The organism is Streptomyces sp. NPDC054765, assembly GCF_053612065.1.
On sequence record NZ_JBSHBP010000029.1, the window covers coordinates 1 to 56,084 of the forward strand.

A 56,084-nucleotide genomic window follows, 5' to 3' on the forward strand; every position below is an offset into this window, starting at 1 on the left:
GGGGGGGGGGGGGCGGGGGGGCGGGCCCCGGCGGCCGCCCCCCCCCCCCCCCGCTTCCGGCGAGCCCCAGGAGATCCGGCGGTCGGACTCGGCGCCGTACCCGCCCTGCCGGGAGGCGTCGGCCTGCCAGGCGGCCGCGGGTTCGGGGCCGTTGCCGTGCAGCCGGGCCGGGTCGTCCCAGCCGGCGGCGGGCCGGGCCTCGACCTCGCCGCTGCGGCGGACGGCCGGCAGCGCCGCGCCGCCGGCCGCCTCCTCCTCGTCGAAGAAGACCGGGCCGGTCTCCTCGACGGACGGCGGCGGGGCCGCGCCGGGCGGCGGCGCGGGCATCGCCTCTCCCTCGGCGGGGGCGGGCCGGCTGGTGCCCGGCACCCATGCGGCACCGTTCCAGTACCGGATGTAGCCGGGGATGGACGGGTCCGGGTAGAAGCCTGGCGTGGGGCTACCGCCGGCAGATCCTGAGGTAGGGGCGCTCATGTCCGAAGTCCCGTATCTGTACTCGGCCTGGTGGGTGTGGGGTGCAGTCTGCCGCAACGCGGCGTCCACATCTATCAGACCCGGGTTGCCCCGGTACTCATGCCCGCCCACGACCACCTGGAAGAGGCGGGGGAAAAAAGTTGTACGAAGTCGTGTAATGGTTCGGCGGCCGGCGCCTCTCCCTCTGTGCGGGCCCGGTACCGGGTGTCCGCGGGGAGCGAGGAAAGGCGGACGTCATGCACACCGTGGTGGAACGAGAGCTGGAGCTGGGCCTGGTGCTGTCGCCGGAGCGGAGCATTCCGGTGCCGGCCCGGCTGATGTACCGGACGGACGACCCGTTCGCCGTCCATGTCGCCTTCCATATCGGTTCCCACTCCCCGGTCGACTGGACCTTCGCCCGCGAACTCCTCATCGAGGGCGTGTTCCGGCCGTGCGGCGACGGCGATGTGCGGGTGTGGCCGGCCAAGCTCGACGGCCGCAGCCTGGTCTGCATCGCACTCGACTCGCCGGACGGCCGGGCGCTGCTGGAGGCTCCGGCCGCGGTGGTCTCCGCATGGCTGGAGCGCACCCTGCGGGTGGTCCCGCCGGGGTCCGAGCAGCGGTATCTGGGCCTCGACAAAGGGCTGAACGACCTGCTCGCCATGGCGTCGACGGACGAGCGGCCGGGCGGCCCCCGGCCCTCGGACGAATCCCCGGAGCCCGGGGCCCAGGGGTGACGGACACGTCTTCGGGGGACGGGCCGTGACGGGGAGGCCGGCGCAGCGCGGCGTTGCGTTGCGCAGCGTTGCGCCGGCCGGACCGGTGGAATGTTCTGCCGCGCCGCGCTGTTGGGGGCGGTATGACGGACAGCTACCGCGCACGGACAGGTCAGGACACCGGCCGCACGGCGTACGGCACCGGTGCCGCGGTGTCCGGCACCGGCCCGGCGCCGTACGACGAGGGCTACTACGGGCACGGGACCGCCGCCGACCGCTGGGCGCGGGCCGGGCTCTTCTTCGAGGCGAAGGACTTCACCGCCGCGGCGCGGATCCTGCGCGGGCTGGTGGACGAGGATCCACCGCCGGTCGCCCCGCGGCTGCTGCTGGCCCGCGCCTATTACCACTCCGCTCAACTGGGGCGTGCCGAGGCGGAGTTGCGGGCCGTCCTGGACCGTGATCCGGTCGAGGCGTACGCCCGTCTGATGCTCGGCCGCACCCTGGAGCGCCAGGGGCGGGCCGGTGAGGCCGCCGGGCAGCTGCGGATCGCCGCGGCGCTCGGCGCGGACGGCGCCTGACCCCCGATGGCCCGGCGCCTGACCCCCGATGGCCCAGCGCGGTACGCCGGCCCGGCGCGCCGCCTCAGCCGCGGTACGCCTCCAGCAGCCGCAGCCACACCTCGCTGATCGTCGGGTAGGAGGGCACCGCGTGCCACAGCCGCTCGATGGGGACCTCGCCGGTCACCGCGACCGTCGCGGAGTGCAGCAGCTCGCCGACGTTGAAGCCGACGAAGGTGGCGCCGAGCAACACCTCCCGGTCCAGATCGACGACCATCCGGGCCCGGCCGCGGTAGCCGTCCGCGTACAGGGAGGCCCCGGCCACGCCTCCCAGCTCCTGGTCGACCACCCGGGTGCGGTACCCGGCCTGCTCCGCCGCGGCGGCGGTCAGGCCCACCGAGGCGGCTTCGGGGTCGCTGAAGATGACCTGCGGGACGGCGAGGAGGTCGGCGGTCGCGGAGTGCGCGCCCCAGCGGTCGGACTCCAGGATCGGGACGCCCCGGGCGCGCGCGGAGATCGCGGCGCCGGCGATCCTGGCCTGGTATTTGCCCTGGTGGGTCAGCAGCGCGCGGTGGTTGACATCGCCGACGCCGTAGAGCCAGCCGCCGGTCACCCCCGGTACCCGGAGGCTGTCGTCGACGTCCAGCCATGAGCCGGGGGTCAGGCCGACGGTCTCCAGGCCGATGTCCTCGGTGCGCGGGGCCCGGCCCGTGGCGATCAGGAGTTCATCGGCGACGATCTCGTCGCCGGGGGTACCTCCCGGGCCGCCGGACCCGGGGGGAGAGTCCAGCAGGACGGTGACCGGGCCGCCCGGGGCTTCCCGGCGCACCTCGCGCACCTCGACGCCGGTCCGCAGGAGGACGCCGGCCTCGGCGAGCGACTCCGCGACCAGGTGGCCGGCGAACGGCTCCATACGGGGCAGCAGGCCGTCGCCGCGCACCAGCAGCGTCACGGAGGAGCCCAGGGCCCGCCAGGCGGTGGCCATCTCGACGCCCACCACGCCGCCGCCGACCACCACCAGGCGGCCGGGTACGGCCTTGGCGCTGGTGGCGTCGCGGCTGGTCCAGGGCCTGGCCTCGGCGAGCCCGGGGACGGGGGGCAGCACCGCGCGGCTGCCGGTGCACACCGCGACCGCATGGCGTGCGGTGAGCACCCGTGCGCCGTCGACGACCACCCGCCGGGGCCCGGCCAGCCGGCCGTGGCCGCGCACCAGGTCGATACCGGCCGAGTCCAGCCAGCGGACCTGTCCGTCGTCCTTCCAGTAGGAGACGAACTCGTCGCGGTGGGCGAGCACCGCGGGCACGTCCAGGGGTACGTCCGCGGCGTCCTTGAGGCCGGGGACCCGGCGTGCCTCGGAGCGGGCGGTGACCGGGCGCAGCAGGGCCTTGCTGGGCATGCACGCCCAGTAGGAGCATTCGCCGCCGACCAGCTCGCTCTCCACGATCACCGCGCTCAGCCCGGCGGCATGCGCCCGGTCGGCGACGTTCTCCCCGGTCGGCCCCGCCCCCAGCACAATGACGTCATACGCCTCATCAGCGGCTTTGGTCGCTTCGGTCGCTGCCATCGGCTCTCGCTTCCTGCGTGGGCATGAGGTGGCCCGGCGGGGCCCGGCGGGTCCTTCTGGCCATCCTCTGCCCAACGGGCCGTCAGCGCATCCGGCGTTCGACCGCTTCCTTGGCCTCGACGAGGTCGGAACCGGTCACCTCGCGGTGCACCTTGATGGCCTGGATCTTCTTGCCCTGCGCGAGCAGGGTGTCCATCTCGGCCATCCTGGGGTCCTCCGGTTCGGCGATCCCGGCGTGCGCGAGCAGCAGGTCCGTCTTGCGCTCCAGCTGCTGGAGCCGGCGGCTCAGCTGCCTGGCCCGGCGGTCGGCCGCCTGGGCGTTCAGGTAGACGCCGAACAGGAGGAGAACGGTGGCAAGGGGGAGCACGTATTCCATGGCGGTACTCTATGAGGCCGCAGCGCGAGCCATGAACACGACAGTCGCCGCGGGGCCGTGCACGGTGCCGCGGACGGCCGGTGCGCCGTCGGTGAGGATCTCGCACTCGGCGTAGGCGTCGGGCCCCTCCAGAGTGAGGGTGAGCATCGGCATCGCGCCCACGCCCCGCGCGTCGGTCACCACGAACCACGGCAACTCCGGCCGTGCCACCTGCTGTTCGCCCCCGGAGTCTCCCGGTGCCTGGACGGCGTAGGTGAGGTCGTCGACACCCTGGCCGGTCACCCGGAAGGTGACCATGCCCTCGCCGGGTCTGTGCGGATCGTTGATCGTCATAGGAGCAGTCAACCGCCCTTCCCCCGCCGTGTACATCCGGGTCGTGGCCCGTGCGGCGGCGTTCCGAGGCGCCGGGTCAGGGCAGCTGCCGGAGCTGGGTCATCACGACAGGCACAGCCGCACGGGACAGCCCTGAGGAACAGCGCCGGGCCCGGGTGCTTCAGAACAGCTTTCCGGGGTTGAGGATTCCCAGCGGGTCGAAGACGTCCTTGATGCCGCGCTGCAACTCCACGCCCACCGGGCCCAGTTCGCGCGCCAGCCACTCCTTCTTCAGGACTCCGACGCCGTGCTCGCCGGTGATGGTGCCGCCCAGGTGCAGGCCGAGCGCCATGATGTCGTCGAACGACTCGCGGGCCCGGCGGGACTCGTCGGGGTCGGCGGCGTCGAAGCAGACGGTGGGGTGGGTGTTGCCGTCGCCGGCGTGGGCGCAGACGCCGATGGTCAGGCCGTACTTCTCGGCGATGGCGGCGGTGCCGTCGAGCATCTCGGCGAGCCGGGAGCGCGGGACGCAGACATCGTCGATCATGGTGGCGGACTTGACCTGTTCCAGCGCGATCAGGGCCAGCCGGCGGGCCTGGAGGAGCAGATCGGACTCGGCGGCGGTCTCGGCGGGCACGACCTCGGTGGCGCCCGCGGCGGTGCACAGCGCGCCGACGGCGGCGAGGTCGGCGGCTGGTTCGGGGGTGTCGAAGGCGGCCAGCAGCAGCGCCTCGGTGCTGTCCGGGAGGCCCATCTGCGCCATGTCGTTGACGGCGCGGATGCTCGTCCGGTCCATCAGCTCCAGCAGCGAGGGGGCGTGGCCGCGGGCCATGATCTCGCAGACGGCCCGGCAGGCGGCCGCGGTGGAGGGGAATTCGGCGGCCAGCACGAGCTGTTGCGGCGGCTGCGGCTTGAGGGCGAGGACGGCGCGTACGACGATGCCCAGGCTCCCTTCGGAGCCGACGAAGAGCCGGGTGAGGTCATAGCCCGCCACGCCCTTGGCGGTGCGCCGGCCGGTCGTCAGCAGCCGGCCGTCGGCGAGGACCACGTCCAGGCCGAGGACGTACTCGGCGGTGACGCCGTATTTGACGCAGCACAGGCCGCCGGAGGCGGTGCCGATGTTCCCGCCGATGGAGCACTGCTCCCAACTGGAGGGGTCGGGCGGGTAGTAGAGGCCGTGGGCGTTCACCGCGCGGGACAGGACGGCGTTGATGACACCGGGTTCGACGACCGCGATCCGGTCGACGGGGTTGATCTCGATGATCCGGTCCATCTTGACCAGGGAGAGCACGAGGCAGCCGTCGGAGGCGTTGGCGGCGCCCGACAGTCCCGTGCGCGCCCCCTGCGGCACGACCGGGACCCGCAGCTCGGTGGCCGTGCGCATGACGTGCTGGACCTCTTCGACGGTGCGCGGCAGGACGACCACGGCGGGCGTCCCGGCCTCGCAGAAGCTCGCCATGTCATGGGCGTAGGAACCGGTGACGTCGGGGTCGGTGAGGATCGCTTCACCCGGAAGTCCGGTACGCAGCCGTGCGATGAGGTCCATACCGTCCAGCGTCGCATCCGCGGGCCGTACACGGAAGATCGCCACGGGGAGGGTGCCTCGCCGGACGGCACCCGGAACCGGCCACCGACCGGAACCGGGTGTCGTCCACCGACCGCGGGCGCTCGGCACGCCGCAGGGCTCAGAGGTTGCCGCGCCGCTCCTGCTCGCGCTCGATCGCCTCGAAGAGGGCCTTGAAGTTGCCCTTGCCGAAGCCCATGGAGCCGTGCCGCTCGATCATCTCGAAGAACACGGTCGGCCGGTCCTGGACCGGCTTGGTGAAGATCTGCAGCAGATAGCCGTCCTCGTCGCGGTCGACCAGGATCTTCAGCTCACGGAGCGTCTCCACCGGCACCCGGGTCTCGCCGGCCCACTCGCCGAGGGTGTCGTAGTAGGAGTCGGGGGTGTCCAGGAACTCCACGCCGGCGGCGCGCATCGCCCGGACGCTCGCGACGATGTCATTGGTGGCCAGCGCGATGTGCTGGACGCCGGGGCCGCCGTAGAACTCCAGGTACTCGTCGATCTGCGACTTCTTCTTCGCGATCGCGGGCTCGTTGATCGGGAACTTCACCTTCAGCGTGCCGTCGGCGACGACCTTCGACATCAGCGCGCTGTATTCGGTGGCGATGTCGTCGCCCACGAATTCCTTCATGTTGGTGAAGCCCATGACGTTGTTGTAGAAGGCCACCCACTCGTTCATCTTGCCGAGTTCGACGTTGCCGACGCAGTGGTCGATGGCCTGGAAGCGCCGCGGGCCGGTCTCCACCAGGGACTCGGCGGCGACGAAGCCGGGCAGGTAGGGGCCGTCGTAGCCGGAGCGCTCGACGAGGGTGTGCCGGGTCTTGCCGTACGTGGCGATGGCCGCCAGGACGACGGTGCCGTGCTCGTCCTGGAGCTCGTAGGGCTTCTCCAGGCCGGTGGCGCCGTGGGCGACGGCGTGCTCGTAGGCGGCACGGGCGTCCGGGACCTCGATCGCGAGGTCGATGACACCGTCCCCGTGGGCCGCGACATGACCGGCGAGGAAGCGGCCCCATTCCGTCGTGGGCCGGATCACGGAGGTGAACACGAACCGGGCGCCGCCGGATTCGAGCACATAACTCGCGGTCTCGCGGCTGCCGTTCTCCGGGCCGGAGTAGGCGACGCGCTGCATGCCGAAGGCGGTGGAGTAGTAGTGCGCGGCCTGCTTGGCGTTGCCGACGGCGAAGACGACCGCGTCCATCCCCTTGACCGGGAAGGGGTCCGCCTGCCGGGCCGTGTCGGGGGCGATGGGCTGGGTGTGCATCGTGGTGTCTGCCATGGTCGCAGAGTCCCTCCGATCCACAAGGTGCGCAATAGTTTGCGAATCTCCTGGGCATTATGCATAGCGAAGAGGCGGATCAGCCGGGCTATCTGTACATGATGACCATTGAAAGGGAGAGCACAGACGATGGCGATCGATCATTTGGACGGGGCGCTGCTGGAGCTGCTCGCCGAGGAGCCGCGGATCGGCGTCCTGGAGGCGTCCCGGCGGCTGGGGGTGGCGCGCGGGACGGTCCAGGCCAGGCTGGACCGGCTTCAGTCGAATGGAGTGATCCGGGGCTTCGGGCCGGATGTGGACCCGGCGGCGCTCGGCTATCCCGTGACCGCTTTCGCCACACTTGAGATCAAACAGGGGCAAGGCAATGACGTACGTGCCCACTTGACGACCGTTCCCGAGGTGCTGGAGCTGCATACAACGACGGGACACGGGGACATGCTCTGCAGGCTCGTCGCCCGGTCCAACGCCGATCTACAGCGGGTGATCGACCGGGTTGTGGGCTTTGATGGGATCGTGCGGGCATCGACGGCAATCGTCATGGAAAATCCAGTTCCGTTGCGGATCGTCCCGCTGGTGAAACAGGCATCGGGAGACTGAACCGAGGAGACCGAGTGAGCTTCTGGGAGTACGTCGGCACCCGGCACGCCCAACTGCTGACGGATACGTATCAGCACGCCAGCGCGGTCTTCCAGTGCATGGTGCTCGCCACCCTGCTGGGGGTCTTCATCGCCGTGGTGACCTACCGCAGCGAATGGGCGGGCAACCTCGCCACCACCTCGACCGCCACCATCCTGACCATCCCCTCCCTGGCCATGATCGGTCTGCTGATCCCGATCGTCGGCCTGGGCGTCCCCCCGACGGTGATCGCGCTGACCCTGTACGGGCTGCTGCCGGTGGTCCGTAACGCCATCGTCGGACTGCGCGGGGTGGACCCGGACCTGGTCGATGCGGCAAACGGCATCGGGATGTCCCGCACCGCCCGGCTCTTCCGCGTGGAACTGCCGCTGGCCTGGCCGCCCATCCTCACCGGCATCCGGGTCGCCACCCAGATGCTGATGGGCATCGCCGCCATCGCCGCCTTCGCCTCCGGCCCCGGCCTGGGCAACGAGATCTTCCGTGGCATCGCCTCGCTGGGCAGCGCCAACTCCCTCAACCAGGTGCTCTCCGGCACCCTCGGGATCGCCATCCTCGCTCTTCTCTTCGACGCCGCGTACGTCCTGATCGGACGCCTGACCATCTCCAGGGGGATCCGTGCCTGAGACGCCAGAGAACGCCACCACCTCCGGGGCCAGGATCCATCTGGAGAACCTGACGAAGATCTACCCGGGGAGCCCCGGCCCCGCGGTGGACAACGTCAACCTGGAGGTCAAGGCCGGCGAGATCGTGATCTTCGTGGGCCCCTCGGGCTGCGGCAAGTCCACCTGTCTGAAGATGATCAACCGGCTGATCGAGCCGACCTCCGGGCGGATCCGGATCGGCGACGAGGACGTCACCGACATGGACCCGGTCAAGCTGCGCCGCAAGGTCGGCTACGCCATCCAGGCGTCCGGCCTCTTCCCGCACATGACGGTCGCCCAGAACATCGCGCTGGTCCCGAAGATGCTCGGCTGGTCCTCGTCCAAGGTCAAGAACCGGGTCGAGGAGATGCTCGACCTGGTCGGCCTGGACCCGGGCGAGTTCCACGGCCGCTACCCCCGTCAGCTCTCCGGCGGCCAGCAGCAGCGCGTCGGGGTGGCCCGCGCGCTCGCCGCCGACCCGCCCGTCCTGCTGATGGACGAGCCGTTCGGCGCCGTCGACCCGATCACCCGCGACCACCTCCAGGACGAGCTGATCCGCCTCCAGCACGAGCTGCACAAGACCATCTGCTTCGTCACCCACGACTTCGACGAGGCCATCAAGCTCGGCGACCGCATCGCGGTGCTCCGCGAGCGCTCGCACATCGCCCAGTTCGACACCCCCGAAGCCATCCTCACCAACCCGACGGACGACTTCGTCTCGGGTTTCGTGGGTGCCGGGGCGGCGCTCAAGAGGCTGAACCTCACCCGCGTACGGGACGTGGGCGTGGTCGACTTCCCCACGGCCGGCCTCGACGACCCGCTGCAGTCCATCTTCGACCGGCTGCGCTCCGGTTCCCACAACGAGTTGCTGCTGCTGGACCGCAACCGCCGCCCGTACAAGTGGCTGCGCCGCGGCGATCTGTCCCTGGCCAAGGAGTCGCTGGCCCGCGCCGGCACCCTGGTGGCCGACACGGTGACCCGGGACGCGACGCTGCGCGACGCCCTGGAGGCCGTGCTCACCGACAACGCGGGCCGGGTCGCGGTCACCGGGCGGCGCGGCGAGTACATCGGCGTGGTCGACATGGAGACGCTGATGAACAACGTCCATGAACTGCTGGAGGCGGACCGCCTCGAAGCCGTCGAGCATCAGCACCAGCTCCAGGAACTGCGCGCCCGCCGCACGCATCTGGCGCAGGAGGGCGTGGACGGCGCCGACGGCGGCCAGGGGGTCAAGGCATGAGCCCCCGCGACGGGAGCAGCCCGCACGGCGGGGGCGGACCGCACGGCGGGGGCGGCCCCCGCCGGGGCGAGCGGCGCCCGAGCGACCACGAGGCCCTCGCCTTCCGCGACGAGGTCGAGATGGAGCAGCGGGAGGTGGCGTCCGGCGAGGCGCCCGCCCCGTCCGCGGCGGTCGGCCGGCGCCGGATCAGCTGGCAGAAGTGGACCTTCATGCCGGCCTTCCTGGTGGCCGCGCTGCTCGCCACCTGGCTGTGGTTCCGCGGCGCCCGGCTGGACTCCATCGCCCACCAGGCGGTGGACAACGGCAAGGTGTGGCTGGCGCTGCGCCAGCACATCCAGCTCACCGCGGTCTCCACCTTCTTCGTGCTGATCATCGCGATCCCGCTGGGCATCGCGCTGACCCGGTCCAAGCTGCGCAAGGCCACCCCGGTCGCGATGGCCTTCGCCAACCTCGGGCAGGCCATCCCGGCCCTGGGTCTGCTGATCCTGCTGGTCATCTGGCTGGGCATCGGGGCCCGCTCGGCGATCGTCGGCATGGTCATCTACGCCGTGCTGCCGGTCCTCGCCAACACCATCGCCGGACTGCGCGGCATCGACCCGACGCTGACCGAGGCGGCCCGCGGCATCGGGATGTCCCCCATGGGTGTGCTCACCAAGGTCGAACTCCCCCTGGCCGTACCGCTGATCCTGGCGGGCGTCCGCACCGCGCTGGTGCTGAACGTCGGCACCGCGACACTGGCCACCTTCGGCGGGGGCGGCGGGCTCGGCGACCTGATCTCGGCGGGCATCGTCACCCAGCGGATGCCCGTACTGATCCTCGGTTCCGTGCTCACCGTGGCGCTCGCCCTGCTGGTCGAATGGCTGGCGTCGCTGGCCGAACTGCTGCTGCGGCCGCGGGGACTGGAGGCGACGGCATGAGGAACCACCCGCGTCCGGCCCCGCGCCGCCGTCCCGGAGCACGCCGGGCCGCCCTCCTCGCCGTCGCCCTGCTCGCCACGGCCGTGCTCGGTGGCTGCGGCCTGGTCAGCGGCAGCGCCATGACCGACAACGTGCGGCCGGGGCCGAAAGCCGGCTACCCGGGGCGCCCGCTCACCGGGGCGAATCTGACCGTGACCTCGAAGGAGTTCACCGAGCAGATCATCCTCGGCCAGATGATGGGCATCGTCTTCGAGGCGGCCGGCGCCAAGGTCATCGACAAGACCAGCATCCAGGGTTCGATCGGCGCGCGGGAGGCCGTCAAGTCCGGCACGGCGGACGCCGCGTACGAGTACACCGGCACCGGCTGGATCACCTACCTCGGCCACACCAAGCCGATCGTCAACCCGCAGCAGCAGTGGAAGGCGGTCCGCGACGCGGACCGGAAGAACGGCATCGTCTGGCTCCCGGCGTCGACGCTGAACAACACCTACGCGCTGGCGCTGAACCCCGCGAACCAGAAGAAACTGGGCGTGCACAACCTCTCGGAGGTCGCGGCGCTGTCCCACAAGAACCCCGGCGCCGTGACGATGTGTGTGGAGAACGAGTTCGCGACCCGCAACGACGGCCTGCCGGGCATGGCGCGGGCCTACGGCATGAACGTGCCGTCCGCCAACATCCGCAAAATGACCGGCGGTGTCGTCTACACCGAGACGGAGAAGGGCACCTGCGCATTCGGCGAGGTCTTCACCACCGACGGCCGGATCAAGGCCATGCATCTGCACGTCCTGGCCGACGACAAGCACTTCTTCCCCAACTACAACGTCGCGCCCGAGATCAACGCCCAGGCCCTGAAGAAGTACCCGGCCATCGCCGAGGTCCTGGCTCCGGTCACCAAGGCCCTCAACAACACCGTCGCCCAGGAGCTGAACCGCAAGGTCGACGTGAACGGCCAGGACCCGCACGAGGTCGCCAAGGACTGGCTGCTGCGGGAGGGGTTCATCAAGGAGGGGTAAGGCACAGGGAAGGGTGAGGTACCGGGAAGGGCGAGGCACGAAGAGGCCTGGCCGCGGGAGGCGAGGCAGGACGCTGCGGCAGCTCAGCGGCTCAGCAGCTCAGCTGCTCAGCAGCTGGGTACCTTGCCCCCGGTCTGCAGGGCCTTCAGTGCGTCCACCGCGCCGTCCAGCGTCGTGACCGGCACCAGCCGCATCCCCTTCGGCAGCTCCGCCCGCGCGTCCGTGCACTCCTTGCGCGGCACCAGGAAGACCGAGGCACCGTCCCGGTGTGCGGCCTGCGTCTTCAGCGGGACCCCGCCCACCGCGCCGACGTTCCCGCCGGCGGTGATGGTCCCCGTCCCGGCGATGGTGTGGCCACCGGTCAGGTCGTGGCCCGCCCCGTCGCCGTCCAGCTTGTCGACGATGCCGAGGGCGAACATCAGCCCGGCGCTCGGTCCGCCGACGTCCGCGAGGCTCAGCTTGACCTTGATGTCCTTGGCGGACTTGCCGAGGTGGCCGAGCGCGGCACTGGTGGCGGTGTCCTGGGATTCCTGCATCTGCTTGGCGTTGTGCTCGGCGATCTCCTCGGTGTTGTTGCCCACCGGGTAGACCGCCTCCCGCGGCATCACGGCCTCGTCCGTGCGGAACCAGCCCTTGAGGATGTCCGACAGATGGACCGAGGCGTCCGGGCCGGTGGCGACGATCGAGGTCATCCGCAGCTGCCCGCTCGTCTTACGGGAGCCCGCGCCGGTGATGGTGATCACCGGCTTGCCCTTGTCCACCCCGAGGACATTCGCCGTCATGCCCGGATAGGCGACGGAATACGGCAGCGGGGCGAGCGCCGCCGTGATGAGGAGGGCGAGAACGAGGGCGGTGCAGACCGCCAGGGCGCGGGTGCGTGAGGACACTCCGCCACCCTAGTTGACCCCCGCCTCACCAGGGCCGCAAGGAGCTGTGGCCTCACGACACGGCCACCGCCCCTTCACACTCCGTGACCCCGCACCGGACCCCGGCCTCAGCGCAGCGCCTCGGCCACCTCACGGGCCGCGTCCACCACCCGCGGTCCGATCCGCTCGGAGACGGTGTCGGCGAGCATCACCACGCCCACGCTCCCCTCGATGCCGCTCACCCCGATCAGCGGTGCCGCCGCACCGCTCGCGCCGGCCTCCAGCTCCCCGTGCGTCAGGGCGAGTCCGGCGTCCTGGATACGGCCCTGCCGGGCCTTGAGGATCGCCCGCCCGGCGGCTCCCCGGTCCAGCGGATGACGGAACCCCGCCCGGTAGGCCACGTGGTAATCGGTCCAGGTCGGCTCCACCACGGCGACGGCCAGCGCCTCCGTACCGTCGACGAGGGTGAGGTGCGCGGTGGCCCCCACGTCCTCGGCGAGCGACCGCAGCGCGGGCAGTGCGGCCTCCCTGACCAGCGGATGCACCTGACGGCCCAGGCGCAGCACGCCCAGCCCGACCCGGGCCCGGCCGCCGGTGTCGCGGCGCACCAGAGCGTGCTGTTCCAGCGTGGCCAGCAGACGGTAGACCACCGTGCGGTTGACACCGAGCTTGTGGGACAGCTCGGTGACGGTCAGCCCGTGGTCGGTGTCGGCGAGCAGTTTGAGGACGCGCAGCCCTCGGTCGAGGGTCTGGGAGGTCTCTGCGGTCACGACGCCTCCTGGGTGAGTGGCGGCCCTCGGACGCGACGCGCTGCGAGTACCGGAGCAGCGCGCGCTAGAGGCCGCCGGCCGCATGGCACCGGCTGCGCTCCGCGGCGGCGCTGCCACGGGGCGTGTGCGTGACCGGGACAGTAGCGATCCAGTCCGGTGAGCGGAAGGGTCCGTCCAGAATCCGGGCTTTCCTGCCCGGAATATCCCCGTAGGTCCGCCCACAGCGGACTGTTGTGTTTCAGGTAGGGCTACAGCGCCATCCGGGCGTTACGGGCGTGCGCGCGCCGGCACCCGGCGTCGGGGAAGAGGTCCGGGAGCCGGGGAGCGGGGAAGCCCGGGAGTCAGGAAGCCGGGGAAGCCGGGCCGGGGAAGCCGGGGAAGCAAAGGCACGGGGGGGGCGGCACGGAGCCGGCGCACCGCCCCACCGGGCGCGGGCGGACTCACCGCATCCGCGTGGCCCACTCCCGTACCTTCTTGATCCGCTCACCCAGCTGCCCGGCGGTGGCCTCCGCGCTCGGCGGCCCGCCGCACACCCGCCGCAGCTCGGTGTGGATCACCCCGTGCGGCTTTCCGCTCTGGTGGACATACGCCCCCACCAGCGTGTTCAGCTGCTTTCTGAGTTCCAGCAGCTCCTTGTGCGTGACCACCGGGCGCCGCTCGGCCGGCAGCTCCAGCAGGTCCGCTTCCTCATCCGGCCGCTTCTTGCTGTGCGCGATCTGCCGGGCCTGCCGCTTCTGCAGCAGCATCTGCACCTGGTCGGGCTCCAGCAGCCCGGGGATGCCGAGGTAGTCCTGCTCCTCCTCGCTGCCCGCGTGCGCCTGCATGCCGAACTCGGCACCGTCGTAGAGCACCCGGTCGAAGACCGCCTCGGACTCCAGCGCCTCGAAGGAGAACTGCTCCTGCTCGCCGGTGTCCTCGTCCTGCTCCTTGTTCGCCTCGTCCATCTCCTTCTCGGACTCGGCGTACGGGTCTTCCTCCCCGTCCTTCTTCGGCTTGTCCAGGACGTGGTCGCGCTCGACCTCCATCTCATTGGCGAAGCCGAGCAGCATCGGGACGGTGGGCAGGAAGACGGAGGCGGTCTCACCGCGCTTACGGGAGCGCACGAAACGGCCCACGGCCTGCGCGAAGAACAGCGGCGTCGAGATCGTGGTGGCGTACACCCCGACCGCCAGCCGCGGCACGTCCACCCCCTCGGACACCATCCGGACCGCGACCATCCAGCGGTCCTGGGAGTACGAGAAGTCGTCGATGCGCTGCGAGGCCCCGGTGTCGTCGGACAGCACCAGGGTGGCGCCCTCCCCGGTGATCTCCCGGATCAGCTTGGCGTACGCCCGCGCCTGCTCCTGGTCGGAGGCGATCACCAGCGCCCCGGCGTCCGGGATGGACTTGCGGACCTCGCTCAGCCGCCGGTCGGCGGCGCGCAGCACATTCGGCATCCACTCACCGCGCGGGTCCAGCGCGGTCCGCCAGGCCTGCGAGACCGCGTCCTTGGTCATCGGCTCGCCGAGCCGGGCCGCGATCTCGTCGCCCGCCTTCGTCCGCCAGCGCATGTTGCCGCTGTAGGAGAGGAAGATGACCGGCCGGACGACGCCGTCGCCGAGCGCGTTCCCGTAGCCGTAGGTGTAGTCGGCGGAGGAGCGCCGGATGCCGTCGTTCCCCTCCTCGTACGTCACGAACGGGATCGGGTTGGTGTCGGACCGGAACGGCGTACCGGTCAGCGCCAGCCGCCGGGTGGCGGGCTCGAACGCCTCCAGGCACGCCTCGCCCCAGGACTTGGAGTCACCGGCGTGGTGGATCTCGTCGAGGATCACCAGCGTCTTGCGCTGCTCGATCCGGTTGCGGTGCAGCATGGGCCGTACGCCCACACCGGCATAGGTGACCGCGATGCCGTGGTACTCGCGGCCCAGCGGCCCCGCGCTGTACTCGGGGTCGAGCTTGATCCCTATCCGGGCCGCCGCCTCCGCCCACTGCTTCTTCAGATGCTCGGTCGGCGCGACGACCGTCACCTGCTGCACGACGTGGTGGTGCAGCAGCCACGAGGCGAGCGTGAGCGCGAAGGTCGTCTTGCCGGCGCCGGGCGTCGCGACGGCGAGGAAGTCTCTCGGCTGGGTCTCGATGTAGCGGTCCATGGCCGCCTGCTGCCAGGCACGCAGCTTGTTCGCGGTACCCCAAGGGGCCCGTCCCGGGAATGCCGGGGACAGGTGATGGTTATTGGTGGCGCTGGTGGTGGTAGTCACGGTCTCCGTCGGCTGAACTCGGCGATCGGCAACCGCGTCAGCCTACCCGTGCCCGGGTTCACGCTCCGGGGTTACGGCACCGGCTCACCCTCGGGTGGGACCGAGGTCACATTCGTCATCCGGCCCTGGATACCGGTGATTTCCCTGGTGGGGCCGGGGCTGCGGCGGGCGGCGCCGCGGTCTCACCCCGGCTGCGGCCGCAACCGGGTTGTGACACCGGCACCGGCCAAGCCACCACCGCCCTCGCCGCGAACACGGCCACGAAGGCCGCCGGATGGCTCGCCGGGCCGGCACCGGCGGTGCCCCCGGGCCCGCCCGCCGCGATCGAGCCGCCGCCGAAGGCCCCGAACAGCACACCACTGATGCCGACGAAGGTGACATTTCCCAGCGTCGGACATCTGTAGGGACGCGGAGTTGCTGCCCGCCTCCTGCGGGTGCCGAGGTCGGTGCCGGGGTCGGTGCCGGGGCCTTGCCCGATGCCGAGGCCCTGATCGGTGCCAGGGCCCTGATCGGTACCGAGGCCCTGATCGGTGCCGAGGTCGGTGCCACGGGGGCGGTCAGCGGTCATCGGGCCGGCGTAAGGGCCGTAAGAGGGCTGCGCCCCTGTCGGAAGACGGGGATCGGATCGGCCGTCGAACCTACGCCGCGTGGGGCGGGGCCCATGCCGCGGTGGCCGGAACATCGCCGCGCATCCCCCGCGCCGCGCATCCCCCGCGCCGCGCATCCCCCTCGCCACGCCCCTCGCCACGCCCCTCGCCACGCCCCGTCACATCCCCTCGCCACCGCGCGTCGGGCAAGCTGTCCGTATGCCGCACTTCCGTACGTACGACGATGCCGAGCTCCACTACCGCACCCTCGGCCCGGCCGACTCGCCCCGGCCGCCCCTGGTGTGCCTGGCCGGCGGACCCGGACGGGATGCCGCGTACCTGGGCGACCTCGGCGGGATGGCCGCACACCGGCAGTTGATCATCCCGGACAGTCGCGGCACCGGCGCCTCCCCGGCCGCCACCGACCCGTCCCGCTACGCCTTCCCACAGCTCGCCGAGGACGTCGAGGCACTCCGCGCGCACCTGGGCCTGGAACGGTTCGCCCTGCTCGCGCACGACGCGGGGGCCGCGGTCGCCCAGGCGTACGCGGCGGGGTACCCGCAGCGGCTGACCCGGCTGGTCCTGGTCTGCCCCGGCTCCCGGCTGCAGGGCGAACTCCCCGACGACGCACGGGAGATCTTCGCCGCACGCGCGCACGAGGAGTGGTGGCCGCAGGCTTCGGCGGCGGTGCAGCAACTGGCCGAGACCTCCGACATGGACGAGGTACGGGAGCTGCTGTTCGCCGCGGCGCCACTCGCCTACGGACGCTGGGACGAGCCGCAGCGGGCCCATGCCGCCACGGAGGGCGAGCAGTTGGGGCCGGTGCCGCGGGCCGGGTTCTGGCAGGGCGTGGACGAGCAGCTGCGGCTGGCGCTGCTGGCCGGGCTGCGCGAGGTGGCCTGCCCGGTGCTGGTGGTGACCGGCGACCGGGACGCGGTCACCGGAATGCAGGCGGGCGAACTGGTGGCCGCGTCCTTCCCGGACGCCCGGGTACGGCCGCTGCACGAGGCCGGCCACTACCCGTGGGTGGACGAACCAGAGCTCTTCGGCCCAGTGGTGGAGGAGTTCCTGCACTCGGCGTGAGACACACCCTGCCGACGCCCCGCCCCGGCGGCTCCGCCCCGCTCATGAACGGCATGTTGCCCTGCGTTACCCCGCGTTGCCCCGTATTGCAGCTTCATGACACCCCGCCCCGCACCCTTGCCGGTCCCCCCACCACGCGGCCTACAGTCGGGACCAGCACACCAACCCGGCCGTGTGCCCGAGTGGTTCAGGGGCTCGCCTGCAAAGCGAGTTACGTGGGTTCGAATCCCGCCACGGCCTCGATGCACCGTATGCTCCCGCGCTCGCGCGCGATCACCGCGTGGTGCGTCCTCGATGCGGCTCCCCACCCGTGGGGGCCGCCTCGGGGTGCGTGGGGCACGCCCCTCGGCCCGGCGGGGTCGGTCGTCCCCCGCCTTGCGCCGGGCGTCCAACAGCTCTCCGAGGAAGTCGTTTCCCAGCGGGCTGCCCACGACTGCCCCTCCTACTGCTGCGCCGCCTGTGCCACCGCCGCCTGTGGGCGGATCGGGAGGCGGCCGATGGGGCGGCCGGTGGCGGCGCGGACCGCGGAGGCCACGGCGGCCGGCGAGGTGACGACCGGGATGGCGCTGGCGGGCTTGGCCCCGAACGGGGCGATCACGTCCCGTTCCTCGACGAGCTTGACGATCCGGATGTCCGGGGCGTCCAGCGCGGTCGGCAGTGCATAGCCGGTCAGATCGGGGTGGCGGACCTGGCCGCGGGTGGTGCGCAGGTTCTCCATCAGCGCGGCCCCCAGGCCCTGGGTGACACCGGCCTCGATACGGGCCCGCAGCTGGCGGGGGTTGAGCACCCGGCCCACGTCCTGGGCGACGGTCATCTCCACGACCCGGATGGTGCCGAGTTCGATGTCGACATCGGCGACGCAGCGGATCGCGCAGAACGCGAGGCCGACGAACGCATCGCCCTGGCCGCCCTCGTCCAGCGCCTCGGTCGGATGCGGCCGGCACTGGGCGGTGGCCCACAGTTCCTTGCCGTCCAGCGCCTCGGCGACGGTGGTGCTGAGCACCCCGTCGTAGGAAGTGATTTTGCCGTCGTTGATCTGCAGCAGCTCGGTGGACATCCCGAACTTGTGGGCCAGCGGCTGCAGCAGCTGCGTACGCACCATCTTGGCGGCACGCTCGACGGCGCCGCCGGAGACCCAGGTGTGCCGCCCGTGGCAGGCCGGGCCGGCCGGCGGCTGGTCGGTGTCGACGGCCGCGACCTGCACCTCCTCGACGCCGAGCGTCTCCTGCACGATCTGCCGCGCCAGGGTGGAGAACCCGGACCCGGTCTCGACGGCGGCGCAGATGACGGTGGCGACCGAGCCGCTGACCTTGACGGTGGCGGTGGAGACCTCGTCGGTGCCCTCCGCGCCGAGCATGTGCACCATGCCCAGCGCATAGCCGACGCCGCGGCGCACCGCGCCCGGCTCACCCGCGCCCTCGGGTCCGCCCGGCAGCAGCCACTCCGCTTCGGGCGCGTCCTTGGGCAGTTCGGGAAGCGGCGCCTCCTTGACGGCGCGCAGGAGTTCGTCGACCGGGGCCGGACAGGTCACCGTCTGCCCCGTGGGCAGCAGATCGCCGGTGGCCATGACGTTGCGCAGCCGGATCTCGTCGGGCTCCAGGCCCAGCCGGGCGGCCAGCTTGTCCATCTGGCCCTCGTAGGCGGCGCAGACCTGCATCGCGCCCTCGCCGCGCACATGGCCGGACGGCGGGTTGTTGGTGCGCACCGCCCAGCCGTCGACGACGGCGTGCGGGACGACGTACGGGCCGCAGGAGAAGGACACGGCCGCGGCGAGGGCGTCGGCGGAGGTGTCCGCGTAGGCACCGGCGTCCATCAGGATCTGGGCCTCCACCTTCACCAGCTTGCCGTCGGCGTCCGCATGGTGGCGGTAGCGCAGCAGCGTGGGGTGGCGGTGGGGGTGTGCGAGGAAGGACTCCTCACGGGTCGCGGCGAGCTTGACGGGGCAGCCCGTACGCAGCGCCAGCAGGCCCAGCGGCAGCTGGATGCCGGGGTCCTCGCGGTCGGCGGTGGCGCCGGGCACACCGGTCACCACGACCTTGACCTGCTCCGGTTCGAGGCCGAAGGAGGCGGCGGCGAGATCACGGTCGGTGTGCGGGTCCGTGGAGGCGGTGTAGATCTCCACGCCGCCGTCGGGGCGCGGCACCGCGAGCCCGGCCTCGGCCCCGATGGGCGCCGGGTCCTGGCGGCCGATCCGGTAGAGCCCCTCGACCATCACCTCGCCCACGACATCGGGGTCACCGAAGCGGAGCGGGATGTGCCGGATGAGGTTGCCGTCCGGGTGCAACGGCTCTGCCTCGAAGGCCAGTTGGGGATCGGTGACCGCGTCCTGGATCTCGTACTCGACGGCGATGGCGGCTGCGGCCAGCCGCGCCGTGTCGGGGTGCTCGGCGGCCACGGCGGCGATCGGCTCGCCGTGGTGGCGGACCTCGTCCTTGGCGAACACCGGGCGGTCGGCGGTGCCCCGGCCGTGCCCCGCGTCGCCGGGGACGTCCGCGTGCGTGACGACGACGCGTACGCCCGGCATCTCCTCGGCGGGCTTGGTGTCGACCGACAGGATCCGGGCGCGCGGGTGCGGCGAGCGCAGCACCGCGGCCCACAGCAGCCCTTCGGCCCACAGGTCGGCGGCGTACGGGAAAGTGCCCTCCGCCTTGGCGGGCGCGTCGGTGGACGGCAGGGACACGCCCAGGCCGTGCCCCGGCTCCTCGGCGGGGACCGGGACGCCCGCCGCAGCGGTCGCGGTGACGGCACCCGCGCCATCGGACGTGCCACTCATGCCGAAACCTCGCTTCGCCCGGCCTCGCACTCGCTCAGCGCGCACCCCTCCATGATTCGCTCGCTGCACTCGCTCATGCCGAGCCTCCCGTGTGCGGATCCTGGTCGTGCGGGGCGTGGCCCGTGGGGTCGGTGGGGCTCGTGGGGTCGGCGGGGCCCGCCTGGTGAGGAATACGGGCGGTGTCCGCCGGCGCCGCCGCGTCCGGGTCGTCCGCGGGGGCGTAGGCGGCCTCCGCGGCCTCCGCACGGGACTTGACGACCTCGTCGACGGCGTCCAGTACACCCCGGTAGCCGGAGCAGCGGCAGAGGTTGCCGCACAGCGCCTTGCGGGTCTCCAGCTCGCTGGGGGCGTGGTTGCCCTCCAGGAGGTCGTGGACGGTCATCGCCATCCCCGGTACGCAGAAGCCGCACTGCACCGCACCGGACGCGGCAAGCGCGCGCTGCACGTCGGAGGGCACGCCGTTCTCCGCGAGCCCCTCGACCGTACGGACCTCACTGCCCGCCGTGGTGGCCGCGGGCACCAGACAGGACGCCACCAGCCGCCCGTCCACCTGGACGGAGCAGGCCCCGCACTCGCCCTGCGAGCAGCCGTCCTTGGCGCCTGCCAGACCGAGCCGTTCGCGCAGCACATAGAGCAGCGACTCGCCGATCCAGGCGTCGGTGACCGGGCGGTCGATGCCGTTCACCCGCAGAACGTAGGAGGAGGCGGGGTGTTCGTCGTGGGTGTCGGAGTCGGGGTCGGAGTCGGGGTCGGTGTCGGGGTCGGTGTCGGGGTCGGTGCCGGGGTCGGTGCCGGGGTCGGCCGCGAGGTCCGGGGCGGACGCGGCAGCGGCGGTGGCAACGGGCCCGGCGGAGCCGTCGGCGTCGGCGGGCTCCCCGGTGCCGGTGGGCCGGGCGCCCCCGGTGGCCTCCGTCCGGCCGGCAGTGCCGACAGTGCCGGCATCGTCAGCATCGGTGGCATCCCCCGGCCCGGCACCCACGCCGACGGGCCCGGTGCCCGCCGGGTCGGGCAGGCCGGGCAGGCCGGGCAGGCCGCCGAGGTCCATGGGCTCACCGGGCCCGGTCTGCCCGGTCTGCCCGGTGGGCTCGTTGTGCCCGGTGGGTTCTTTGCGCTCGGTGGGCTGGTGGTGCGTGGTGGGCTCGTCGCGCTCCGGCAGGGCGTGCGCGAAGCCGTCGGCAACCGCCCTGTCGGCAACCGCCCCGGAAGACGAGGCGGATGAGGTGGACGAAACGGGTGACGCGGGTGACGCGGGCGCGGCAGGCCCGCTCGCGTCGCTGACCGGGAACTCACCCGATTCCCCCGGCTGTTCACCCTCGGCCGCCGGGATCGCCCAACCGCCCGCACCGGACACCTCGGCCGCAGCGCCCGCACCGGACACCTCGGCCATACCGTCGGGGCGCTCCGCCGCCTCCTGATGCTGCGCCACTTCCTGATACTGCGGCGCCCCGCCGTGCTGCGGAACCCCGCCGTGCTGCGGCGCCGCCTCCGTGGCCGGCGGCCACTGGGCCAGCGCGTCGGCCGGCAGCGACCAGTGTCCGGTCCCCTCTGCGGCGGCGCCGTTCAGGCCGCCGGCGCCCGTCCCGTACGGGTCGCCACCCGACGGGCCACCGCCGCCGGGCAGTTCACCCCCGGGCAGTTCGCCGCCGGGCAGCTCACCGTCCGGCTCGGCGCCGTGGCCCGGCAGGCTGCCCCCGCGCGCATACGGATCGCCCGCGACGGCGAAGGGGTCGTGCGCCGCCCCGCCGTGCGCGGCGTCCTGCGGCGGTGTTGCGGGGTGTGCTTCCGCCCCGTTCGTGGCGTTCAGCCCGGCGGTGAAGTTCCAGTGCCCGGTCCGGGCGGGCTCACCGGTGTCCGCCGCGTTCCCGGTGCCGTCGTACGCGCCGGCGCCCGGGTACCCGCCCTGGTAGCCGGCGGCGCCACCGGGTGCCGTGTGGCCCGGATATCCGGGATGGCCCGAATGACCGGAGTGGTCGGAGTGGTCGAAGTGGCCCGGCCCGTCGGGGTGGTGGCCCGGCCGGCCACCCGCATGCCCCGTATGCCCCAGCCCCGTATGCCCCGTCAGCCCCTCGTCGCCGAGCAGGTATTCGCCGGATTCCTCCAGGCCGTCGTCCGCCGCCGCGGGGACCGACCAGGTTCCGGTGCCGCCCGCCTCCGGGCTGCCCGCGACGGGCCAGTCCACGGAGTCGCCGTGCCACGGCCGGGCCCCCTCGGGCGCCCCGCCGTGGTAGCCCGTGGAGGGGCCGTGGTGGGCCGCATGCTCCGTCTGGGCCGGGTATCCGGCGGACGGGTCGGCGTATCCGGCCGACGGGTCCGCGAACGGCATCGTCCACTGGCCGGTGGCCGCCGGGTCGGTGCCCGCACCCGCGACCGGCGGGGCGGGGGCGTGCGGGGTGAAGGAGGCCGGCGGGGTGTAGCCGTGGCCGGGTGCGGCGAGCGGCTCGGCGCCCGGGGTGCCGTACCGGGGCGAACCGCCTCCGTAGACCCCGGTGGTGAAGCCCTCCGGGAGCTGCACGAAGGCCGTCGCCTCCGACTCGTACTCACCGCCCTGCGGCAGCGGCTGCCAGCCCTGTTCGGGGTGCGGCTGGTACGGATGACGGTTGTCTGCGTCGCTCATGCCGAGCCCTCACTTCGCTCGGCCTCGCATTCGCGAGGCGCGCACCGTTCGACGATGATCTCCCGGACTCCGGCCGGGGGGATCCCCCTGCTGCGCTCGCTCATGAGAGCGCCCTCCCCAGTGCGCGGCGGGCCAGGGCTGCCACCGTACGGCGCAGGTGCAGTGCGGCCGGCGGCAGGGTGGCCGGTTCCGAACCGTCCTCGGGCGGTGCCGGGTCCGGGATGCAAGCGGCGGCGACATAGTCGCCGAAGGCCGTCAGCGCCTCGGGCACCAGGCCGCGTTCGCCGTCCCAGTCGATGAGCGAGGCCACCCACTGTTCGGCTTCCAGGGGGCGCAGCGGCATGGCGGCGACCGCGCCCACCGCGCAGCGCACACCGCGCCTGGCCGGGTCCAGGACGAGCGCCACGGAGGCGGTGGCCCGGCCGGGGCCGGTGCGGCCGGTGGCCTTGAGGAACGTCTGCGGGGCGTGCAGCAGCGGCACCCGTACGAAGCCGACGAGTTCACCGGGGCCGAGCATCTCCCGGCCGGCCAGCAGATGGCTGACCGGGATCTCGCGGCGGCCGCCGTCGGGACCGGCGATGATCACGGTGGCTTCGAGAGCGGCGAGCACCGGGAGGGTGTCGCCGGTGGGCGCGGAGGTCACGATGTTGCCGCCGAGGGTGCCGGCGTTGCGGACCTGCGGCGGGCCGGCCGCGCGGGCGGCGGCGGCGAGGCCCGGGATCAGCGCGGCGAAGTCGGGGCGTCCCATACGGGCGAGGGTGAGGCCGGCGCCGAGCAGCGCATGGCCGTCCAGGTACTGCCAGCCACGGATTTCGCTGATCCGGCCGAGGCCCACCAGGGCTGCGGGTCTGAGGAGTCCGGCGTTGACTGCCGCCATGAGATCGGTGCCGCCCGCGACGGGCACGGCGGCGGGCATGGCGGTGAGCGCCGCCACCGCCTCGTCGAGCGAGGCCGGCAACGTCACCGTGTGCGACGCGTGCGGTGCGTGCGTGGTCAAGTCAGCTGCCCCTTCCCCGGTGTCCCGGCAGTTCCGCTCCGCCGTACGGTACGTGCTCCCAGCCCGGACGTGGCAACTCTGGCACATCTTCCCGGGCCCCCGGCGCGAGGGTCCGCGAACAGCTCGATCCGTCCCCGGACAAGGCGCTGGTCCGGTTTCGTCCGCCGCCGGCCGTGCGGGAACTGGGGTGTGGCGCGTCGGCGGAGACGCCCGGCGGTACGTCCGGCGGGGCAGCCGCCGTCGGTACGGCGCTGCCCGGTACGGCAGTACGGCGCTGCGAAGCAACCGCCGTACCGCACCACCGTCCCAGGGTCCGGCCGGACGGGCGCCCCCCTTGCACCGGGGCTCACACGTTTGGGGGCGCCCCGTCGATCGGACGTCCGAGCACACCGGGCCGTTTCTGCCAGGGCAGGGGGCCGCCGGGCGGGCGGTAGCCGACGCCGAGGGCGTCGAGGCGGGCGTAGTGGACGGCCATCCGCCGGGTGAAGTCCTGGTAGTCGCGGTCGGCGGGTGCGGGCAGCCGGGACCAGGCGACCTCGGCGAAGGCTGCCAGTCGCGGAAAGACCTGGTAATCGAGGCGCTCCTGACTGTCCATGACCTCGGTCCAGACGTTGGCCTGGGTGCCCAGGACGTGCGCGGCCTGGTCGGGGGTCAGCTCGGGCGGCACCGGCTCGAAGCGGTAGACGTCCTCCAGGGTGCGGACGTAGCCGATCGGTACCGGCTCGTCCGGGGAGGCGTGCTGACGGTGGTCCAGATACACCTGCTGTTCGGGGCACATCACCACGTCATGGCCGGATGTGGCGGCGGCGATACCGCCCGCGTAGCCGCGCCAGGAGGAGACAGCGAAAGGGGCCGCGCGAGGGGGGTCCCCCCGGACGGCGTCCGCGGGAGTGTCCGGCGGGGCGGTGGCGGGCGACGGGCGGGAGCTCCCGGCCGGTCCGCCCTCCAGGATCTCGTCCCAGCCGATCAGCCGCCGGCCGCGGTCGGCGAGCCAGCGGTCGAAGTGCCCGATGAACCAGCTCTGCAGCTCGTCCTCGCCGGCGAGTGACAGCTCGGCGATCCGCGCCTGGGCGGTGGCGGACGCCTTCCACTGGTCCTTGGGGCACTCGTCGCCCCCGAGGTGCACGAACGGCGAGGGGAAGAGCGCGAGGATCTCTTCGAGCACCTGCTCGTAGAACCGCAGGGTGGTGTCGGTGGGTGACAGTACGTTGGGGTTGACGCCCCAGGTGTCCCAGACCTTGAGGGAGGTGGTGTCGATGACGTCGGTGTTGCCGAGTTCGGGGTACGCGGCGATGGCGGCCTGCGAGTGCCCGGGAATGTCGATCTCGGGCACGACGGTGATATGCCGCTGGGCGGCGTAGGCGACGATCTCGCGGATGTCGTCCTGGGTGTAGTAACCGCCGTGCGGGCGCTCGTCCCAGAGGGGGGAGGCCCGGTGGCCGAGTTTGGTGCGCTCCCGCCGGCTGCCGACCTCGGTCAGCTTCGGGTGGCGCGCGATCTCGATCCGCCAGCCCTGGTCGTCGGTGAGGTGGAGGTGCAGGACGTTGAGCTTGTGGGCGGCGAGCAGGTCGATGGAGCGCAGCACCCCGTCCTTGGGCAGGAAGTGCCGTGCGACGTCGAGCAGCATGCCGCGCCATGCGAAGCGGGGGCCGTCCTCGATGGTCTGCTGCGGCAGGACGGCCGCGCGCCCGGGGGCGAGCGGTGCCCGGCGGAAGGCGTGCGGGCCGAGGAGCTGACGCAGCGTCTGCGCCCCCCAGAAGACACCGGCCGGGCTGCCGCCGGTGATCCGTACGCCCCAACGGGGCTCGGCCTCCAGCCGGTAGCCCTCCGCGGGGAGGGCCGGGTCGAGGGCGAGCGCCAGGGTGTCCGTCGCCTCGCCGGAACCGGGCGGGAGCGGCAGGCCGAAGGCCGCGCCGAGGGTGGCGCGCAGCCAGCGTGCGGTGTCCTCGGTGCCGGGCCCGGCCGCCAGCGCGGTCGCCTCGCCCAGGCGGACGGCGCTGCGGTAGGGCCCGTCGATGCTCAGCGGCGCCGGGACCAGGCCGCCGCCCGGTGCCGTGGAAGTGGAGGTGGGATCTGTGTCCGGCATGCCGTCCGTCCTTCACCGCGCCGCCCGGCCCAGGACCGGTCGGCCTGTACGAGTACGAAGAAGACCAGCACGGGGGCGGCCGTCACCGCCGATGCTGCCACGGTCCCGCCCCGGTCGTTCCGGTTCGGCGGGAACGGGAGGAGGACCGGCCGCAACCCGCGCGGCGCAATTCCGGGCGGACCACGGGCGGTTGTGCACCCCGCACGAAGGCGGTGCGCACCGGTACGGCCGGGGACAGTGGCGGTGCGCACCGGTACGGGAACGGTGGACGGCATCCGTACGGCGCCCCGGAGCGGGGGACGTTGGACGGCATCCGTACGGCGCACCCCCCCGCGGGGCGTCGGCCGCTCACCCGATCCGGGTACGGCTACGGCTACGGCTACGGCTACGGCTACGGCTACGGCTACGGCAGTCTCCCGCCCGGCCCGGTGCGCCCGGCACCCGGGCGGGTACGCCGACGGACCCGGTCCGCGCCCGGCGGGGTACGCCGACGGACCCGGTCCGCGAGGGACCCGGGCCCGTACCCAAGACGGCCGAGGCGGGACACCGACTCCGCAGGACGGACAGCCACGTCAGGGCGAAATCCGCGCCGCGCCGGGGAACTACGCCGTGCCGGGACGGCTGCGCCGCACCGGACGCCTGCCGCACACCGGACGCCTGCGTCCCGCCGCCCGGCGGCTCAGCGGCCCCGATGCGCTCGCGCTCCGGGACCGGCCGTGGCCGGCCGGGCGTCGCGGCCTGCGGCTGCTACTTCTTGCCACCGTCCTTGCCGCCCTTGTCCTTGTCGCCACCGGCGCCCATGGACTCGAAGATCTCCTTGCACATGGGGCAGACCGGGTACTTCTTCGGGTCGCGCCCCGGAACCCAGACCTTCCCGCACAGCGCCACGACGGGGGTGCCGTCGAGCGCGCTCGCCATGATCTTGTCCTTCTGGACATAGTGGGCGAAGCGCTCGTGGTCGCCGTCGCCGTGCGACACCTGTGGTGTCGGCTCTACGAGGGTCCCCGTACCTGCCCCGCGCTCGGGCTCAAGAGTGCTCATAACAGCCAAGGGTACTCACGCCCGCGGCAACCCGGGAGCCTCGGCCTGCCACCACGGGGAGCGCACGACCCGCCGTCGCCACCCCGGCGACCGCCCGGCGGAGCACAGACGGCACCGGCCCGCCCGGCGGCCCCCGGGCCGGACGCTTCCCCAGGACGGGGACGCCCTAGGAAGCCACCGCCATCCCGCCCCGCGCCCCGGCCGTCAGGCCCAGCTTCGTGGCGAACGCCAGCGCGGCGTCCGGCCGGACCTCGTACCAGCAGTCCGGACCGCAGACCGTGTCCAGCAGCGTGCCGATGTCCGCCGCGCCGACCGTGCGGGCCTCGGCCGCGGCGAGGAAGGACCGGACCGCGGCCAGGGCGTCCACCTCGGTCTCCGTGCGGGCCACCAGGTCCTCGGCGATGTCCCGGACCGCGTCATCACCGGGCGCGACCCAGCTCATGGCCGTCTCCAGGCCGTCGTCCGGCATCTTCTCGGGGTACGGCGCACGGGCCCAGGTGCCGTCCTGCCACCAGTAGACGAACCCGAAGAGATTGCCCTCGGCGTCCTCTCGCAACTGCTCCCGGGGCAGCCACTCGGGGCCGCCGGCCAGGAAGTCGATCTGTCTGCCGCCGCAGTGCGTATGGCTGCCGTCCGAGTCCTGGCCGCACAGCAGGGCCCGGCCGTCCTCGAACATTTTCAGCCGCCACCAGTAGCTTCCGCCGCCGTTCCAGCACTGCAACCCATGGTCGCCCCAGGAGAATTCGTCCCCGTCGTCCATGGCGGCCGCCACTACCGCCAGCGTCGCGGCGCGCGCCCACAGGCGCTCCGGGTGATCCAGGTCCTCAGGCACGCTCGGCCTGTGCATGGCTCTCTCCCCCGCTTGTCCAGCGCGGCCCCGCCGACGCGACCACGCACCGTCCCCTGTCGTCTCGAACCATAGCGACGGGGTCTGACAATTCCCCATGACGCCGTCACAATAATCAAGTCGTCAACAAAATCCGGCCCGGCGCGCCCGCCACCCACCGGTGTCCGGGACCCGGCCGGGCCGTCCGGCCCGCGGCCCGCACCCGCCGCCCACCGCAACCCGGCCCCCAGCACCGGCCCCCAGCACCGATCACCGGCCCCGGCCGCGAACCACAGCCCGCCGAGGGTCAGTTCAGCGAGGGATCGTCCGGATAGGTGGCCACCATCGCCAGCTCGTTGCGCTGCCGGCGCAGCACCGCGCGCCACAGCTGTTCCGGGTCGGGCGAGGAGACATCGCCGGGCTCGGACTCGACGACGTACCAGGCGCCCTCGACCAGTTCGTCCTCCAGCTGGCCGGGGCCCCAGCCCGCGTATCCGGCGAAGATCCGCAGACTGCCGAGCACCGCCGCGAGGAGTTCCGGCGGGGCCTCCAGATCGACCAGGCCGATGGCACCGTGCACCCTGCGCCAGCCCAGCGGCTCGTCACCCGACTGGACACCCGCCCGGTCCGCGGCGGGTACGCCGGCCGTCTCCGCGCCGTCGCCACTGGTCCGCGCACCGCTGTCCACCGACGCGGTACCGCCCTCACCGGACAGCCCGCCGGGCACCACGGCCACCCCGAGTGCCGAGTCCAGCGACACCGGGCCGCCCTGGAAGACCACGCCCGGTTCACCGGCCAGTGCGGCCCAGGGCGCGAGGATGTCCGCGACGCCGACCGGCGTGGGCCGGTTGAGGACCACGCCGAGGGAGCCCTCCTCGTCGTGGTCGAGGAGCAGCACCACCGCGCGGTCGAAATTCGGATCGGCGAGCGCGGGCGTCGCGACAAGAAGCCGGCCTGTGAGCGAGGACACCTCGGTCATGGCCACATGATCCCGCACTTCTGCCCGGAACGGGGAGTCAACGCCCGTACCCGGGCGAGAGCAGGGCAGGGCGTACGGCGGCAGCCCCGGCGCACCACCTCGGCACCAGATAGGCCATTCAAGACATTCCCCGACAATTTCAGCCAAAGGTCGATTACAGATCAAAGGCGGAACGTAGCGGAGCGTGTTGTCACAAAGCCATTACACGCCCGGAGCCTGCACGGGCCTACGGACTCACTCCCGCCCGCCCTTACCATTTCAGCTTGGCCCCTGCCCGTCTCCAGGAACGCGAGATCCATGACCGTCTCTACTGACGACGTACTGCTTGTCCACGGCGGCACCCCGCTCGAGGGCGAGATCCGGGTTCGCGGCGCGAAGAACCTTGTGCCCAAGGCCATGGTCGCCGCCCTCCTCGGCAGCGGCCCCAGCCGGCTGCGCAATGTGCCCGACATCCGCGACGTACGCGTGGTGCGCGGGCTGCTCCAACTGCACGGCGTCACGGTGCGCCCGGGTGACGAGCCGGGCGAGCTGATCCTCGACCCGTCGCACGTGGAAAGCGCCAACGTCGCGGACATCGACGCCCACGCGGGCTCCTCGCGGATCCCGATCCTGTTCTGCGGCCCGCTGCTGCACCGCCTCGGCCACGCCTTCATCCCCGGCCTGGGCGGCTGTGACATCGGCGGCCGGCCGGTCGACTTCCACTTCGATGTGCTGCGCCAGTTCGGTGCGACGATCGAGAAGCGTGCCGACGGGCAGTACCTGGAGGCCCCGCAGCGGCTGCGCGGCACCAAGATCCGGCTGCCGTACCCGTCGGTCGGCTCGACCGAGCAGGTGCTGCTGACCGCCGTCCTGGCCGAGGGCGTCACCGAGCTGTCGAACGCCGCCGTGGAGCCGGAGATCGAGGACCTCATCTGCGTACTGCAGAAGATGGGCGCGATCATTTCCATGGACACCGACCGGACCATCCGGATCACCGGTGTCGACAAGCTCGACGGCTACACCCACCGCGCCCTCCCGGACCGCCTGGAGGCGGCCTCCTGGGCGTCCGCGGCGCTGGCCACCGAGGGCAACATCTACGTCCGCGGCGCGCAGCAGCGGTCGATGATGACCTTCCTCAACACCTTCCGCAGGGTCGGCGGCGCCTTCGAGATCGAGGACGAGGGCATCCGCTTCTGGCACCCGGGCGGCCTGCTCAACGCCATCGCCCTGGAGACCGACGTCCACCCCGGCTTCCAGACCGACTGGCAGCAGCCGCTGGTCGTCGCACTGACCCAGGCGTCGGGCCTGTCGATCGTGCACGAGACGGTCTACGAGTCCCGGCTCGGCTTCACCTCCGCGCTCAACCAGATGGGCGCGCACATCCAGCTCTACCGGGAGTGCCTGGGCGGCTCCGCCTGCCGCTTCGGGCAGCGCAACTTCCTGCACTCCGCGGTCGTCTCCGGCCCCACCAAGCTGCAGGGCTCCGACCTGGTCATCCCCGACCTGCGCGGCGGCTTCTCGTATCTGATCGCGGCGCTGGCGGCGCAGGGCACCTCCCGGGTGCACGGCATCGACCTGATCAACCGCGGCTACGAGAACTTCATGGAGAAGCTCGTGGAGCTGGGCGCCGATGTCGAGCTGCCGAACGGTGCACTGCCCAACTGAGTCCGGCGCGCCGCCCACCGGGCGCGCCGCCCCACCGGGCACGGCACACCGGGCACGGCACACCGCCCAACTGGGTGTGGGGGGAGCGGTGTTCCGCCGCTCCCCCCACACCCACCCGCGTACCCTCCCCGCCCGGCCCTCCGCCACCGGCACCGGCTTCTCGTGCGGGGTGACCGTGCAGCGTGCGCCCGGTGTCAGATCGCCGAGGCACTGCGCCGGGCGATCACCGACGGGCAGCTCCCCGTGGGCAGCGCACCGCCCTCGGAGACCGAACTCGCCGCCACCCACGGCGTCTCACGCGGCACGGTCCGCCGGGCGCCGGCCGCGCTGCTCGCCGAGGGCCTGACCGGCTCCCGCCAGGGCGCCCGGTATCTCGCGCTGCGCACCTCGGCCCAGCCAGAGGTTCACCGAGCTGCGCAGCTCCGCCCAGTGGGCGCGCGCGGACCGGCCGGCCCGCACCCCGGCCGGCTGTCACCGCACACCACCGCCCCGGGCCCTTCGGTCCCCCGCCCCGCCCCCGCCCTCACCAGCGAACAGCGAGCCCGCACATGCCCGTGATCCCCCCGCCCGCCCGTACGCTCCCCGCGGCCCTGCTGTGCGACATGGACGGCACCCTCGTCGACACCGAGCACCAGTGGCTGGACACGGTGGCCGGCTTCCTGCGGGAGCAGGGCCGCACGGCCACCGGCGAGGTGCTGGCGGAGTTCGCCGGGGCCCCGGTGGACGCCGCCGCCGAGCGCCTGGTGCGCGAGCACGGGGTGTGCCTCGGCGTGACCCGGACGGCCGCCCGGCTGGACGAGGACTTCACCGCCCGGGTCGCCGCGGGCGTCACCGTCCAGCCGGGTGCGCTGCGGCTGCTGGACCGGGCGCGGGCGCTGGGCATACCGGCCGCCCTGGTCACCGCCTCCGAGCGGCATGTCGCCGATCTGGTGCTGCGCACGCTCGGCGCGCACCGCTTCGCGCTGTCGGTCACCTCGGGCGAGGCGCCGCGCGGCAAGCCGCACCCGGACCCCTATCTGGCCGCCGCGGCCGGCCTCGGCGTCGACCCCGCGGACTGCCTGGCCGTGGAGGACACCCCCACGGGCGCGACGGCGGCGCTGGCCGCGGGCTGCCGGCTGCTGGCCGTACCGAGCGTGCCGGGCATCGTTCCGGGCCCCCGTACGGCCGTGGTGGCCTCTCTGGAGGACGTGGACCTCGCGGACTTCCCGTTCACCCCCGCCGCCTGATCCCGGGGGCCACAGGCCGCCCGGACGGGCGCGGACCGCCCGCGGGTCGCGGCGGGCCCGGTGGAACACGAAAGGGCGGCCATCCCTGGGAGGGATGGCCGCCCTTCATGCCGTGCTAGGGGTGTTACTTGCCCTTGGCGGCTTCCTTGAGCTTGGAGCCCGCGGAGACCTTCACGCTGTAGCCGGCCGGGATCTGGATCGGGTCGCCGGTCTGCGGGTTGCGCGCGGTGCGAGCGGCACGGTGGGTGCGCTCGAAGGTCAGGAAGCCGGGGATGGTGACCTTCTCGTCGCCCTTGGCGACGACCTCACCGATCACCTCGGCGAGGGCGGCCAGAACGGCGTCGGCGTCCTTGCGGGTCACCTCGGCACGATCGGCCAGAGCGGCCACCAGCTCACTGCGGTTCATGTTTGTACTCCCGTGTTCTTCTTGCCAATGAGGCGTGAGATCGAAGCCGATGCTGCCAGGGTCCTCGGACAGTCCCCGGACCCGGGTCTGGTGCCAGACCCTCGCGCCCGATTACGCATCCTGCCCCCACCTGCGGCGGTAAAGCCAATCCGGCACCCAGGAGGGTCACACGAAAAGCGCCACTGCCTCGTTAGTGGTGACGCTCCGTATCATTCCCGCTCCGGGCCGGCCCCACAGGGCGGCGGTCGCTTGCTGCCCGCCACCCTATGGGGGCCCCAACGACGGCGTGTCCAGCGACGCGCCGTGTCAGACCGTCGTGGCGGCCGTCACAGCCGCATCGCCACTCTTCGCGGCGTTCCGTACCGCATCGGCCACCGCGCCCGCGACCTTCTCGTTGAAGACGCTGGGGATGATGTAGTTCGGGTTGACCTCGTCCTCCAGGACGACGTCCGCGAGGGCGCCGGCCGCGGCCAGCATCATCTCGGTGTTCACCGTACGGGAATGGGCGTCGAGGAGGCCGCGGAAGACGCCGGGGAACACCAGGACGTTGTTGATCTGGTTCGGGAAGTCCGAGCGGCCGGTGGCCACGACGGCGGCGGTCTGCCGGGCGACGGCCGGGTCGACCTCCGGGTCGGGGTTGGCGAGGGCGAAGACGATCGCGCCGTCGGCCATCTTCGCGACGTCGTCGCCGTCCAGGACGTTGGGCGCGGAGACGCCGATGAAGACGTCTGCGTCGACCACGGCCTCCTTGAGGGTGCCGGTGACGCCCTCGGGGTTGGTGTTGTCGGCGATCCAGCGCAGCGGTGAGTCCGGGTCGGCGTCGACCAGGTCCGGACGGCCGGCGTGCACCACACCGTGGATGTCGGCGACGACGGCGTGCCGGACGCCGGCGGCCAGCAGCAGCTTGAGGATGGCGGTGCCGGCCGCGCCGGCGCCGGACATCACGACCCGGACGTCCTCGGCCTTCTTGCCGACGACGCGCAGCGCGTTGGTGAGCGCGGCGAGCACCACGATGGCGGTGCCGTGCTGGTCGTCGTGGAAGACCGGGATGTCCAGGGCCTCGCGCAGCCGCGCCTCGATCTCGAAGCAGCGGGGGGCGGAGATGTCCTCCAGGTTGATGCCGGCGAAGCCCGGGGCGATCGCCTTGACGATCTCCACGATCGCGTCGGTGTCCTGGGTGTCCAGGCACAGCGGCCAGGCGTCGATGCCGGCGAAGCGCTTGAAGAGGGCCGCCTTGCCCTCCATGACGGGCAGCGCGGCCTTGGGGCCGATGTTGCCCAGGCCCAGCACCGCGGAGCCGTCCGTGACGACCGCGACGCTGTTGCGCTTGATGGTCAGGCGGCGGGCGTCCTCGGGGTTGTCGGCGATGGCCTGGCAGACGCGGGCGACACCGGGGGTGTAGATCATCGACAGGTCGTCACGGTTGCGGATGGGGTGCTTCGACGACATCTCGATCTTGCCGCCGAGGTGCATGAGGAACGTACGGTCGGAGACCTTGCCGAGGGAGACGCCCTCGATGCCGCGCAGCTTGGAGACGATCTCGTCCGCGTGGGCGGTGGAGGACGCGGCGATGGTGACGTCGATCCGGAGCTTCTCGTGGCCGGAGGCCGTCACGTCGAGGCCGGTGACCGAGCCGCCGGAGGACTCCACGGCCGTGGTGAGCTGGGAGACCGCGGTTCCGCTCGCGGGCACCTCCAGCCTGACCGTCATCGAGTAGGAGACGCTGGGCGCCGTTGCCATGGCCGACTTCCTCTGCTTTCACCGTGTCGCTGAATTTCCGTCCGATCGTCGCACCTACCGCGGAGTACGCGGTAGCCGCCCCGAATTGCGAACATTTTGTTCGCACGCACCATGCGACATCGGAAAGCAGTTTCCACCATACGAGAAGATGCGGGCGCAACAAAGAGGCCCACGTCACCGGGCTGACGTGGGCCTCTCGCAAGTCAGTGGCACCGGCCCGCCATGCTCGCCTCGCGGCAAGTGGTCGCTCGTAGCGACGATGGTTGGGCCCGGGGGCTTGGATCGAGCCGGTGCCGTCACCCAGGCTAACAAACCAACCCCGGAAGCGAATCCCGTCCCGCGGGGCCGATTTCAAGACCCCTCGTACGGCGGCGCCGAGCGCCCGGCCGAGGCCGCCGTACGGGTGCCGGACAGGGCCGGCCGGGGGTCAGTCCCGCAGCAGGTCGGGCACCCCGGCCGCGTCCGGCTCGTCCCGTTCGGCCGACAGTACGGTCAGCTGCTGGGTGGCCCGGGTCAGCGCCACGTACAGCACCCGCAGCCCGGCCGGGGACTCGTCGGCGATCTCGGCGGGCGAGACCACCAGCGTGGCGTCGTACTCCAGCCCCTTGGCCTCCAGGGAGCCCAGTGCCACCACCCGGTCGCCGATCGGGGCCAGCCAACGGCGGGCCTGCGCGCGGCGGTTCATGGCCACCACGACGCCGACCGTGCCGTCCACCTCGCCCAGCAGCCGCCCGGCCTCGGCCACCGTGGCCTGCGCCAGCGCCGCCTCGTCGGCGGGGCCCTTCGCCCCGTCGCCGTCCGCGACGCGTGCGAAGCGCGGTGCGAGGCCCGTGGAGCGGACCGCCCTGGGCGACTCCCTACCGGGCATCGCCAGCGCCAGCACCTTGGCGGCCAGTTCGGCGACCTCCGCGGGGTTGCGGTAGTTCACGGTGAGCGTGAAGCGGCGGCGCGGGCGGGTGCCGAGGGCCTCGTCACGGGCGACGGCGGCCTCGTCGGGGTCGGACCACGAGGACTGCGCGGGGTCGCCGACGACCGTCCATGTCGCATGCCGGCCGCGGCGGCCGACCATCCGCCACTGCATCGGCGTCAGGTCCTGGGCCTCGTCGACGATGACATGGGCGTAGTCGGTGCGCTCCTCCTCCAGCCGCTCGCGCCGGCCACGGCCGCCGCCGTTGCGGTCCGCGTAGGTCGAGAGCTCCTCCAGGCCGGTCAGATGGTCCAGCGGGTCGGCCTCGCGCGGCCGGGGCGGGCGCAGCGGGGCGCCGAGGATCAACTGCAGCTCGTCCAGCAGCGCAACATCGTGCACCGACAGCGGGCCCTGCCCTGCGCTGTCCGGCCGCCGCAGGGAGCGGGCCAGTTGGCGCACCTCGCGCGGGTTGAGGATCCGGCGCGCCCAGCGGCCGAGCAGACGCTCGTCGGCCATCGCGGCGAGCACCCCGCGCGGGGTCAGCTCGGGCCACCACGCGTCCAGGAACTCCTGGAAGCCGGGCTCGGTGGTGATGTCCTCGTCGAAGCCCTCGCGGGCCTCGGCGGCCAGTTCGGGGTCCGTGTAGCGGCGGGCGGCGCCGGACTTGGCCCACAGGGCGTCCAGGATCAGCCGGCGGGCGCGCGGACGCAGCAGATTGACCGGGGCGGTGCCGCCGAGCGCGGACTGCCGGATGGCGTGCAGTTCGTCGGCGTCCAGCTCGATCCGGCCGCCGAAGGCGACGACCCGCAGCCGGGCGGGTGCGGCCGGGGCGGGCCGGGAGGGTCTGGAGCGGGTCCGGCGGCCGGTGCGGGCGCCGTCGCCGGCGTTGTCCGCGGGCGCGGTGAAGAGGTCCTCCAGGGAGAGCTGGGCGCCCTCGCCCGCCGCCCCGTCGGCGGCGGGGGCGGGTGCCGCGGCGGCGGGGGCCGCCAGTTCCAGCGCCCCGCGGGCCGCCTTGCGCAGCAGCTTCTGCATCCGCGACGAGCCCTTGACGCGGGCCACCGCCGGCGGGTCGTACGCGGTCACCTCGGCGCCGTCGACGAGCGAGCCGAGCGCCCGGATGGCGACCTGGCCCTCCTCGCCGAGCGAGGGGAGCACGCCTTCGGTGTACGCGACCAGCAGCGGCGTCGGGGAGACGATCAGGATGCCGCCCGAGTAGCGGCGCCGGTCCTGGTAAAGGAGATAGGCGGCGCGGTGCAGGGCCACCGCGGTCTTGCCCGTGCCGGGGCCGCCCTCCACCTCGGTGACGGAGGCGGCGGGGGCCCGGATGACCATGTCCTGCTCGGCCTGGATGGAGGCGACGATGTCCCGCATGGTGTGGCTGCGGGCCCGGCCCAGCGCGGCCATCAGCGCGCCGTCACCGATCGCCGGCAGCTCCTCGCCGTCCAGCGTCGCGGTGACCTCCGGGCGCATCAGATCGTCCTCGACGCCGAGGACTTTACGGCCCTTGGAGCGGATCACCCGCCGGCGGACGACCCGGCCCGGCGCCACCGGGGTGGCCCGGTAGAAGGGCGCAGCGGCCGGTGCCCGCCAGTCGATGACCAGCGGGGAGTAGTCCGCGTCGAGCACGCCGAGCCGGCCGATGTGCAGCGTCTCGGCGATCGCGGCGCGGTGCTGCTCGATCGCACCGTCGGCGGGCTCGACGGAGGTGAAGGCGCCGTCCGGTCCCTTCTTCCCGTCCTTGCCGAGGAGCAGGTCGATCCGGCCGAAGAGGAAGTCCTCGTACTCGGAATTCAGGCGGTGAAGATGGACGCCGGCCTGGAAGACCTGGGCGTCGCGCTCGGCGAATGCGCCGGGCGTGCCGACCTGGCCGCGCTTGGCGGCGTCGTCCATCAGGAACTCTGCCTCGTGGATCTTCTCCTCAAGGCGCCGGTAGACGCGGTCCAGATGCGTCTGCTCGGCTTCGATCTCGCGGTCGCGAACGGAATCCGAAGCGTGATCCGGTGCGTGCGTGGCGTTGTGCGCGGCCACCCAGGCCCCCTTCTCCTGTGCGTAGGGCAGCCGTCAACCGTACGCGAACCAGGCACCGCGCGCACCTGGTGAAAGGGACAAAGACGGGCGAGTTTGGTCGGATGTTGACTCAGACCTTTACGTCGGGCGTGCCCCGGTCGAGGGGATTGCCGATCGGGGGCATGGCGGTCCTTGACGGGCGCCCCGTGCCGTACCCGGCCCGGGGCGCCGGCCGGCGCGCCTCAGACGTTCACCTTCGCCAACCGCTTGCCGTCCATCGTGGTGATCTCGAAGTGGTCGATATCGCCGCGGTTGAAGCCCGCGCCGCCCGCCGCGTACAGCGGCTCGCGGTTCCACTTCGCGCTGCCGCCCGGGATGCCGTAGCCCCCCTTGGGCACCGCCCAGGTGGTGACGGTCTGCCGCTTGCCGTCCTTGCCGACGGCGACCAGGTCGCAGGTGAGCGGCCCCTTGACATTGGCGAGTTCGAGGATGACCTGGGTGCCCCAGGGCCGGGCCGCCATGGAGACACCCGCCGAGACCTTGGTGTCCGGGTCCACGGAGCTGACCTTCTCGCCCGCCGCGTACTGGGCCCGTACCGCGTTCGCCAGCGGCGGCGCCGGCTTCTCCTCAAAGCCCTGGGGCCGGAGGGTGAGCGCGGCGAGCGGCCCGCCGACGATCAGCACGGCCGCCGCGGCGACCAGGAACAGCCGTCGCCGGGCACGGCCCCGCCGGGTCGCGGCGACCTCGTTCATCAGCCCGTCCAGCAGCCCCGGGCCGGGGACGGCCGTGATCGTCTGCGGGGTGGGGGCGGACTGCTTGAACTCGGCCAGTACGGGTGACAGGCCCATGAGTTCTTCGAGTTCGGCCGCACACTGGTGACAGCCGACGAGATGCGCCTCGAACCGGTCGGCGTCGGCAGCGTCCAGGACGCCCAGCGCATAGGCGCCGACGTCGGTGTGCCGGTCCGGCTGCGCGGGCGGGTTCACTCCGTCACTCCTCGTTCCTCTAGCGAGAGTCTCAGGGAGCGCAGCGCGTAGAACACCCGGGACCGCACGGTCCCGGCCGGCACGCGCAGCACCTCCGCTGCCTCATTGACCGTACGTTCCTTGAAATACGTCTCGACGAGGGCCTCTCGGTGGGCCTCGCTCAGGTCGCTCAGCGCCTCGGAGATCGTCATCATGCGCAGCGCCCGGTCGATCACATCGGCGGCCGGCATCGTCTCCAGAGGGGTCGGATCGACCTCCTGGGGCCGTGCCTTACGGCTGCGGTGCCCGTCGATGACGATCCGCCGCGCGACGGTCACCAGCCAGGGGCGGATCGAGCCGGTCGCCCGCTGCAACTGATCGGCGTTGCGCCAGGCACGCACCAGCGTCTCCTGCACCACGTCCTCCGCGCGGTGCCGGTCGCCCGCCACCAATCGCAGGACGAAGGCGAGAAGCGGGCCCGCATGATCGTCATAGAGGGCTCGCATGAGCTCCTCGTCAGGTGTCGTCCTGTCTGCCACGACGGCATCCTTACGCACTCCAACTCCCGGGTCGATAGCCCAGATCGCCCAAGATCGCCGGGGGACCCTGCCATGAATCGGACTTGCGGTGAGGAGTACGGACGGGACGGGCGGGGTTACTCAGAGTTCGGCGGAAAATTTTTCTGCGCCGGTCGCGGCGCCCTGACCAGCACTTGTGTCCCGCTCCCTGCGCACCGTCGCCCGCCGGCGGTGCCGGGCCACCCGCTCGCGGTTGCCGCACACCTCGCTGGAGCACCAGCGGCGGCGCCGGCCGCGGGATGTGTCCAGATACACCAGGGTGCAGCTCTCGCCCTCACACTGCCGCAGCTGTCCGCGCGCCGCCGCGTCGGTCAGCAGCCCGATCGCGTCCCGGGCCACCGCGGCCAGCAGCCCGGCGCAGTCGGGCGGGCCGGGGAGGGTGCGGGCCAGGGTGCCGTCGGCGGCGCGGACCACGCCCGGGGCGGGCGGCTGTCCGGACGCGGCCACGGAGTTGAGCTGCGCCAGATCGGCATCGGCCGCCCGGCCCCGCAGCTCGTCGTGCACCACGCGGCGCACCAGCTCCCGCAGGGCGCGGAAGCGGCCGACCCAGCTGCCGTCGACGCCGTCCAGCGGGGTGCCGTGCGGCACCAGCCCCGCTCCGGCCAGCCAGGCCCGCAACCGGCCGGGGCCGGTGAGCCGTTCGGCGGGGGTGCCGCCGGCCGTGGCCGCCAGGTCCAGGCAGATCCGCCCGCAGTCGAACCGCAGGTCGCAAGGCGCCGCCATGTGCCTGTCACTCCTTAGGGAGCAAACGTGTGTGCTCCCAGAGTGCCCGGCCCACGGGCCCGCCGGAACCCTCCGGAGGCGCCCACTCCAGGTACGCATCCAGGTATGCATCGCACGTAGACACCGCCAGTATGCACTACGTGTATACATCTCGGGTATAGTCCGCGGCGCGGCGGTCCGCGGGCTCTCCGGCCCCCGGCCCGCCGCATGCCGTAGCGCTCCCTGCCCCTCAGAGCCCCTCAGGACGAAGGTCTCCATGTCGCGCAAGTCCCTGCTCACGAACCGCGCCAGCCTGACCCACAAGATCGGCTACGCGGTCCGCAACCCGGCCCGGATCACCCCGTACGTCCGGCGCACCGCCCGCGACACCTGGCTCCGCTTCCGGCACCCCGACCACGTCGCGTACTACCGGGCGGTGATGGCCTCCGACGCCGGCCGCAACCCGGAGGCCGCGGTCGGCAGCCGCAGCCATGACCGCTGGCTGGCGCTGGGCGAGATGCAGTTCGGCTACCTCGCCGAACACGGGCTGAAGCCCGGCCACCGGATGCTCGACATCGGCTGCGGCAATCTGCGCGCCGGCTGGCGCTTCATCGCCCACCTGGACACCGGCAACTACTACGGCATCGACATCTCGCCGGACATTCTGATATCCGCGAAGCAGACCCTGACGACCTACGAACTCCAGCACAAACTGCCGCACTTGACGATCACCCAGGACCTGACCCTGGACTTCCTGCCGTCCGCCCACTTCGACGTCGTCCACGCGCACAGCGTCTTCTCGCACTCGCCGATCGGCGTCATCGACGAATGCCTCGCCCACGTCGGCCGGATCCTGGCCCCGGGCGGCTTCTTCGACTTCACCTTCGACCGCACCGAGGGCACCGAACACCAGGTGCTGCGCGAGGACTTCTACTACCGGACCGAGACCCTGCTGCGGCTGGCCCGTGAGCACGGCCTTCAGGCGCGCTTCATGGACGACTGGGAGAAGCGGCCGCACGGCCAGTCCAAGATCCGCGTGAACAACCCGGAGTAGATCCCCTCGGAGGCGTCCGGCCCCCCGGCCCTGACCCCGGCCCCCCCGGCCCGCCGGCCCCGGCCCTGGCCCCGGCTCCGCCCTGGCCCCGGCTCCGTGTGAAGCGGCCTACGCCCCGCCGTACTTGTCCGTGTCCGCATGCGGGTCCAGCGACAGCCGGTAGCCACGCTTGACGACCGTCTGGATCAGCTGGGGCGCGCCCAGCGCCCCCCGCAGCCGGGCCATCGCCGTCTCCACCGCATGCTCGTCCCGCCCCGCCCCCGGCAGCGCGCGCAACAGCTCCGCACGGGAGACCACCCAGCCGGGGCGGCGCGCCAGCGCACGCAGCAGCGCCATCCCGGCCGGCGGCACCGGCCGCAGCGCCCCGTCCACCACGACGGCGTGCCCGCGGATCTCCAGCCGCCGCCCCGCCACCGGCAACGACCGCACCCGGCCGGGGAGTTCACGGCACAGCAGCTGCACCAGCGGCCCCAGCCGGAAGCGCTCCGGCTGGAGCGTGGGGACCTCCTCCGCCTGGAGCGGCAGCGCGGTCACCGGCCCCACACACACCGGCAGCACCTCCTGCCGCAGCGCCGTCAGCACCTCCTCACGGATCCCGCGCTCCCCCGCCCGGCGCAGCAGCGACGCGGCGGCCGGTGCGCTGGTGAAGGTCACCGCGTCCAGAGCCCGCGAGATCACCGCGTCCAGCAGCCGGTCGACCGGGCCGATGTCCTCCGGCGGCATCCAGCGGTACACGGGAACGCCGGCCACCTCCGCACCACCGGCCCGCAGCGCCTCGACGAACCCCGGCAGCGGCTCCCCGTGCAGCTGGAGGGCCACCCGGCGCCCGGAGACGCCCTCCGCCAGCAGCCGGTCCAGCACCTCGGCCATCGACTCGGAGGCCGGCGACCACTTCTCGGTCAGCCCGGCCGCCCGGATCGCGCCGCGCACCTTGGGCCCGCGCGCCAGCAACTCCACCCCGGCCAGCCGGTCGAGCAGCGCCTCGCCCAGGCCCCAGCCCTCCGCGGCCTCGACCCAGCCGCGGAAGCCGATGGCGGTGGTGGCCACGACGACATCGGGCGGATGGCCGATCAGGTCCCGGGTCACCGCGAGCAGCTCGGTGTCGTCCGGCAGCGGGACGATACGCAGCGCGGGCGCATGCATCACCTGCGCACCACGCCGCTCCAGCAGGGCGCCCAGCTCCTCGGCCCGCCGGGCCGCCGTCACCCCGACGGTGAACCCGTCCAGCGGCCGGACGGCCGACGCCTGTTCCGGCTCCTGTGCCGGCGTCCGTTCCGGCTCCGGTTCCGGCGCCCGTTCCGGCTCCGGTTCCGGCTCCGGTTCCGGCGCCCGTTCCGGCTCCGCTGCCGCCCGCTCCCGCTCGCCGTGTTCCTGCTGCTGCTCGTGCATGGTCGTCCCGCTCCGCCCAGAGTGGTGTACTGCCTCGCGTACTGCCTCGTGCTTCCGCACCGCCGCGGCTCGGGCGGCACGGAGTGCCAGGATGTCAAGGTGCCAAGGTGCCAACGGCACGTGACGGTCCCGGTCCTCCAGTATTTCCCCGCGGTTACGACGGGCCGCAGGCCCACCCCGTACGCCGTGTACGCCCGCCGTGTACGCCCCGTACGGCCACCGTGCGCAGGAGCAGGGCGCGGCCGCCCGAGAAGCAGGGCGCGGCCGCCCGATACGAAGGCCCCGCGCCCGCCCCGCCCGCCGTTCACACCTCCGCGTACACCGGGCGCCGCTCCCCGCCCCCCGCCGTCGCAGCCGCCCCGTCCGCCGCCCGCGCCGCACGCCGCCCACGCACCGCAGGACGCAGGTACACCCCCCAGGTCACCGCCCCGCACACCACGTACCAGACCAGGAACGACACGAACGCCGGCGTACCCGACCCGGCCACCAGGAACGACTGCCGGAAGGCCAGATTGATGCCCAGCCCGCCCAGCGCCCCCACCGCCCCGATCAGCCCCATCGCCGCCCCCGACAGCCGCCGTCCGTATACCGCGGCCGCCTCCCCCGCCAGCCCGCGCCGCAGCGCCTGGGCCTGGAAGATCCCCGGGATCATCTTGTACGTGGAGCCGTTGCCGAGCCCCGTCAGTACGAACAGCGCGATGAACCCGACCAGGAAAACGGGCAGCGACCGCACCGCCGAGGCGTAGATCACGACTCCGGTGGCCAGGCCCATCGCCACGAAGTTCCCCAGAAACGGTTGTAGTACACCTCCACCGCCAGGCGGGTCACAGGGCGAACTCGCACCAGACGATCTTGCCGGGCCTCCGCTCCCCCACCCCCCACTTGTCCGCCAGCGCCTCCACCAGCAGCAATCCGCGCCCGCCCTCGTCCACCGGCCCGGCGCCCGTCCGCACCCGCGGCCATCCGTCCCCGCTGTCGTGCACCTCCAGCCGCAGCACCCCGCCCGCGGGCGGCCACACGTACAACTGGAAACCGCGCCCCGGCGGGACCCCGTGGCGCAACGCGTTCGTCGTCAGCTCGCTCACACACAGCAACACCGCGTCCGCCCGCTCCCCGACCCCCCAATCCCTCAGCGCCGCCCGCACAAACTCCCGTGCCAGCGGCACCGATCGCCGCTCCCGCCGGTAGAACCGCTCGCGCGGACAGGTGAGTTGAATCTCTCCGTTCATACGGTGACGGTCGCAGTGAGTAACTACGCTGCCCAGTACGCAAACCCGTACTCCTGGTGAGTACGGGCGCACACACGGTCACCGGCACCGAAGTACGGGGAGTGGAACGCCATGCAGCCACGAAACAAGCCCAAGAACCGGCACTCCGCCGCCATGGAAGTCATCGGCGCCCAACTGGCACTGTTCCGCATCAACGCCGGCCTCACCCAGCGCACCCTCGGAGACCGCACCGCCGCGTCCGAGGAGACCATCGCCTCCATCGAACAGGGCAGGCGCGCCCTGATGCCGCACCTGGCGACCGAGTTCGACCAGCTCCTGAACACGGGCGGGGCGCTGGCGGCGGGGGTGGCCAAGCTGCCGAGGAAGGAGAAGTACCCGATCTGGGCGGAGGAGTTCATCGCCTATGAGCAGCAGGCCCTCTCGCTCGGCTGGTACGAGAACGGTGTAGTCCCCGGCCTACTGCAGACCGAGGACTACGCAGACGCCACGTTCCGCAGCAAAATCCCGCACCTCAGCGAGGAGAAGGTCCAGCAGAGCGTCACGGACCGACTGAACCGTCAGCAGATCCTGCGAAAGCAGAGCCTCGTCAGCGCCAGCTTCGTCATCTCCGAAGCCGTCGTTCTGAGCAATCTCGGGGGCCGCGAGGTCATGCGGGGCCAGATCTCCCACCTGCGTCAGTGCGCCGAACTCACCGGCGTATCCCTTCAGATCCTGCCGCTGAAGCGAGAGCATCACGCCGGGCTCGACGGACCGTTCGTACTGCTGGAAACCACCGACCACCAGCACCTCGCCTATACCGAGGCGCAACGCAGCAGTGAGCTGACTTCGGACGCCGACGAGGTCAGCATCCTCGCTCAGAAGTATGGAATGCTGCGAATGCAGGCCCTCAACGCAGAGGAAACCGTGGGTCTGCTGGACCGGCTGCTAGGAGAGCGATGACCCATCTGACGTGGTTCAAGTCCAGCCACAGCGGCAGCGAAGGCGGCAACTGCCTCGAAGTGGCTTACGAATGGCACAAGTCCAGCTACAGCGGCAGCGAAGGCGGCGCCTGCCTGGAAGTCGCCTACACCTGGCGCAAGTCCAGCCACAGCAGCGACGAAGGCGGCGCCTGCGTAGAGGTCGCCGCCCACCCCGCCACCATCCACGTCCGCGACTCCAAGGACCCCCAGGGCCCGCACCTCGACTTCTCGCCGGGCGTCTGGGCCTCGTTCACCTCGTACGCCGCACACCACGCCAAGGGCGCAACGGCCCCGTAAGCGGGGCTATTCGGTCGCCTCCCGCGGCGGGTCCATCCATATCCGGTCCGTGCAGAGGTTCATCCGCAGGCGCTTGCCCTTCTCGTCCCGCGCCACGACCGCCTTCCGGCCGGGGTAGTCACGCGGCGCGGACACCACGGCGGTGTCGTTGCTGACCCACTCGGCGCTCGCCGGGATGTCCTTGGGGCAGTCCCGGTAGCGCAGAGCGGTGGTGACCGTACCGCCGCGCTGGAGGTCTATCGGCGGGGCCTGGCCGTGCCCGACGGCATCGGACTCGGGCCCCTTGCCGACATGGATCTCGAAGACCGGGAAGCCGCGGAACACACAGGGGCCCACGCCCTTGTTGGAGATGGACAGCTGGGCCTCGCGCTGCACGGAGTGCGGCTTCTTCTTCAAGACCGTGAGCTTCCAGTGCAGGCCCTTGGTCGTGCAGTTGGCGTGCAGTGCCGCCATCCGCGATGAGCCGCAGCCCGTCAGCGCCAGGCCCGCCGTGACGGTCAAGGTCAGCGCGGCCGCCACCACCGTAAGAAGTGAACGCCGTCGCACAACTACCCCTCGTTCGTTCCGCAGAGAATTCCCTGCCGTTAAGGAAAGGCTTTACGCGCCCGCGGTTGCCTGTTCCGCCGCACATTCTTCCGAATGCCGGCCGGCGCCGGTCGTCATCCCCGCACGCCCATCACCCGCGCATCCCCCTGAGGGAGCCACCATGCGCGCTCGGGCGGCGCCAACCAGGCGTGCCGGCCTGCCAGTTCCCGGGCGACCGCCCGCAGCGCGTCCAGCCCCGGATGCCGCAACCCCCGCCGCCACACCATCGAGACCGGCGAGAGCGGTACGGGATCGACGAGCGGCCGCAGCACCATCCCCGGCACCTCGATGAACTCCACACTCGCCAGCACCGACCACCCCCGCTTGCGCACCACCCGGACGAACTCCTGCGCGCCCTCGATCTCGGGGAACGGCTCGGCGGTGGCGATACCGCGCCCCGCGAAGAGCCGCTCGGCCAGGTCCGTCCACTCCGCGGTCTGCGGATTGCCGGCGGCCGCGTAGAGCGTTTCACCGGCCAGCTCGGCGAGGGCGACGGCGGGCCGTGCGGCCAGTGGATGGTCCTCGCGCAGCAGCACCGCCATCGGCTCCAGCCGGACCGGCTGATGGCCGAGACCGGCCCGTACACCGGCCGGCAGCGCCGCGATCCGGCCGAAGGAGACATCGAGCCGGCCGGCCGTCACTTCGGCCGCCGCCCCCGTCAGCCCGCTGTGGAAGCGGGCGACCAGCTCACAGCTGTCCGGCAGCCGGCCCCTGGCCGCCTCCAGCACCCCGTGGGCGGTACCGACCGGGACGCCCACATCGACCAGCAGCGGCCGCTCGGACACGGAGCGGAACGCGGCGGCCAGTTCGTCGTGCGCGGTCAGCACCCGCCGGGCGAACGGCACCAGCCGTGTCCCGTCCGCCGTCAGCGCGACCTGGCGGGTGGTCCGTACGAACAGCGCGGCGCCCAGCTCCCGTTCCAGGCGCCGGACATCGCGGCTCAGCGCCTGCTGGGCGACGTACAGCCGGGCCGCGGCCCGGGTGAAGTGCAGCTCCTCGGCGACGGCGAGGAAGGCGCGGAGCAGACGCGGATCGGTGTCGTACGGCATCGGGTCATCCTGGCAGGACGGGTCACCGGCAAGGCCCGCCGGACGCGCACCGAACGCCTGCCGATGCCCACCTAGGGCCGGCGGGGGGGCGACGACGGCCGGCGGGGGCGACGAGGGCTGACGGGGGCGACGAAGGCCGACGGGGGTGATGACGGCTTACAGGGCTGACAGGGATCCACAACACAAAGGCGTGAATGGGCGCTGACCAGGTGTTGGACGGACTGCGGAAGCGGCCGCGACCGTAGGGGCATGGTGCTCTTCCTCGCCGCCCGGCCGGTGACTTCCCCGCCCGTACGCCCGGCCCCGCGGCGTGCCCGCCGCCGCTCCCGCGCCCCGCTGCGCCTCCCGGGCCTCGCGCCCCTGCTGCTCACCTTCCTCTGCACCGGCGCGGTCTTCGGCTCGCTGGAGGTGGTCACCGTCGCCTTCGCCGACGCCCACGGCATCCGCTCCGCCGCGGGCGGCCTGCCGGCCCTCCAGGCGGCCGGGTCCTGTGCGGCCGCCTGGAGGGCCAGCAGGGGGCTGGTCCAGTCCCGTACCCCGGCGGACCGGCTGAACGAGGGGATGACGCCGGCGGTGACGGCCCTGCTGTCCGGTATCGCGGCCGGCTCGGCGGCGGGCGGCTGGTCGGTGGAGCATCCGGCCGGGCCCGGGGCGGCGTACGGGGTCCCGGCCGCGGCCGCCCTCGCCGCCTTCGCCACGACGGCGCTGACCACACGCGCCCGGAGCGGCACCCGGCGTGACGAAGGGGCCGCCTGACGCCGGAACGGCCGCCCGACGGCACGGAAAAAGCCGGTGCCCCGCGAGAGTCTCGCGGGGCACCGGCTTCACATGGGATGAGTGGAGATGGCGGGAATCGAACCCGCGTCCAACGGTGCGGAATCAGGGCTTCTCCGAGTGCAGTTCGCTGCGATTTTCTCGGCCCCGGAGATCACACGAACAAGTCTCCGACGGGCCCAGCCACTGTTTGATTTCCTTCCGAACCCCGTGACCGGGTCCGGAAGTTTAGTTCCCTAGCTGATGCCAGGATCCGGGTCGGGAACAGCCCCGGGCTGACACTTCGCAAGTCGCTACTTAGGCAGCGAGGGCGAAGGAATCGGGCTTAGAATTGCCGATTGTTGGTTGCGACATATGGTTAACGAGATCATTGCCGCTTCCTCGACTCGCTTCCCCTGCTTCGACATCCGCTGTCGAAACCGATCATCCCCATGTTGATTTATCAAGGTGGTACCTGCACCCCTCGTGGGGTGCGATGCCATCGTACGTGAACAACGCGTGCCCTTGCCAGCGTATTCCCCGGCCGGCCTGCCGGGACGGGCCCGTCGGGGCAGATCAGGCCCGCTGCCGGCGCCGGACCGCCGAGATCGCGCGGTCCGTCTCCCGGCGGTCCTGCTGCTCGCGGAGCGTCTGCCGCTTGTCGTACTCCTTCTTGCCCTTGGCCAGGGCGATCTCGACCTTGGCCCGGCCGCCCTTGAAATACAGGGCCAGCGGCACGATCGTGTGCCCCGACTCCTGGCTCTTGGACTCCAGCTTGTCGATCTCGGCGCGGTGCATCAGCAGCTTCCGCTTGCGCCGGGCCGCATGGTTCGTCCAGGTGCCCTGCGCGTATTCGGGGATATGTACGTTGTGCAGCCACGCCTCGTTGCCGTCGATCTGGACGAATCCGTCCACCAGCGACGCCCGGCCCTGCCGCAGCGACTTCACCTCGGTGCCGCTCAGCACCAGGCCACACTCATAGGTGTCCAGAATGTGGTAGTCGTGCCGCGCCTTCTTGTGCTGCGCCACGAGCTTGCGCCCGGGGTCCTTGTCCTTGCCCTTGTCCTTAGCCATAGTGCGGCCATTTTCGCACTATGCCCCGCCCCCGAGGCCACTCAATACTGTGCGGGCCCGTTTCTCCGCGCCCGCACCGGCCGGCACGTCCGGGGTGAGACCGGCGTCGTCGACGACGCGGCCGGACGGAGTGCGGTAGTGGCCGACGGTCAGCTCGGCGACCGAACCGTCCGGCAGCGTGCTGGGCATCTGCACCGAGCCCTTGCCGAAGGTCCTCGACCCCACCACGAGTGCCCGGCCGCGGTCCTGGAGGGCGCCGGACAGCAGCTCGGCGGCGCTCATCGTGCCGCCGTCGACGAGGACGACCAGCGGGAGTCGGGTGTTGCCACCGCGCCGGGCGTACAGGGCGCGCTGGCTGCCGTGCACGTCGTACGTCGCGACCAGACCGCCGTCCAGGAAGGCGGAGGCGGTGTCCACGGCCTCGGTGACCAGGCCGCCGGTGTTGCCGCGCAGATCGAGCAGCAGGCCGGCGTGCGGGGAGGCGCGGCGCACCGCCCGGCGGACCGCCTCGCCGGTGCCCTTGGCGAACGCGGAGATCTTGACGCGGGTCGGGCCGTGCACCCCGGCCGGCCGGTCGATGACGACGTTGCGGGTTCTCAGACGGGTGCGGTGCAGGGTGACCGTCCACCGGCGGGCGCCGCGCTGCAGGTCCAGCGTCACGGGGGTGCCGGCCGCGGCGGCGGGGGCACGGGAGCCGTCGGGGGAGGCGCCGCGCAGCCGGGCGACGACCTCGGTGACCGGCGCGCCCCGCGACGGGCGGCCGTCGATGGCGCGCAACCGGTCACCGGCGGCGATACCGGCCCGTGCGGCGGGGCCGCCGGGCTGGACCCGGGACACCGCTGTCCGGCCATGAGCCGTCTGCCGCACCCAGAGCCCGACGCCGACGTAGGCACCGTCCAACTGCGCCTGGAAGTCCTTGAACTCGCCCGGTGAATAGATCGTCGACCAGCGGTCGCCGCTGCGGCTGACGACATCGGCGGCGGCCTGGGCACCGGACTTGCCGTCCTCCATGGCCTGGGCGGCGGCCCGTTCGACGGCCGCGCGGTCCGCGGTGGCCGGCCCGGGGGCGCGCACCGGGGACGCCGCACGGTCCGGGGCGTTTTGCTCCGCCGCGCCCTGCGCCCGGTCGTTCCATGTGCCGGTCGCCGCGCCGGTCGCGAGCACGCTCACGAGGAACAACGTCAGGGCCGCCCCGCGGCGGATGCGGCGGGGCCGGTCGCACACGCTCGGGCCCGGCATGCCGGTGAGTCTAGGGGACAAGAAGGGCGCCGTACGGCAAGTTGGCCGTACGACGCCCCTTGGCAAAGCTCACACCTTGAGGTACTTGCGCAACGCGAAGAACGCGGCGAGCGCGGGCATCAGCAGCCCGATCAGAAGCACCAGCGGGAGGACCGCCGCGACCGAGTCCCAGCCGATGAAGTTGATCACCTGGATCTTCTTCGCCAGCCAGTTGTTGATCAGGACGTACTTGCCGCCGACGATCAGCACACAGGCGAAGGCGGCGCCCAGCAGCCCCGCGATGGCGGCCTCCAGGATGAACGGCATCTGGATGTAGAAGCTGGACGCTCCCACCAGCCGCATGATCCCGGTCTCCCGCCGCCGGCTGAACGCCGACACCCGGACGGTGTTGACGATCAGCATCAGCGCAACGATGAGCATCAGCGCCATCACCACCAGCGCGGCGATGTTCATGCCGTTGAGGAGGTTGAAGAGCGGCTCGACGGTGTCCCGTTGGTCCTGGACCTCCTGGACGCCGGGCCGCTCGGAGAACGCCGACTTGATGACCGTGAACTTCGTCGGGTCCTTGAGCTTGACGCGGAAGGACTCCGGCAGCTGGTCGGGGGTCACCAGCCCGGCGACGGGTGTATCGCCGAACTGCTCCTTGTAGTGCTTGTAGGCCTGGTCGCTGGACTCGTACGTCACCTTCTGGACGATCGGCAGCCGGTCCAGCTCCGCCTTGATGTCATTCTTCTGCTGCTGGGTGGCCGCACCCTTGGCGCAGTTGGCTCCGGAGTCGGCGTCGTTCTTGTTGCAGAAGAAGATGGAGACGTTGACCTTGTCGTACCAGTAACCCTTCATCGTGCTGACCTGGTCGCGCATCAGCAGCGAGGCGCCGAACAGGCCGAGCGAGAGGGCTACGGAGACGATGACGGCGAAAGTCATCGTGAGGTTTCGGCGGAGACCGACGCCGATCTCCGACAGGACGAACTGGGCGCGCATGGCGTCCTTTCAGTGCTGGTAGCCGTACACGCCGCGCGACTGGTCGCGTACGAGCCGGCCCTTCTCGAGTTCCATGACCCGCTTGCGCATCTGGTCGACGATCTGCTGGTCGTGGGTGGCCATGACCACCGTCGTACCGGTCCGGTTGATCCGGTCCAGCAGCTTCATGATGCCGACCGAGGTCTGCGGGTCGAGGTTGCCGGTGGGCTCGTCCGCGATGAGCAGCATCGGGCGGTTGACGAAGGCCCGCGCGATGGCGACGCGCTGCTGCTCACCACCGGAGAGTTCACCCGGCATACGGTCCTCTTTGCCGCCGAGACCGACGAGTTCGAGGACCTCGGGAACCGTCTTGCGGATCTGGCCGCGCGGCTTGCCGATCACCTCAAGGGCGAAGGCGACATTCTCTCCCACGGTCTTGTTGGGGAGCAGCCGGAAGTCCTGGAAGACCGTGCCCACCTGGCGCCGCATCTGCGGAACCTTCCAGTTGGAGAGCTTCGCGAGGTCCTTGCCGAGGACGTGCACATGGCCATGGCTGGTGCGCTCCTCGCGCAGCAGCAGCCTCAGGAAGGTGGACTTACCGGAGCCCGAGGAGCCCACCAGGAAGACGAACTCGCCGCGCTCGATCTCAAGGGAGACATCCCTGAGTGCAGGGCGGTTCTGCTTCGGGTAGGTCTTGGAGACGTTGTCGAATCGGATCACTGATGCACCACGGTCGACCTGGATAGGGGCACGGTTGCCGAGTTGCGGCTCCCGTCGGTGTGCGTGACCATACGCGAACCTCGCGCGGCGGCGCAGTCACCGTAGGGGGTTGGTGCGTTTATTCACGGCACCTACGGGACAAAAGGGCGCACAATCCCGCGGGACGCGCCGTTCCGGCGTCGAGCTGGCACAGTGGAAGAGGGAACCAATGCATCTTCCGGTGCGTTGGTGCAGTGGAGAAGGAGGTCGCATGACGTACGACCGACTGGTGTGCGCCAACTGCGCGGCCCCTGTGAGCGAGGGCCGCTGCCCCGTGTGCCGGGCGAGCAGAGCACGCCTTCAGCAGCAAGCGGGCGGTATCTTCGCCCAGCTCAGCCCCGCGGTGCTGGTGGCGCTGATGATCGTGCTGATCGCGGTGGGCCTGCTGCTCCACCAGGCCGCCTGACACCCGTACGAGGCTTCTTCGGCGGCAGCGGGGCGCGGACGCCGAGGGGCCCGGGACGCATACCGCATGCTGTCCCGGGCCCCTCCAGCTTGTGGCGCGTCAGCGTCAGGCCGCCGCGGCGCCGCCGCCGTTCTTGTTGATCAGACGGGGCAGGATACGGAAGCCGATACCGCCCGCGATCATCGTCGCAGCGCCGACGAGCAGGAAGGTGGTGCCGGAAGAACCGGTCTCCGCCAGCTCACCGCCCTTGGCCTGCTGCTTTGCCTGGCCAGGCGTGTCAGCGATCTGCTCCTTGCCCTGGCCGGGCTGCTCGATCGGCTTGGAGCCCTCGTTGTCGGTGCCGGTGCCGGTGCTGTCGCCACCGGTCTGGCCGCCGGTGCTGTGACCGCCGGTCTGGCCACCCGTGCTGCTGTCGCCACCGGTCTGGCCGCCGGTGCTGTGACCGCCGGTCTGGCCGCCCGTGGTGGAGCCACCGGTCTGGCCGCCCGTGGTGGAGCCACCGGTCTGGCCGCCGGTGGTGCTGTCACCGCCGGTCTGACCGCCCGTGGTGGAGCCACCGCCGGTCTGGCCGCCGGTGGTGCTGTCACCGCCCGTGGTGGTGTCGCCACCGGTGGTGGAGCCACCGCCCGTGGTGGAGCCACCGCCGGTCTGGCCGCCGGTGGTGGAGCCACCGCCGGTGGTGCTGTCGCCGCCGGTCTGGCCGCCGGTCGTGGTGTCGCCGCCGATCTCGCCGCCGGTCGTCTGACCGCCGATCTCGCCACCGGTCGAGGAGTCACCACCGGTCGAGGAGTCGCCGCCCGTGGTGGAGTCACCGCCGGTCGAGGAGTCACCACCGGAGTCGCCACCGCCGATGATCCCGCCGATGATCCCGCCGATGATCCCGCCGGAGTCGCTCGGGTTTTCACCCGGGCTGGCCGCGGAAGCAGCGCCGGCGGCGGTGAGCGACGCACCGGCCGCAATCACTGCGCCGGCCGCAATGCGCGCTACGCGCAGCCGCGTCTTCTTCGTCATGTACTGCTACCCCCAGTAGCTGAACTCGTCATTGGAGCACCGCTGTACGGGGCGACGAGCGACGTCGGGGTAGGCGAGCTTCGGCCCCGCACTGCGGGCAGGCCACTCAATTCCCCGTTACTGCAAGCACCCCGGACATACGCATGCCGCGCTCAGCCTTCCCAGTTCGGCCACCCTCGTCAAGGCCGAATAAGGACCCGATGCCCGAATTGCCAACTACTGGGCGGTACATGGACATACGACTGTGACCAAACCGCCACAGCAAAAACAACTGCCTCCCCGAGGGAGGCAGTTGATTCCGCTTCGGACGGGGTCTGACCCGCTACTTCTCCTGCTGCTTGCGCCAGCGGATCCCGGCTTCCAGGAAGCCGTCGATGTCGCCGTCCAGAACACCGGTCGGGTTGCCGACCTCGAACTCGGTCCGCAGGTCCTTGACCATCTGGTAGGGGTGCAGGACGTACGAACGCATCTGGTTGCCCCAGGAGTTGCCGCCGTCGCCCTTGAGGGCGTCCATCTTGGCCTGCTCCTCCTGGCGGCGGCGTTCGAGCAGCTTGGCCTGGAGGACGTTCATCGCGGTCGCCTTGTTCTGGATCTGCGAGCGCTCGTTCTGGCAGGAGACGACGATGCCGGTGGGGATGTGCGTCAGCCGGACCGCGGAGTCGGTGGTGTTGACGCCCTGGCCGCCGGGGCCGGAGGAGCGGTAGACGTCCACCCGCAGCTCGGACTCGTCGATCTCGATGTGGTCGGTCTGCTCGACGACGGGCAGCACCTCGACACCGGCGAAGGACGTCTGGCGGCGGCCCTGGTTGTCGAACGGCGAGATGCGCACCAGGCGGTGCGTGCCCTGCTCGACGGAGAGCGTGCCGTAGGCGTACGGGACCTTGATGGCGAAGGTGGTCGACTTGATGCCGGCCTCTTCCGCGTACGAGGTCTCGTACAGCTCGGTCTTGTAGCCGTGCCGCTCGGCCCAGCGCAGATACATGCGCTGGAGCTTCTCGGCGAAGTCGGCGGCGTCCACACCACCGGCCTCGGCGCGGATGTTGACGACCGCCTCACGGGAGTCGTACTCGCCGGACAGGAGGGTGCGGACCTCCAGCTCGTCGACCGCCTTGCGGACCGCGGTCAGCTCGTCCTCGGCCTCGGCCCTGGCGTCCTCGTCGCCCTCGGCCTCGGCGAGCTCGAAGAGCACCTCCAGGTCGTCGACCCGGCCGCGCAGGTCCTCGGCCTTGCGCAGCTGGCCCTGGAGGTAGGACAGCCGGCTGGTGATCTTCTGTGCGTTCTCCGGGTCGTCCCACAGGGACGGCGCCGCGGCCTGCTCCTCGAGCACGGCGACATCGGCCCTCATCTTGTCGAGGTCCAGGACGGCCTCGATCGACCCCATGGTCGAGGAGAGGGACTTCAGCTCTTCGGATACATCGACGACTGCCACGCACCCAGCCTAACGGCTGCCACCGTCAGCGTGACCCGGCCCCGGCAGGTCGGACCTGCCGGTAACCGCGGACGACGGGCCTCCGGCAGCCTGCCGGAGGCCCGTGCACCGGCCGGTTCCGGGGCCCGGCGGTCGTTTCCGGGGCGGGGCGGCGCGCGGGCCGGCCGTTACGGAGCGTTGGGTTCCGGCTGGTGGACGCCCGGTGTGGCGTCGCCCGCCGCGTCGTCACCCGAGGCCAGCCAGCCGCCGAGACCGGCCGCCACCACGACCGCGGCGGCGGCCGCGCCGAGCTTGATCCGGCGGCGGCGCACCGCCTCCGGCGACGAACGGTGCCGGGCCGAGCCGGCGCGGCGCTCACCGGCGGCGCGGGGGGCACGGGCGGTGCCGTGCGCGCCGCCCGCAAGCTCGTCCGGGCCCGGGACCCGCATGCTGGTGTGCGTGTCCCGGTTGGAGTCGGGGACCGCGCCCTGCACGAGCGGGACCGCGCCGCGCGGCGGGGTGGCCTCCCCCTGGGGCGTCGGCGGGTAGTACGGCTCGTCACGGGACCCGGCGGGGCCCTCCTGCTCGCCCTCGGGCTGCTCGTCCTCCGGCTCGTCGATGTCCAACGGCGGGATACCGGCCAGTTCGGGCAGCAGCTCCCGCAGCCGGGCGGCGAGCTCCGGCGCCCGCAGCCGGGAGGCCGGCGCCTTGGCCAGGCACTGGAGCAGCAGCTGCCACAGCTCGTCGGGAATCCCGGGCAGCGGCGCCACGCTCTCGGTCACATGGCGGCGCAGCACCGCCCCGGGGTGCCCGCCGCCGAACGGCGTGAAGCCGGCGAGCAGCTCGTACAGGACGGTCGCCAGGGCGTAGACGTCCACGGAGGCGCGCGGCGGCAGTCCTTCGATGATCTCCGGGGCGAGGTAGTCGGGGGTGCCGATGACCTTGGTCGCATGGGGCCTGCCCTGGGCCGGAGATCCCTGCGGGAGGGTCCTGCGCGGCGAGTCGACGAGCCGGGCGATACCGAAGTCGGTGAGCAGCGCGGGGTGCGCGCCGCCGGGGCCGAGCGGCCCCTGCATGTCCAGCAGGACGTTCTCGGGCTTGACGTCGCGGTGCACGATCCGGGCGGCGTGCGCAGCAGCCAGCCCGTCGGCGACATCGGCGGCGATCGCGACGGCGGCCTCCGGGGCCAGCCGGCGTTCGCGCTCCAGACGGGTGCGCAGATCGGTGCCCCGTACGAGGTCCATGACCAGCGCCAGGTCGTTGCCGTCGACGACGAGGTCGCGGACGCCGACGACATGCGGGTGGTCCAGGCTCAGCAGCGCCGCCCGCTCCTGTACGAAGCGGCCGACGAGTTCCTGGTCGGACGCGAGATCCTCACGCAACAGCTTGATGGCCACGGCCCCTTCGGGACCCTCGCCCAGCCATACCGTGCCGGCACTGCCGCGCCCCAGGATCTGGTGGGCGGTGTACCGGCTGCCGATCTTCCGTGCCAAGACTGCTCCGACGTGTCGGGCCCCCGAGCGTCCTGCGGGGGCTGAGGTTGGCGTCAAAGCTACGCGGGTGCCAGGGGGTTCAGTGCCCCGGAACGTGGCAACCTTCACTTCTGTGAGCGAAATTGTCCGTCAGAAGTCGATAAATCCACTGAGTTGCCTCCCGAGGCCGTCCGGCACGCCGGCGCACGGCGGCATCGGCCCCTCCGCGGCGCGTGCGCCACGGGCGGCATGGGCGGCATGGGCGGCATGGGCGTATTGAGGCACGGGGGCCGGACAGGCGGCGCGGGCCCGTCCGGCCGGTGAAGGCGGCGCGGGCCCGTCGAGGAGAACCACCGGAGCCCTTCCCGCCCGCCCGGCCGTACGGGCCGGCGGGCGCCCGGCGTCAGCCGCCGAATTGCTGCACGAAGCGCTGGACGCTGTGGAAGACATGTCCGACCTGGGAGAAGAAGCCCCGCGTCGTGCCGATCCACTCCTGCAGCGGAGTCAGCTCCCAGACCAGCCAGGCCGCCACGAACAGCAGGATCAAGGTGAACAGGCAGCCCTTGAGGCAGCCCAGACCCGGGATCTTCATGGGGTTGGCGCTGCGCTGACGCGGCTCGCGCCGGGGCCGGGGCTCCGGGGCGGGCGGCCGCTGCGGTTCGTAGCGCTGCGGCGGCGGCTCCTGGCGGCGCTGGGGGGCCTGCGGCTGCTGCTGGGCGTACGGCGCCGGCGGCGGCTGCTGGCGGTACTGGGGCTGCTGCTGCGGCTGCTGGGGGGCGGCCTGACGGCGCTGCGGACGGCGGCGCAGCGGGTCCTCGCCCGGGTTCAGATACTGCACCTGGGTCTGTTCGTTGCGGTCGCGCGCGGCCCGCATCTGGGACTCCCACGGATGGGGGCCGTCGGGCTGCTGCGGTCCGCCGGCCGGTGCGCCCATGGGCATCGGCGGCATCGCGCGGGTGGGGTCGGCGCCCGGTCCACCGGGGCCGCCCGGTCCTCCCGGGCCGCCCGTCGACGGCAGCACGCTGGTCGCCGCCGCCGGGTCGTAGGAACCGGCACCGGAGGGGAGCACCTGGGTAGGGTCGGCGGCGCCGCCGGCGGCCTGGCCCTCACCGCCGGTCCCGGGGACGGTCGCGGGCGCGGGGTCGGGAGCGAGCAGCGCGGCGACGCCGAGTGCGGCCTCGGCCTGGGCCGGGGAGGCGTGCACCCCGATGCCGGACGCGACGGCGCGCAGTGCCCGCGCGAGGTTCTCGGCACTGGGCCGCTCCTCGGGGCGCTTGCGCAGACAGCGCTCGATGACCGTCCACAGCGGCTCGGGGAGCGTGCCGGGGCGCTGCGGCTCCTCGCTGAGGTGGCGGTGCAGCACCTCCAGGGCGGTCGACCCGGCGAACGGCGGACGGCCGGTGACCAGCTCGTACAGCAGGATGCCGGCGCCGTAGATGTCCACCGCGGAGGTCTGCGGGCGGCCCTCGGCGGACTCCGGCGCCACATAGGCGGGGGTGCCGACGAATTCGTGGGTGCGGGTCAGGCCCGGGGAGTCGGCGAGACGGGCGATGCCGAAGTCCGTGAGCATCGGGTGCATCTCGCTGCTGCCGTCGGAGCCGGCGAGCAGGACGTTGGCGGGCTTGAGGTCACGGTGCACCACGCCGTCGGCATGGCTGGCCGCCAGCGCGTCGGCGATCTGGGCGGTGAGCAGCGCGGCGGCCACCGGGCTGAAGGGGCCGCTCTCGCGCAGATAGCGGTGCAGGTCGGGGCCGTCGACCAGGTCCATGACCAGGGCGAGCAGATCACCTTCGACGACGAGGTCGCGGGTGCGGACGATATTGGGGTGGGTGAGCCGCAGGAGGACGGAGCGCTCCCGCAGGAAACGCATCACCACGTCCGCGTCGTGCGCCAGCTCCTCCTTGAGGACCTTGATCGCGACCGTCTCGCCGGGCTCTCCTGCCACGGCGGCCTCGGCGCCCGCCGTCTCCCGCTGGCGGGCACGCCAGACGGTGCCCGTGGCACCGCGTCCCAGCGGCTCCTCGAGCAGGTACTTGCTGCCTACCGGCCGCACGTCATGCGCTCCCTGGTCGTGGTGGTTCTCTTGCCCGGACCGCTGGGTCAGCTGATCAACTCCGCGCGGCCCGTCCGCCCCACTGTAG

Annotated in this window: 50 protein-coding genes, 1 tRNA gene, 1 other RNA gene and 1 pseudogene; 17 read left to right on the forward strand and 36 right to left on the reverse strand. The window is 72.3% G+C overall.

From position 1 onward, the window contains the following. Nucleotides 1-474 (reverse strand): DUF2510 domain-containing protein (locus tag ACWGJY_RS19595; RefSeq protein ID WP_453262077.1); only part of this gene is annotated, 474 nt, incomplete at its 3' end. A 236-nt stretch (nucleotides 475-710) separates the two neighbouring features. On the opposite strand from ACWGJY_RS19595, the gene ACWGJY_RS19600 reads away from it, so the two are divergent. Both ACWGJY_RS19600 and ACWGJY_RS19605 read left to right on the forward strand, forming a co-directional pair. Further along, nucleotides 711-1,190 (forward strand): SsgA family sporulation/cell division regulator, encoded by a 480-nt coding sequence (locus tag ACWGJY_RS19600; protein WP_453262078.1) that lies wholly within the window; start codon nucleotides 711-713, stop codon nucleotides 1,188-1,190. 191 nt (nucleotides 1,191-1,381) lie between these two features. After that, nucleotides 1,382-1,747, forward strand: a complete 366-nt coding sequence (locus tag ACWGJY_RS19605) for a tetratricopeptide repeat protein (protein WP_453262145.1) — start codon at nucleotides 1,382-1,384, stop codon at nucleotides 1,745-1,747. A 64-nt stretch (nucleotides 1,748-1,811) separates the two neighbouring features. Here ACWGJY_RS19605 and ACWGJY_RS19610 read toward each other — a convergent pair whose 3' ends face one another. The 5 genes from ACWGJY_RS19610 to hppD form a co-directional block, all read right to left on the reverse strand. Beyond that, nucleotides 1,812-3,290, reverse strand: coding sequence for a dihydrolipoyl dehydrogenase family protein (locus ACWGJY_RS19610; protein WP_453262079.1), 1,479 nt, complete (start codon nucleotides 3,288-3,290; stop codon nucleotides 1,812-1,814). Between the two features lie 82 nt (nucleotides 3,291-3,372). Then, entirely contained in the window at nucleotides 3,373-3,666 is a 294-nt protein-coding gene (locus ACWGJY_RS19615) for a ribosomal protein L7/L12 (RefSeq protein WP_453262080.1), read from the reverse strand. 9 nt (nucleotides 3,667-3,675) lie between these two features. After that, nucleotides 3,676-3,999, reverse strand: coding sequence for a hypothetical protein (locus tag ACWGJY_RS19620; protein ID WP_453262081.1), 324 nt, complete (start codon nucleotides 3,997-3,999; stop codon nucleotides 3,676-3,678). A 160-nt stretch (nucleotides 4,000-4,159) separates the two neighbouring features. Continuing rightward, nucleotides 4,160-5,524 (reverse strand): FAD-binding oxidoreductase, encoded by a 1,365-nt coding sequence (locus ACWGJY_RS19625; RefSeq protein ID WP_453262146.1) that lies wholly within the window; start codon nucleotides 5,522-5,524, stop codon nucleotides 4,160-4,162. Between the two features lie 139 nt (nucleotides 5,525-5,663). Next, nucleotides 5,664-6,818 (reverse strand): 4-hydroxyphenylpyruvate dioxygenase, encoded by a 1,155-nt coding sequence (gene hppD / locus ACWGJY_RS19630; RefSeq protein ID WP_453262082.1) that lies wholly within the window; start codon nucleotides 6,816-6,818, stop codon nucleotides 5,664-5,666. A gap of 129 nt (nucleotides 6,819-6,947) precedes the next feature. Between hppD and ACWGJY_RS19635 the strand changes: the two genes are divergently transcribed. From ACWGJY_RS19635 to ACWGJY_RS19655, 5 genes are read left to right on the forward strand one after another with little or no spacing between them, the layout of a single operon-like run. Next, nucleotides 6,948-7,415 carry an Lrp/AsnC family transcriptional regulator gene (locus tag ACWGJY_RS19635; protein ID WP_030986863.1) on the forward strand — a complete coding sequence of 156 codons (468 nt, stop codon included), beginning with the start codon at nucleotides 6,948-6,950 and terminating at the stop codon, nucleotides 7,413-7,415. Nucleotides 7,416-7,429: 14 nt separating this feature from the next. Further along, nucleotides 7,430-8,077, forward strand: a complete 648-nt coding sequence (locus tag ACWGJY_RS19640) for an ABC transporter permease (RefSeq protein ID WP_328386586.1) — start codon at nucleotides 7,430-7,432, stop codon at nucleotides 8,075-8,077. After that, a complete protein-coding gene (locus ACWGJY_RS19645; RefSeq protein WP_453262083.1) occupies nucleotides 8,070-9,335 on the forward strand; it encodes a betaine/proline/choline family ABC transporter ATP-binding protein in 1,266 nt (421 codons plus the stop codon). The genes ACWGJY_RS19640 and ACWGJY_RS19645 overlap by 8 nt, the downstream gene beginning before the upstream one ends. Continuing rightward, entirely contained in the window at nucleotides 9,332-10,252 is a 921-nt protein-coding gene (locus ACWGJY_RS19650) for an ABC transporter permease (protein ID WP_453262084.1), read from the forward strand. Before ACWGJY_RS19645 ends, ACWGJY_RS19650 begins: the two co-directional genes overlap by 4 nt. After that, nucleotides 10,249-11,265, forward strand: coding sequence for a glycine betaine ABC transporter substrate-binding protein (locus ACWGJY_RS19655; protein ID WP_453262085.1), 1,017 nt, complete (start codon nucleotides 10,249-10,251; stop codon nucleotides 11,263-11,265). The genes ACWGJY_RS19650 and ACWGJY_RS19655 overlap by 4 nt, the downstream gene beginning before the upstream one ends. 107 nt (nucleotides 11,266-11,372) lie before the next feature. Here ACWGJY_RS19655 and ACWGJY_RS19660 read toward each other — a convergent pair whose 3' ends face one another. The 3 genes from ACWGJY_RS19660 to ACWGJY_RS19670 all read right to left on the reverse strand — a co-directional run bounded on the left by ACWGJY_RS19660 (nucleotide 11,373) and on the right by ACWGJY_RS19670 (nucleotide 15,138). Continuing rightward, nucleotides 11,373-12,152 (reverse strand): S16 family serine protease, encoded by a 780-nt coding sequence (locus tag ACWGJY_RS19660; protein ID WP_453262086.1) that lies wholly within the window; start codon nucleotides 12,150-12,152, stop codon nucleotides 11,373-11,375. A gap of 107 nt (nucleotides 12,153-12,259) precedes the next feature. Then, nucleotides 12,260-12,901 (reverse strand): IclR family transcriptional regulator, encoded by a 642-nt coding sequence (locus tag ACWGJY_RS19665; protein WP_453262087.1) that lies wholly within the window; start codon nucleotides 12,899-12,901, stop codon nucleotides 12,260-12,262. 440 nt (nucleotides 12,902-13,341) lie between these two features. Next, nucleotides 13,342-15,138 (reverse strand): DEAD/DEAH box helicase, encoded by a 1,797-nt coding sequence (locus ACWGJY_RS19670; protein ID WP_453262088.1) that lies wholly within the window; start codon nucleotides 15,136-15,138, stop codon nucleotides 13,342-13,344. An 806-nt stretch (nucleotides 15,139-15,944) separates the two neighbouring features. Here ACWGJY_RS19670 and ACWGJY_RS19675 point away from each other — a divergent pair. Together ACWGJY_RS19675 and ACWGJY_RS19680 are read left to right on the forward strand one after the other, a co-directional pair. Continuing rightward, a complete protein-coding gene (locus ACWGJY_RS19675; RefSeq protein WP_453262089.1) occupies nucleotides 15,945-16,808 on the forward strand; it encodes an alpha/beta fold hydrolase in 864 nt (287 codons plus the stop codon). Nucleotides 16,809-16,976: 168 nt separating this feature from the next. Next, nucleotides 16,977-17,048: transfer RNA gene (locus tag ACWGJY_RS19680), tRNA-Cys, on the forward strand. 202 nt (nucleotides 17,049-17,250) lie between these two features. Here the strand turns inward: ACWGJY_RS19680 and ACWGJY_RS19685 are convergent. From ACWGJY_RS19685 to ACWGJY_RS19715, 7 genes are all read right to left on the reverse strand, one after another. Next, nucleotides 17,251-19,581, reverse strand: a complete 2,331-nt coding sequence (locus tag ACWGJY_RS19685; protein ID WP_453262090.1) for a xanthine dehydrogenase family protein molybdopterin-binding subunit — start codon at nucleotides 19,579-19,581, stop codon at nucleotides 17,251-17,253. Nucleotides 19,582-19,654: 73 nt separating this feature from the next. Next, entirely contained in the window at nucleotides 19,655-22,195 is a 2,541-nt protein-coding gene (locus tag ACWGJY_RS19690) for a (2Fe-2S)-binding protein (RefSeq protein ID WP_453262091.1), read from the reverse strand. A gap of 100 nt (nucleotides 22,196-22,295) precedes the next feature. After that, nucleotides 22,296-23,192: an FAD binding domain-containing protein gene (locus ACWGJY_RS19695; RefSeq protein WP_453262092.1), complete on the reverse strand. Its 897-nt coding sequence runs from the start codon at nucleotides 23,190-23,192 to the stop codon at nucleotides 22,296-22,298. Nucleotides 23,193-23,538: 346 nt separating this feature from the next. Beyond that, the gene (locus ACWGJY_RS19700) at nucleotides 23,539-25,278 is read right to left on the reverse strand and encodes a beta-N-acetylhexosaminidase (protein WP_453262093.1); all 1,740 of its coding nucleotides are present in this window, start codon (nucleotides 25,276-25,278) and stop codon (nucleotides 23,539-23,541) included. 747 nt (nucleotides 25,279-26,025) lie between these two features. Continuing rightward, nucleotides 26,026-26,319 (reverse strand): DUF3039 domain-containing protein, encoded by a 294-nt coding sequence (locus ACWGJY_RS19705; RefSeq protein WP_026169910.1) that lies wholly within the window; start codon nucleotides 26,317-26,319, stop codon nucleotides 26,026-26,028. 166 nt (nucleotides 26,320-26,485) lie between these two features. Continuing rightward, a complete protein-coding gene (locus tag ACWGJY_RS19710; RefSeq protein WP_453262094.1) occupies nucleotides 26,486-27,166 on the reverse strand; it encodes a hypothetical protein in 681 nt (226 codons plus the stop codon). A gap of 286 nt (nucleotides 27,167-27,452) precedes the next feature. Next, nucleotides 27,453-28,124, reverse strand: a complete 672-nt coding sequence (locus ACWGJY_RS19715; protein WP_453262095.1) for a YqgE/AlgH family protein — start codon at nucleotides 28,122-28,124, stop codon at nucleotides 27,453-27,455. 297 nt (nucleotides 28,125-28,421) lie between these two features. Between ACWGJY_RS19715 and murA the strand changes: the two genes are divergently transcribed. From murA to ACWGJY_RS19730, 3 genes are all read left to right on the forward strand, one after another. Then, complete coding sequence (gene murA, locus ACWGJY_RS19720; RefSeq protein WP_393907347.1) at nucleotides 28,422-29,768, forward strand: UDP-N-acetylglucosamine 1-carboxyvinyltransferase; 1,347 nt, start codon at nucleotides 28,422-28,424, stop codon at nucleotides 29,766-29,768. 162 nt (nucleotides 29,769-29,930) lie between these two features. After that, nucleotides 29,931-30,326 carry a winged helix-turn-helix domain-containing protein gene (locus ACWGJY_RS19725; RefSeq protein WP_453262096.1) on the forward strand — a complete coding sequence of 132 codons (396 nt, stop codon included), beginning with the start codon at nucleotides 29,931-29,933 and terminating at the stop codon, nucleotides 30,324-30,326. Continuing rightward, complete coding sequence (locus ACWGJY_RS19730; RefSeq protein WP_453262097.1) at nucleotides 30,317-30,994, forward strand: HAD family hydrolase; 678 nt, start codon at nucleotides 30,317-30,319, stop codon at nucleotides 30,992-30,994. Before ACWGJY_RS19725 ends, ACWGJY_RS19730 begins: the two co-directional genes overlap by 10 nt. 124 nt (nucleotides 30,995-31,118) lie before the next feature. Here ACWGJY_RS19730 and ACWGJY_RS19735 read toward each other — a convergent pair whose 3' ends face one another. From ACWGJY_RS19735 to ACWGJY_RS19760, 6 genes are all read right to left on the reverse strand, one after another. Then, nucleotides 31,119-31,400 carry an HU family DNA-binding protein gene (locus tag ACWGJY_RS19735; protein WP_033268382.1) on the reverse strand — a complete coding sequence of 94 codons (282 nt, stop codon included), beginning with the start codon at nucleotides 31,398-31,400 and terminating at the stop codon, nucleotides 31,119-31,121. A gap of 306 nt (nucleotides 31,401-31,706) precedes the next feature. Beyond that, complete coding sequence (locus ACWGJY_RS19740) at nucleotides 31,707-33,140, reverse strand: malic enzyme-like NAD(P)-binding protein (protein ID WP_453262098.1); 1,434 nt, start codon at nucleotides 33,138-33,140, stop codon at nucleotides 31,707-31,709. A 427-nt stretch (nucleotides 33,141-33,567) separates the two neighbouring features. Continuing rightward, nucleotides 33,568-36,075, reverse strand: a complete 2,508-nt coding sequence (locus ACWGJY_RS19745) for a HelD family protein (protein WP_453262099.1) — start codon at nucleotides 36,073-36,075, stop codon at nucleotides 33,568-33,570. A gap of 221 nt (nucleotides 36,076-36,296) precedes the next feature. Continuing rightward, nucleotides 36,297-37,040, reverse strand: coding sequence for an anti-sigma factor family protein (locus ACWGJY_RS19750; protein WP_453262100.1), 744 nt, complete (start codon nucleotides 37,038-37,040; stop codon nucleotides 36,297-36,299). After that, a complete protein-coding gene (locus ACWGJY_RS19755; protein ID WP_453262101.1) occupies nucleotides 37,037-37,576 on the reverse strand; it encodes a sigma-70 family RNA polymerase sigma factor in 540 nt (179 codons plus the stop codon). The genes ACWGJY_RS19750 and ACWGJY_RS19755 overlap by 4 nt, the downstream gene beginning before the upstream one ends. Nucleotides 37,577-37,678: 102 nt before the next feature. Then, on the reverse strand, nucleotides 37,679-38,320 hold the full coding sequence (locus ACWGJY_RS19760; RefSeq protein WP_453262102.1) for a CGNR zinc finger domain-containing protein: 642 nt from the start codon (nucleotides 38,318-38,320) through the stop codon (nucleotides 37,679-37,681). A gap of 256 nt (nucleotides 38,321-38,576) precedes the next feature. On the opposite strand from ACWGJY_RS19760, the gene ACWGJY_RS19765 reads away from it, so the two are divergent. Beyond that, nucleotides 38,577-39,353: a class I SAM-dependent methyltransferase gene (locus tag ACWGJY_RS19765; RefSeq protein ID WP_453262103.1), complete on the forward strand. Its 777-nt coding sequence runs from the start codon at nucleotides 38,577-38,579 to the stop codon at nucleotides 39,351-39,353. Between the two features lie 108 nt (nucleotides 39,354-39,461). On the opposite strand, the gene ACWGJY_RS19770 is transcribed toward ACWGJY_RS19765, so the two are convergent. The 3 genes and pseudogenes from ACWGJY_RS19770 to ACWGJY_RS19780 form a co-directional block, all read right to left on the reverse strand. Then, complete coding sequence (locus ACWGJY_RS19770; RefSeq protein WP_453262104.1) at nucleotides 39,462-40,742, reverse strand: uroporphyrinogen-III synthase; 1,281 nt, start codon at nucleotides 40,740-40,742, stop codon at nucleotides 39,462-39,464. Between the two features lie 304 nt (nucleotides 40,743-41,046). After that, nucleotides 41,047-41,532 (reverse strand): annotated as a pseudogene (locus tag ACWGJY_RS19775) (MFS transporter); the annotation flags it as partial. Nucleotides 41,533-41,566: 34 nt separating this feature from the next. After that, entirely contained in the window at nucleotides 41,567-41,971 is a 405-nt protein-coding gene (locus ACWGJY_RS19780; RefSeq protein WP_453262105.1) for an ATP-binding protein, read from the reverse strand. A gap of 111 nt (nucleotides 41,972-42,082) precedes the next feature. Between ACWGJY_RS19780 and ACWGJY_RS19785 the strand changes: the two genes are divergently transcribed. Continuing rightward, on the forward strand, nucleotides 42,083-42,910 hold the full coding sequence (locus ACWGJY_RS19785) for a helix-turn-helix domain-containing protein (protein ID WP_453262106.1): 828 nt from the start codon (nucleotides 42,083-42,085) through the stop codon (nucleotides 42,908-42,910). Then, nucleotides 42,907-43,227: a DUF397 domain-containing protein gene (locus ACWGJY_RS19790; RefSeq protein WP_453262107.1), complete on the forward strand. Its 321-nt coding sequence runs from the start codon at nucleotides 42,907-42,909 to the stop codon at nucleotides 43,225-43,227. Before ACWGJY_RS19785 ends, ACWGJY_RS19790 begins: the two co-directional genes overlap by 4 nt. Nucleotides 43,228-43,233: 6 nt before the next feature. Here ACWGJY_RS19790 and ACWGJY_RS19795 read toward each other — a convergent pair whose 3' ends face one another. Then, complete coding sequence (locus ACWGJY_RS19795; protein WP_453262108.1) at nucleotides 43,234-43,773, reverse strand: DUF4232 domain-containing protein; 540 nt, start codon at nucleotides 43,771-43,773, stop codon at nucleotides 43,234-43,236. A gap of 113 nt (nucleotides 43,774-43,886) precedes the next feature. Beyond that, nucleotides 43,887-44,861 carry a LysR family transcriptional regulator gene (locus ACWGJY_RS19800; protein WP_453262109.1) on the reverse strand — a complete coding sequence of 325 codons (975 nt, stop codon included), beginning with the start codon at nucleotides 44,859-44,861 and terminating at the stop codon, nucleotides 43,887-43,889. Between the two features lie 249 nt (nucleotides 44,862-45,110). Between ACWGJY_RS19800 and ACWGJY_RS19805 the strand changes: the two genes are divergently transcribed. Beyond that, nucleotides 45,111-45,617 (forward strand): hypothetical protein, encoded by a 507-nt coding sequence (locus ACWGJY_RS19805; protein ID WP_453262110.1) that lies wholly within the window; start codon nucleotides 45,111-45,113, stop codon nucleotides 45,615-45,617. 79 nt (nucleotides 45,618-45,696) lie between these two features. On the opposite strand, the gene ssrA is transcribed toward ACWGJY_RS19805, so the two are convergent. The 5 genes from ssrA to ftsE all read right to left on the reverse strand — a co-directional run bounded on the left by ssrA (nucleotide 45,697) and on the right by ftsE (nucleotide 49,607). Then, nucleotides 45,697-46,066, reverse strand: a transfer-messenger RNA (tmRNA) gene (ssrA, locus tag ACWGJY_RS19810). A gap of 124 nt (nucleotides 46,067-46,190) precedes the next feature. Then, entirely contained in the window at nucleotides 46,191-46,688 is a 498-nt protein-coding gene (gene smpB, locus ACWGJY_RS19815) for an SsrA-binding protein SmpB (RefSeq protein ID WP_453262111.1), read from the reverse strand. Nucleotides 46,689-46,706: 18 nt separating this feature from the next. After that, nucleotides 46,707-47,927 (reverse strand): S41 family peptidase, encoded by a 1,221-nt coding sequence (locus ACWGJY_RS19820; RefSeq protein WP_453262112.1) that lies wholly within the window; start codon nucleotides 47,925-47,927, stop codon nucleotides 46,707-46,709. A gap of 69 nt (nucleotides 47,928-47,996) precedes the next feature. Beyond that, a complete protein-coding gene (gene ftsX / locus ACWGJY_RS19825; protein WP_453262113.1) occupies nucleotides 47,997-48,908 on the reverse strand; it encodes a permease-like cell division protein FtsX in 912 nt (303 codons plus the stop codon). A gap of 9 nt (nucleotides 48,909-48,917) precedes the next feature. After that, a complete protein-coding gene (gene ftsE, locus ACWGJY_RS19830) occupies nucleotides 48,918-49,607 on the reverse strand; it encodes a cell division ATP-binding protein FtsE (RefSeq protein ID WP_453262114.1) in 690 nt (229 codons plus the stop codon). Between the two features lie 250 nt (nucleotides 49,608-49,857). Here ftsE and ACWGJY_RS19835 point away from each other — a divergent pair, with 250 nt between their 5' ends. Further along, a complete protein-coding gene (locus tag ACWGJY_RS19835) occupies nucleotides 49,858-50,052 on the forward strand; it encodes a hypothetical protein (RefSeq protein WP_453262115.1) in 195 nt (64 codons plus the stop codon). A 105-nt stretch (nucleotides 50,053-50,157) separates the two neighbouring features. On the opposite strand, the gene ACWGJY_RS19840 is transcribed toward ACWGJY_RS19835, so the two are convergent. From ACWGJY_RS19840 to ACWGJY_RS19855, 4 genes are all read right to left on the reverse strand, one after another. Further along, entirely contained in the window at nucleotides 50,158-51,063 is a 906-nt protein-coding gene (locus ACWGJY_RS19840; protein WP_453262116.1) for a hypothetical protein, read from the reverse strand. A 322-nt stretch (nucleotides 51,064-51,385) separates the two neighbouring features. After that, entirely contained in the window at nucleotides 51,386-52,492 is a 1,107-nt protein-coding gene (gene prfB, locus ACWGJY_RS19845) for a peptide chain release factor 2 (RefSeq protein WP_085926708.1), read from the reverse strand. 167 nt (nucleotides 52,493-52,659) lie between these two features. Next, nucleotides 52,660-53,964, reverse strand: a complete 1,305-nt coding sequence (locus ACWGJY_RS19850) for a serine/threonine-protein kinase (RefSeq protein WP_453262117.1) — start codon at nucleotides 53,962-53,964, stop codon at nucleotides 52,660-52,662. 382 nt (nucleotides 53,965-54,346) lie between these two features. After that, a complete protein-coding gene (locus ACWGJY_RS19855) occupies nucleotides 54,347-55,996 on the reverse strand; it encodes a serine/threonine-protein kinase (RefSeq protein WP_453262118.1) in 1,650 nt (549 codons plus the stop codon). Between the last annotated feature and the right edge of the window lie 88 nt (nucleotides 55,997-56,084).

Excerpts from the sequence above, each read along its gene's own strand:
- ACWGJY_RS19600 (WP_453262078.1), top strand. The coding sequence starts at position 711 with ATGCACACCGTGGTGGAACGAGAGCTGGAGCTGGGCCTGGTGCTGTCG.
- ACWGJY_RS19610 (WP_453262079.1), bottom strand. The coding sequence starts at position 3,290 with ATGGCAGCGACCGAAGCGACCAAAGCCGCTGATGAGGCGTATGACGTC.
- ACWGJY_RS19615 (WP_453262080.1), bottom strand. The coding sequence starts at position 3,666 with ATGGAATACGTGCTCCCCCTTGCCACCGTTCTCCTCCTGTTCGGCGTC.
- ACWGJY_RS19620 (WP_453262081.1), bottom strand. The coding sequence starts at position 3,999 with ATGACGATCAACGATCCGCACAGACCCGGCGAGGGCATGGTCACCTTC.
- ACWGJY_RS19625 (WP_453262146.1), bottom strand. The coding sequence starts at position 5,524 with ATGGACCTCATCGCACGGCTGCGTACCGGACTTCCGGGTGAAGCGATC.
- hppD (WP_453262082.1), bottom strand. The coding sequence starts at position 6,818 with ATGGCAGACACCACGATGCACACCCAGCCCATCGCCCCCGACACGGCC.
- ACWGJY_RS19635 (WP_030986863.1), top strand. The coding sequence starts at position 6,948 with ATGGCGATCGATCATTTGGACGGGGCGCTGCTGGAGCTGCTCGCCGAG.
- ACWGJY_RS19650 (WP_453262084.1), top strand. The coding sequence starts at position 9,332 with ATGAGCCCCCGCGACGGGAGCAGCCCGCACGGCGGGGGCGGACCGCAC.
- ACWGJY_RS19655 (WP_453262085.1), top strand. The coding sequence starts at position 10,249 with ATGAGGAACCACCCGCGTCCGGCCCCGCGCCGCCGTCCCGGAGCACGC.
- ACWGJY_RS19675 (WP_453262089.1), top strand. The coding sequence starts at position 15,945 with ATGCCGCACTTCCGTACGTACGACGATGCCGAGCTCCACTACCGCACC.
- ACWGJY_RS19685 (WP_453262090.1), bottom strand. The coding sequence starts at position 19,581 with ATGAGTGGCACGTCCGATGGCGCGGGTGCCGTCACCGCGACCGCTGCG.
- ACWGJY_RS19690 (WP_453262091.1), bottom strand. The coding sequence starts at position 22,195 with ATGAGCGACGCAGACAACCGTCATCCGTACCAGCCGCACCCCGAACAG.
- ACWGJY_RS19700 (WP_453262093.1), bottom strand. The coding sequence starts at position 25,278 with ATGCCGGACACAGATCCCACCTCCACTTCCACGGCACCGGGCGGCGGC.
- ACWGJY_RS19705 (WP_026169910.1), bottom strand. The coding sequence starts at position 26,319 with ATGAGCACTCTTGAGCCCGAGCGCGGGGCAGGTACGGGGACCCTCGTA.
- ACWGJY_RS19710 (WP_453262094.1), bottom strand. The coding sequence starts at position 27,166 with ATGCACAGGCCGAGCGTGCCTGAGGACCTGGATCACCCGGAGCGCCTG.
- ACWGJY_RS19715 (WP_453262095.1), bottom strand. The coding sequence starts at position 28,124 with ATGACCGAGGTGTCCTCGCTCACAGGCCGGCTTCTTGTCGCGACGCCC.
- murA (WP_393907347.1), top strand. The coding sequence starts at position 28,422 with ATGACCGTCTCTACTGACGACGTACTGCTTGTCCACGGCGGCACCCCG.
- ACWGJY_RS19730 (WP_453262097.1), top strand. The coding sequence starts at position 30,317 with ATGCCCGTGATCCCCCCGCCCGCCCGTACGCTCCCCGCGGCCCTGCTG.
- ACWGJY_RS19735 (WP_033268382.1), bottom strand. The coding sequence starts at position 31,400 with ATGAACCGCAGTGAGCTGGTGGCCGCTCTGGCCGATCGTGCCGAGGTG.
- ACWGJY_RS19740 (WP_453262098.1), bottom strand. The coding sequence starts at position 33,140 with ATGGCAACGGCGCCCAGCGTCTCCTACTCGATGACGGTCAGGCTGGAG.
- ACWGJY_RS19760 (WP_453262102.1), bottom strand. The coding sequence starts at position 38,320 with ATGGCGGCGCCTTGCGACCTGCGGTTCGACTGCGGGCGGATCTGCCTG.
- ACWGJY_RS19765 (WP_453262103.1), top strand. The coding sequence starts at position 38,577 with ATGTCGCGCAAGTCCCTGCTCACGAACCGCGCCAGCCTGACCCACAAG.
- ACWGJY_RS19770 (WP_453262104.1), bottom strand. The coding sequence starts at position 40,742 with ATGCACGAGCAGCAGCAGGAACACGGCGAGCGGGAGCGGGCGGCAGCG.
- ACWGJY_RS19780 (WP_453262105.1), bottom strand. The coding sequence starts at position 41,971 with ATGAACGGAGAGATTCAACTCACCTGTCCGCGCGAGCGGTTCTACCGG.
- ACWGJY_RS19785 (WP_453262106.1), top strand. The coding sequence starts at position 42,083 with ATGCAGCCACGAAACAAGCCCAAGAACCGGCACTCCGCCGCCATGGAA.
- ACWGJY_RS19790 (WP_453262107.1), top strand. The coding sequence starts at position 42,907 with ATGACCCATCTGACGTGGTTCAAGTCCAGCCACAGCGGCAGCGAAGGC.
- ACWGJY_RS19800 (WP_453262109.1), bottom strand. The coding sequence starts at position 44,861 with ATGCCGTACGACACCGATCCGCGTCTGCTCCGCGCCTTCCTCGCCGTC.
- ACWGJY_RS19805 (WP_453262110.1), top strand. The coding sequence starts at position 45,111 with ATGGTGCTCTTCCTCGCCGCCCGGCCGGTGACTTCCCCGCCCGTACGC.
- smpB (WP_453262111.1), bottom strand. The coding sequence starts at position 46,688 with ATGGCTAAGGACAAGGGCAAGGACAAGGACCCCGGGCGCAAGCTCGTG.
- ACWGJY_RS19820 (WP_453262112.1), bottom strand. The coding sequence starts at position 47,927 with ATGCCGGGCCCGAGCGTGTGCGACCGGCCCCGCCGCATCCGCCGCGGG.
- ftsX (WP_453262113.1), bottom strand. The coding sequence starts at position 48,908 with ATGCGCGCCCAGTTCGTCCTGTCGGAGATCGGCGTCGGTCTCCGCCGA.
- ACWGJY_RS19835 (WP_453262115.1), top strand. The coding sequence starts at position 49,858 with ATGACGTACGACCGACTGGTGTGCGCCAACTGCGCGGCCCCTGTGAGC.
- ACWGJY_RS19840 (WP_453262116.1), bottom strand. The coding sequence starts at position 51,063 with ATGACGAAGAAGACGCGGCTGCGCGTAGCGCGCATTGCGGCCGGCGCA.